Genomic DNA, 57,671 nt, shown 5'->3' on the forward strand with positions numbered 1-57,671 from the left:
CCACCACGACACAACTTAGTTCGGAACCGTTAATTTGGCGCGTTCTGCGAGGACGCCGAGGCAAGGCGCAGTGGCCTTAAAAAAGCGCAGCGTACACATCGTACGTGAGCATTTTTTAAGGGCGCTGCAATGCCGCATCGGCTACGCAGCTAGGGTACAACAGTGCTCCGGCCTACCGCCTTTCTACACCCACCACGACACAACTTAGTTCGGAACCGTTAATTTGGCGCGTTCTGCGAGGACGCCGAGGCAAGGCGCAGTGGCCTTAAAAAAGCGCAGCGTACATATCGTACGTGAGCATTGTTTAAGGGCGCTGCAACGCCGCATCGGCTACGCAGCTAGCGCCAAGGGGTTAAGGGCCGTAGTCGGGCTGCTGCATATACTCCGGCGCAAGGTTTTCAAAGCGCGTGTACTTACCGACAAACGCCGCCTTACAAGTACCGATTTCACCGTTGCGCTGTTTGCCAATAATGAGTTCCGCCAAACCTTTATCGGGGCTGTCTTCGTTGTAGTACTCATCGCGATAGATGAACAGAATGACATCGGCGTCCTGCTCGATGGCGCCCGATTCACGCAAATCGGAATTCATAGGCCGCTTGTTGGGTCGCTGCTCGACGCCACGGTTTAGCTGAGACAGCGCAATCACGGGGCAATTAAATTCTTTGGCGATACCTTTTAACGAGCGCGAAATTTCAGAAATTTCCTGGGTTCGCCCTTCGTTGCTGCCGGCCACTTGCATGAGCTGCAGATAATCCACCATGACCATGCCCGGTAGACTTTGACGCTCTGCCTCTTCATTCGGCAAATCCGGATTGGCCTGCTGCAGCTTGGCCTGATGCTGTCGCACGACCCGTTTAATACGCGCGCGCACCTCTTGCGGTGTCAGCGCGGGCGTGTCGTCGATGTAGAGCGGCTTGTCTTTTAATTTGGCTACGGCGGAAGAAAGCTTGGGCCAATCCTCTTCGGTGAGCTTGCCGTTGCGCAGCTTGCCGGCGTCAATGCGCCCAAGGCTAGACAACATACGCATGATCAATGAGTTGGCGGGCATTTCCATGCTGAACACCAATGACGGCTTGGCCGAGGTGCTCAGCGCCGCCTCTACAAAGTTCAGTGCCAGCGCAGTTTTACCCATAGAGGGTCGCGCTGCCAGAATGATCAATTCGCCCGGCTGCCAACCCGCGGTGCGCTCGTTGAGCTCCTCTAGGCCGGTGGATAGCCCCGTTAGATCCGAGTCGGTGCGAAACAATTCATCAATGCGGGCAACGGCCGAATGCAGCAGGGTTTCCGCACCCACAAACCCGCCTTCCTTGGGGCGATCCTCGGCGATGGCGGCCACGCGCCGCTCGGCCATTTGCAACAGGTCATCGGAGTCGAGGCCCGCGGGGTTCAAGCTCGACTGGCTGATTTCATTGGCCGCGGTTATCAAATCGCGCAGTGTAGAGCGCTCGCGCACAATGCGCGCATAGGCCGCGATATTGGCGGCCGAGGGCGTGTTGTGGGCTAGGTCTAGTAGGTAGGCGTGACCGCCAACGCGCTCCAGCTCGCCGTTGCGCTCTAGCTCGTCGACCAAGGTGATGGCGTCGATGGGCTGCTCGGCCTCAACCAGACGCTGCATCATGGTAAAAATTTGGCGGTGATCGTCCCGGAAGAAATCATCGGGCCCAACCAGCTCTGCCACAGCATCGTACTTGGCCGCATCGCGCATCAAGCCACCCAGCACCGCCTGCTCTGCTTCCAGCGAGTGGGGCATCGTCATGACTTTAGAGGGTTCGGGCGATTCTGTCGGTTCGCGCTTGGGGCGGGGCTCGGCCATGCAAATTCTCGGTGCGACTGTCTGGATAGTTGGAATTAAGTGATACTGGAGTTTGCCTGATACCGGCGAAAAACAAAACGACCTAGGGCTAACTATCGCGCCAACAGGCCGGCTGAAAGCAAAACGGGCACTGTGCTGGCACTAACCTTAGTCAGTACAGCGCAGTGCCCGTTTGCGGCTTTGCAGCCAAAAGCGTGAGGCCTTGCGGCCCCGCTGCCGGTCACCCGGCAACCTAGACCTTATTCAGGTACTACAGACAGCTTAAGGGTCGCAGTCACGTCGGTGTGAACCTGAACGTCAATCTCGTACTCACCCACTTCACGCAGTGGACCTTCCGGCAGACGAACTTCAGATTTGTCCACTTCAACGCCAGCCGCGGTAGCCGCGTCAGCGATGTCACGGGTGCCAATAGAACCGAACAACTTACCTTCGTCGCCAGCGTTGGCTTCGATAGTGATTGCCAGTTCGTTAACTTTGGCAGCGCGTGCTTCAGCTTCAGCCAGCTTGGCAGCGGCAGCAGCTTCTAATTCGGCGCGACGAGCTTCGAACTCAGCGACGTTAGACGCAGTTGCCATGATTGCTTTACCCTGCGGCAGCAGGAAGTTGCGGCCATAACCAGACTTAACAACAACTTTGTCGCCAATTTTGCCCAGCTTGCCAACTTTTTCGAGCAGAATAACTTCCATCTCGGTTTTCCTCTAAATTTGCAATTCGATTGCATCAATCGCTTGAAGGCGGATGCACATTCAAACGATTACGTAAATTTAACCACGTGTCGGCCAGTCCCAGTAACACGATGGCCATACTCAACGGCTCAATTAAAAAGAGCCCGAGATACAGCATCACCAACCAGCCGATTCCCTTTTTACGTGCATGCACTACGGCATGAACCAACGCGATACCTGCGAGCAACAATGGCAGCGAGAAAACGCTGACCCAAGCCTGATAGCCCACTGGCTGCAGCAGACAATAGGTCGCAGCAGCCATGCATACCAAGGCCTGTGCTGGCGCTAAGCGAAGTTGGTGCAACTCCTGACGAAATCCGCCGGGGTTATACAACTTCGCCTGAGCCCAGCGGGCCAACAGGAGGCTACCCAAACCGCTTAACGCGATCACGTAGGCCACCAAGCCCAGAACAAACGTGCTGTCTGGGTTTGCAATCGCCGCGCCCTCTGGCGCATTCGACTGCAGATCTCGCAACATGTTACCCAGCGCTTCGGTCAAGCTTTGCACCGGGTTCGGCAATACCACTGCCAGCAACCCGGCACCAGCCACCGCCAGCGCCACTAACCCGGTTAAGGTGCGCGACCACGAAACCGTGATTCGCAACACTTGGGCCGCAGCAAACACGACCACCAACCCGATTAGGGTAACAAAGGGCATTAACGGCCCCATTTCGCTCAAACCCTGACCGGAAAGCATCAGGGTAAACAATGCGGGCAACATGGCCCACACCAGGGTTAGGGTGCCTTCAAAGGCGCCCTTGCGCAGGCTCACGAGGCCAACCACGGCCGGACTGACCAGTGGAAACCAACTGCCGATTAACGCTACGGTTGCCGCCTGAAGGCGGCCACGCATAATGAATTCCAGCAGTGCCTGCACGCTTAAAAGTCTTACTCGTGGCTGTCGGTGTAAGGCAGCAGGGCCAGAACGCGCGCGCGCTTGATCGCGGTTGCCAACTGACGCTGGTATTTAGCCTTGGTACCGGTAATACGGCTTGGAACAATCTTGCCGGTTTCTGAAACGTAGGCTTTCAGAGTTTCCAGATCTTTATAGTCGATCTGCTTAACGCCTTCGGCGCTGAAACGGCAGAACTTACGACGACGGAAAAAACGTGCCATGGTGGAACTCCTTATTCGTCAGTGCTGTCTTCGTCAGCGTCGGAACTATCGTCGCTGTCGTTTGATTCATCCGCATCATTGCGCGTGTCGCGGCGAGTGTCTGGACGGTGCTTGCGCTCGCGACCTTCTTTCTCGGCTTTCATGATGGGGGATTCTTCGGTGATAGCTTCGTCCTGACGGATCACCAAGTTACGCAGAACGGCGTCGTTGTAACGGAAGTTGGTGTTCAGTTCTTCCAAAGCAGCTTCACTGCACTCGATGTTCATCAGAACATAGTGTGCTTTGTGAATCTTGTTGATGGAGTAGGCCAGCTGGCGACGACCCCAGTCTTCCAAACGATGCACCTGACCGCCATCTTGAGTGATGGTAGCGGTGTAGCGCTCGATCATACCGGGCACCTGCTCGCTCTGGTCCGGATGTACCAGAAAAACGATTTCGTAATGACGCATTTATAGCTCCTTACGGGTTACGCCTCCCACATAATTGCGGTGAGGCAAGGAGGGCTGAACAAAATCCAGCCAGTTTTAGGGCCGCGCATTGTATGCGAGGCCGTGAATTGATGCAAGTTTGATCAATGGCGTCGGCCGACGCCCCAGATTGCGGTTAACCGCCCTGTCGCTGCCGGACCGCCTCAAACAGGCAGACGCCGGTGGCCACCGACACGTTCAGACTAGATACCTCGCCCGCCATGGGTATGCTGATCAGCCCATCACAGGTTTCGCGCGTCAGGCGCCGCAGGCCATCGCCCTCGGCGCCCATCACTATCCCCAGCGGGCCCTTTAAATCTGCCTGATAGAGGCTGACTGTGGCCTCGCCGGCGGCACCCTGGAACCAAACACCCGCATCGCGCAGCTTATTGAGGGTGCGCGCGAGGTTAGTCACGGGTACCAAAGGCAGCACTTCGGCCGCGCCACAGGCCACTTTGCGAGCCACGCCGGTGAGGCTGGCAGAGTTGTCCTTGGGCACGATCACAGCGTGCACGCCCGCCGCTTCGGCACTGCGCAGGCAAGCGCCCAAGTTGTGCGGATCGGTGACGCCGTCGAGCACCAACAAAAAGGCGGGCTCATCCAAGCGCTCAACGAGCCTTAGCAAAAACGCTTCATCGTGCACTTCTCCGGGGTCGCACTCCGCCACCACACCCTGGTGATTGCCGTCCACCAAGGCATCGAGCTTGGCGCGACTCCAGCGCTCAAGGCTAATGCCCTCGCGCTCGGCAAAACTCACCACCTTTTGCAGTTTTTGGTCGTCGCGGCCGGTCAATAACATCAGCTTGCGAATGCGCTGGGGCGCACTTTTTAACAGGGCCTGCACTGAGTGCAGGCCGTATATCAACTCAGTTTTCATTTTTTAGTTCGCGATTTTGCCGGAGCTTTTGCCGATTTCGACGCGGGCTTTGCGCCGGGCTTGGCCGCACTGCGGCTCGGCTTGCGCTTGCGGCTGGGTTTTTCAGCCTTTGCCTTAGTCGCCTTGGTCGCGGCGCCCGCCGCCTTGCCGCCCGGCTTCGATTTGCCGGCGCCAGCAGCTTTGCCTGAACGCTTTTCGGTGCGACCGCGACCGGCTTTTTTGCCGTCCTGACGCCCGTCCTTGGCCGCCTTTTTAGCGGGGCTCGCCTTGCGTTTGTTCAACACTTGAACCAACTCAAAGTCGACCTTGCGCTCGTCTAAATCGACGCGCACCACTTTCACTTCCAACTCGTCACCCAGCTGGAACACTTGGCGCGAGCGCTCACCCACCAAGCGATGGTGTGCGGCGTCGTGGTGGTAGTAATCGTGCGGCAAGCTAGTGACGTGTACCAAGCCGTCGGTGTACAGCTCTTTGAGCTCCACAAATAGACCGAAACCGGTAACGCCACTGATAACGCCTTCAAAATTTTCACCCACGCGATCGAGCAAGTACTCGCACTTAAGCCAACTCATGACTTCGCGGGTGGCCTCATCGGCGCGTCGCTCATTCAGCGAACACCCCTCGCCCAACACCAACAGATCATCGAGGTTATAGGGATAAATACGGGGCTTGGGTAACGTGCCCGCGCCCTTCACTCGCTGCACCTGCGACGACTCCTGCGTGGAGCGGATCACCGAGCGAATCGCGCGGTGCACTAAAAGGTCGGGATAGCGGCGTATGGGCGACGTAAAGTGCGCGTAAGCCGTATAGCCCAAGCCAAAGTGGCCCAAGTTTTCCGGTTGATACACGGCCTGGCTCAGGCTGCGCAACATTACCATCTGGATCACGTGCGCATCGGGTCGCCCTTCAATGGCCTGCAAAACCGACTGGTAATCGGCCGGCGTGGGCGTGCCAACGCCGGGCAAGTTCAAGCCCAGCTCACCTAAAAACTCGCGTAGGTTCTCGAGTTTTTGATCGGCTGGGCCTTTGTGCACGCGGTACAAACCCGGAATTTTATGCTTTTCCAAAAACCGCGCGGCGCACACATTGGCCGCCAGCATGCACTCTTCGATGACCTTGTGTGCGTCGTTGCGCACCACTGGCACGATGCGCTCGATCTTGCGGTCCTTGTTGAACAGAATACGGGTTTCCACTGTTTCGAAATCGATGGCGCCGCGCTCGTCGCGGGCTTTGCGCAGGGCCAAATACAGCTTGTGCAGCTCGCGAATTTGCGGCATGCGCTCGCCCAAGTCACCCAGCTCTTCGCGCTTGCGGCCCAACAAGGTGTCGACAATTTTGCGCCTCGTAGAGCGCTCATCCACATCGGCATTGAGGGCATCGCCTACCTGGCTGTAGGTCAAGCGCGCGTGTGAATGCATGACCGCTTCATAAAACTTATAGCCACTGATTTTGCCGGCGCTGGAGATAGTCATCTCGCACACCATGCACAAGCGATCTACCTGCGGGTTCAGCGAACACAATCCGTTGGACAACGCCTCTGGCAACATCGGCACTACGTAATCGGGAAAGTACACCGACGTGCTGCGCACCACGGCTTCTTTATCGAGGGCCGAGCCAACGGTGACGTAATGGGATACGTCCGCGATCGCCACATACAAGCGCCAACCGCCGGACTTTTTCGGCTCGCAGTAAACCGCGTCGTCAAAATCGCGCGCATCTTCGCCGTCAATCGTGACAAAGGGCAAATGGCGCACATCAACGCGCGCCTGTTTATCCTGCTCTTGTACTTCCGGTGGGATCGCTTCTGCCTCAGCGCGCACAGAGCCCGGCCACATGTGCGGAATGCCGTGGGCGCGAATAGCGACGTCGATCTCCATGCCGGGCGCCATATGGTTGCCAAGCACTTCGATAACGCGCCCCTGTGGGTTTTTTCGGCCCGGCTGGCAGGTGATCTCTACCACCACCACCTGACCGTCAACGGCCTTGGCCAAATCCTCGGGTGCCACCAAAATATCGTGCAAAATACGGGCGTTTTCGGGGCGCACATACGCCACACCTTGATCGTAAATCAACCGCCCCACCACCTGATGGGTGTTGTGCGCAATCACCTCGACAATCACACCCTCGGTGCGGCCGCGGTTGTCGGTGCCACTAATGCGCACCAGCACTTCATCGCCATCGAACACTTTGCGCATTTGGCGGTTGTATAAATAGATGTCTTCTCCGCCGTCGGCGGGAATTAAAAACCCATAGCCATCTTTATGGCACTGCACCCGCCCGCGAATGAGGTCTACCTTGTTGATCACGGCATAACCGCCCTTGCGGTTGCTGATCAGCTGGCCATCGCGCTCCATAGCGATCAAGCGGCGACGCAGCGCTTCGCGATCATCATCGGAGGTCAGACTCAGGGCAAAGGCCAGCTCGTCTTGGGTTTGCGGGCCCTTGGCGTTGTTCAGTAGCTCGGCGATGTACTCGCGGCTGGGGATGGGATTTTCGTACTTTTCAGCCTCACGGCGGGCGAAGGGGTCTTGCTTAGTGGATCGTTTCTTGGTCAATACTCTTTCCTTTATATGGATGTAGCAACAGGCTACAGGTGCGCACTATACCTGATGGGCGCCTAAGCACCAGTAAAGTTAGCCGCTTTTGCGGGGTTTTTCCTGCCCCACTGATTGACAAGGATATACCAGATCCTTATAGTGCGCGCCTCAGCTTTTAGCTGATATGCCCAGATGGTGAAATTGGTAGACGACGTGCAGGATGCACAAGTGTCTCGCGAGGCAGGAGCCGATAGAGACCACGCGTAGCGTGACGGAGCCAGGGCACAAACTGCGTTAAATAGGCCGCAGTATAATCTCGTCATATTTGCCCAGATGGTGAAATTGGTAGACACGCTAGCTTCAGGTGCTAGTGCTCTTACGGGCGTGGAGGTTCAAGTCCTCTTCTGGGCACCATACATAATGAACCCGCTCATTGAGCGGGTTTTTTTATGCCCAGGGACTTCCGGCTGGCTGATAAAACGCCAGCGCGAACCTCGGTTCAAAGCAGCGCTTTGAAGTCACCGAGAACCGCCCTCTTCTGGGCACCATATTTGATGAAAGAAGGCTCTGATCTTAGGATCAGGGCCTTCTTTCGTTATGGGCCCACGGGTCGCTCACGGCATCCTGCCTGTCGCACCACTTTTCGTGGAGACCTATGCCCTCATACTATTATCGTGGGTGTCTTTTTATTAACGAATCCATGCTTGATAGTTTCTGGGAGCTTGTTCATTTTCTTTTTATACGAAAAGAAAACGAACCAAAAGAAACGTACCCCGGCTACGCGCCCTATCGGGTTCGCTCGCTCCAGTCGAATTTTAGGGGTCGCGAAAACAGGCTCCTGCCTGATCGTCGCTCAATTGGGCGCCCATGCACAATTGCCCCCTAAAACCCGACCTCCGCTCACCGCTGCGCAAGGGGCCCCAAGAGCGGACTTCGTAGCAAAGTACGTACGATATTTCTAGCGATGCATTAAAACGCAGAGCACATTAACGCCGCTGTAAGTTGCGACTTTGTTGTGAAATATTTTGTGGTAGCGTAGCGTTAAACCACAAAAGCTGGAACGAAAAAACTGTCAACTTGACAGCCTTTTTATGCGCACCAGCCCTGACCTTCGATAAACAGCATATGCTCCCCATCCGACACCGCAAAACATTATAGCAAATAGAACAAAGCTGCTATTAATGATATTAAATCTGGCTAGCATGCTTAATGCTACGAGCAGACCTAGACCCATTACTAGCACGAGCTTCATCTTACTATTTAGAACTGGGTAATTCTTATAAACAGACAAATGATAAATAAGACAAGCAATACAAACTACTGAAACAAAGATTAAACCTATCAGCTCATTTGAAGATTTTGATAGCTCTATAAAAGGGAAAAGTACACCTGCTGGGGATATAATTTTATGCCCTCTAAACCCAGCTTCTTCCCAAAAGATATTATATATATGATTTATATCTACCTCTGATTCAGTAGATAAAATTACCCAGCGAGGAATAACCCATACTACCGCTAGAATAGCGCCAGCAATTAGGATAAACATTCCTAAACCGAAAATTACTTCAATCATGACCTATAAACGCATAACGAGGCTGTAGAAAAACGCTTTTAAGATTCACTTATCCACAGCCCCTTTTAATTGATTTCACCGATCATAGAACAATCAGATCCACTTTACATAATCTTTTCTTATGCGTACTTTTTGCGTGAGAAACAAGATTTCTGTGGATAATCCATCCGGCCTCAATAAGGACACCCACTCCAAAAACATTCTCAAACACCTCTACGGCGACAAAACTCCCCCCAACCACTATCTACAAAAGACCACTGCCCCCAGCACTTCGCCAGCCTCAAGGAAGTGGTGTGAGCGACTCAAGGCAGGGAGGTATTGATGGAGCGGCGAAGTGTTGGGGGCAGTGGGTGCCTGCGCGATATTCTTTCGTATTAATGGACAGCCACTCTAATGCTTACGGCATTCTGCCTCTCACTCCAATAGTCCCTGGGGTCTACGACCGCCCACTATTATTGTGTTTGCATTTTCTATTAACTTGCTAGCAGCGCCAGCTGAAAATCAGCTGGCACCACAAGAACGTCAATACGCCATACCTATACTTACGCGCTCAGAAAGGAATCTACTCTTCGACCAAGGTAAAGTACTCGTCGAATTCCAATTCACTTGGGCGCGTTTGCGGGTTTTCGGTTTCAATACCCCCATAGAGGAAACTTCCGTCGCGATAGATAATGCTGCGCAGAACGGGTTCCCAACTGTCCTCAATTGACTCCCAGACCAATTCCATATCTATTTGATGGGCGTTAAGTCCGCTATCCGTCACGACCTGAGCACCAAAGACAACACTATAGGTGGCAGAAAAGAGATAGCTAGCGCCGCCCGTACAGGAACTGTTGCTGGGCTCATAGATATATACGTCGATATCAACATTGGTCGCACCTTCGTCGTAGCGCTGTTCACTGCGTTGATACGTATCTTCTTCCGTGTCGGGGTGCCCTGCTTCAACCAAATTACACGTTGACCGCCAAAAGGTGCCGGAAAGGCTGAACACATCCGTAGAGGCAGAACTCACCACATGCACCGTTCGCGTAACCTCAGCGGTATTTCCGGCGAGGTCCATGGCACGATAGGTCACCGTATAAACATCGACAACGCTCGTATCTACCACACCAGAAATATCTACAGCAACTTCACCGTCACGGTCATCGAAGGCCTCGGCACCCTGCTCTTCATAGACACCACCCAGTGCGATCGTTAAAGAATCAGGGCCGTTAAGGGAAATTGCGGGCGGTGTAGTGTCTATAGATTGAACAACATCTACAATTCGGGTCTTTGAGCTGGTGTTATTGGCTGCGTCAGATGCGGCATAAGTAAGTGTGTACCTGCCTACAGTTGCGGTATCCACCACACCAGAAATCGTGACAGGCACACTTCCGTCGACATCGTCGTTAGCGCTTGCGCCCGGCTCGAGGTAGGTATCGCCCACGCTGAGCGTCATCGAGCTATCGCCGACGAGCGAAATAACAGGCGCAACAGAATCTACGGACGTATCAGGTAATTCATCAGGTGTTGTAGCGCCACCTCCACATGCCACAAGCACCACCAAAACACATAAGCTAAATAGCCATTTCAATCCATTTGCCACAGCCTCAACACACTGCATTACGCGCATAAACTAACCTCCTTTTGTTTAGGGGGCGCAATCTAGCACGTGTATCAATTAATTCAGGAACAAAAGGTCGGGCAGGTTAACGTTTTTTTAGAAATGGAGAGCCGATCACAATTCACCCAAAATAGTAAAAAGGTATGAAGCGGAGACAGAATACCGGGGACAGCCACTCTGATAGATAGCCACGCTAATAGATACTGAAGACTGCCTACTCGATTAACGCTCGTAGCCTTCAATGAAAGTATTCAGCGAATACGAATAAGAGAAATTAGTTTCGGACACTGCAGACACACAAAAAAGCCACCGCTGCTTTATCAAACAACGGTGGCTTTGGTTAGCACTTAAAAAATTAGCGCGTGGCGGCTATCCATTCATCGACGCGGCGTTCGAGAATGGGGACGGGCAGTGCGCCGCCACCTAAGATGACATCATGAAAATTGCGGATATCGAATTTATCGCCCAGTTCTGTTTTCGCTTTTTCACGCAGCTCCAGAATTTTCAGCATGCCGATTTTGTAGGCCGTAGCTTGGCCGGGCCATACGATGTAGCGGCGCACTTCCGAGCGCACGGCGGTTTCTGGAATGGCGGAGTTTTCCAGGAAGTAGGCCACTGCCTGCTCTTCAGTCCAGCCCTTCGCGTGCAAGCCAGTGTCTACCACCAAGCGAATTGCGCGCCACATTTCCGCAGTTAAATGCCCGAACAAGCGGTAGGGGTCTTCGAAAGCGCCCATTTCTTTGGCAAGTTTTTCTGAGTAGAGCGCCCAACCTTCAGAATACACAACGAAGTTCGCTTGCGTTCGAAACTGTGGGATGTCCGTGCGCTCTTGCGCGATGGAAATCTGCATGTGGTGGCCGGGATTGCCTTCGTGATAGGCGACGGTTTCCATATCGGCAATGGAATAGGCATTCATGTCCGCCAAGTGGGCGTAGTAAACACCGGGACGCGAACCATCGGGCGTACCGGGGAAGTAGTGCTGCGCACCACCCGGTTGCTCGCGAAAGGCCTCAACGCGTTTCACCACCAAATCCGCTTTTGGCAATATGCCAAAGTATTGCGGCAGCTTAGCTTTGATGTCATCCAGAAATGCGGTTGAGTCATCTAGGTAAGCTTGTCGCCCCTCATCTGTATTGGGGTAGTAAAATTGGGGATCTTCACGCAAAAATTTAAAGAATGCTTGCAGATCGCCATCGAACTTCATCTCGGTTTTGATGGCCTCCATTTCTGCGCGAATACGGGCCACTTCTTTCAAACCGAGCTGATGAATATCTTCAGCGGTCATGGGCGTTGTGGTCATTTTCGTTAATTGTACTTGATAGAACGCCTCGCCATCGGGCAGGCTGCTGGCGCCATGTGGCTCCGCACTCACATTCGCCATGTCCGCTTTAAGCCACGCTATGAGCGTTGAGTAGCTTGGGCCAAATGCCTCCAGCAACGCTTTTTTGGCACTGGCCTGCAGTTGCTCCGCTTGCGCTTGGGTGATTTTTTCTTCGGCTAGCAGAGCATCTATTTTGGACTTTGCATTGGCCCACAGGGGGGCATCGCCATTGGATTTATCAAAGGGAGCACCGGTGATCAATTTAGTGGCTTGATCAATGGCGCCTTCTGTGGCGAAGCGCGGCGGGCGAATATTCATTTCTGCAGCCACTTGCGCGTGTGCCAACAGCTGATCGATGGCACGCGCCACACCACTGATGCGCGCGATGTAGGCTTCCATGTCAGAAATATTTTCCACTTTATGGAAGTTCATTAAAAAGTTGGGCAATCGAGATTGCAGGCCGCCCATTTGTTCAAAGATATAGCGGTGGCGCTTGAACGGATCGAACTGCACAGTCTGCTCGTATTCAAACAGCCAAAGGTCGTAGGAACTCTTGCCTTCGTTGGTCAGTGCCGCGCGATCAAATTTCGCTTGCATAGCTTCAACGCTGGCCTTTTTCCAAGCCATTTGACGGGCGTAAGCTTCATCGCTTAGGTCATCAATTTGATCGTAGAGGTCTTTTCGGCCCAAAAAGCTGAGTTGAATAGGACTGAACTGTAGCTGCTCTTCGTATTGCGCATCGAGCCAATCATTTAAGCGCTTGGTTTCCTGCTCTGCCGCCTCAACGTTAACGTGAGCCTGGGCCGCTGGCGCTTGAACACTGGTTTGATTGGGTTGCTTGCTATCGCAGGCGCTTAAGGCCGCTGCAGCAATGACGAGGGGGAGTAACGTGCGCTGAAATGACATAGGAACTCTCTTATTAGTTGTTAGGTTCAGCGGGGATTATGGCGTGATAGTCGCCCCCAACTCAAGCGGGCCCAGGGATACCGCGGCCAACCGAGGGTATATTGCGCCAATTCATGGCCCATAACGCAAACAAAAACCCGAACAGGGCCATTCAGTTATCGTTCATGTTCACAGCGCTATAAATGCATTTCCTTCCAACCGATATAGGGCACAACACATGAAAGCGATAACTCTTTTTGCCACGGCCTTGCTGGCTGCAGGTCTTGCTCAAAATACGCTGGCCGATAACGATTCTGGATTTTACCTGGGCGGGTCTCTGGGCAATGCCAAGATCGCATTCGAAGATGCCGATGGCGGCGTGAACGACACTAAAACGGGCTATAAAGTTTTCGGTGGCTACAATTTCGATTTGGTGCCCATGGTAGATCTGGGCATCGAAACCAGCTACGTGGATTTGGGCACCATGAACGGCAACATAATGGGCGAATCCTTCGCCTTTTCTAACAGTGCCTGGCAAGCGCACCTCGTTGGCGGTATCGATGTAGGGCCGGTGGGTTTATTTGCGAAAGCGGGCGTCAGTCAATGGGAAACGAAACTCTCCAGCGATGTTTTTTCCGGCTCCACCACAGGTTCCGATCCGGCCTACGGCATTGGTGCGAAATTTCAGGCGGGCCCCATTCAATTGCGCGCTGAGTTCGAACGCATAAATCTCGATGATGCGGATTTGGATTTCTACAGCCTAGGCGCTGCTTTTACCTTCTAACTATGTGCAAGAATGATTCCGCACTATGAATATTAAAATGACGAACGGCACGGCAACGAGAGGGATTATCTAGAGACAAAAAAGGCGCCCATAAATAGGCGCCTTTTTTGTTTCTTAACGACTCAAAAACCTATCAATCAAACATGTCGGGTTGCTCGGCCGTGATAACACTAAACAGGGGTGAAAATTGAAACTGCCCTGCCAGTGCACTGCCCACCGTTTCATAAGTTTTGCGCGCCACTTCGGGGGCAATCAATTTCGGAGTACCAGCTGCCTCTGCCAATAGCTGAGCCTGACAGCTGCGTTCAAGGGTGATGTACCACCAGGCGGCGGCCTCTACCGTTTCGCCCACGGTGATCAACCCGTGGTTCTGTAAGATAGCGGCCTTTTTATCGCCCAAGGCCTTGGCAATGCGCTCGCCCTCCTCCATCTCCAGTGCCACGCCACCGAAGTCATCATACAACGCGTGGTCCTCGAAAAAGGCACAGGCATCTTGGGTAATGGGATCGAGCAGCCGCCCCAGACTCGACCAGGCCTTGCCGTGCACCGAATGCGCGTGCGCCGCGGCAACAACATCTGGACGCGCCGCATGAACGTGCGAATGAATAGTAAAGGCGGCACCATTTAAAAATCCGTTGCCCTCCACCACTTCGCCCTTGTGGTTGACCAACAACAACTGCGACATCCGAATTTGTTTGAAGGACACACCCATGGGGTTTACCCAAAAGTGATCGCTGTGTTCTGGATCTCGCACCGTAATATGGCCCGCGACCCCTTCATCGAATCCGAACTTGCCAAACAAACGAAACGCAGCAGTCAGTTGGCGCTTGCGATGCAATCGCTCATCGGCAATAGAGCGCGCCTCTGGCGTTAGCGCTGACTCATCGGCATTCATCACAACAGTGTTGGCATCTTTCATATTCGACCCCGCGTTTTCCAAGGATTAACTCATGCGCTTACAGTACAACGCTAGGCGCTCGCTTTTAATTTGGACACAAAACTAACTGACAATAGTAGCACCGAGCCCGCGATAAGCCCCACCAGCAAATTGAAAAATACGCTGAATACGGCGCTAAACGGCAACGCGAGTGCTTCAAATCCGTGGTGCAATACCGGCAGGCCGTGCACAAGAATGCCGCCACCCACTAGAACCATGGCAGCTGTTCCCACAACTGACAACCCCTTCATCAACCAAGGGCAAAACGCCAAGACGCCTGCGCCAAATGATCGCCCCCAGCGCACCGCGAGGGTGTCGCCCGGACGCTGCATTAAGTACAAGCCCATGTCATCTAATTTCACAATGAAGGCCACTAAACCATAAACACCAATGGTCATGGCCGCAGCAATAGTACTCACCACCAGCACCTGCGTCATGAACTCCGCCTTACTGACCGTACCCAGCGCGATGACAATGATTTCAGCGGATAAAATAAAATCTGTGCGTATCGCCCCTTTTATCTTTTCTTTCTCAATCACTTTTAAGCTGACTGACGGGTCTATTAATGCATCGTGTAGCACGCGCTTGTTTTCCGCAACCGCTTGCTTGTGGGCGAAGCTATGCCAAATTTTCTCCACCCCTTCATAACAGAGATACAGGCCGCCGAGCATCAACAAGGGCGTAATCAACCACGGCAAAAATGCGCTGATCGCCAAAGCCGCTGGCACCAATAAAAATTTATTGATCATCGAACCTTTGGCCACGGCCCACACCACTGGCAGCTCGCGCTCAGCGCGCACACCGCTCACTTGTTGCGCGTTGAGCGCCAAGTCATCGCCCAATACACCCGCAGTCTTCTTTGCTGCCAGCTTTGTCATCACCGCCACGTCGTCTAAAACGGTGGCGATGTCATCTAATAAAACCAGTAAACTTGCACTTGGCATTTTTCGTCCTTATTTATTGTTAATGGGTAGCGAGTTAATCTAAATGGCTAGAGTTGCGCTTGCAGCTCAGCGCGCCGGGCCTGTTCTTGTTGGTGATCTTTGGCAACCAACACATACACCGAAGGCAAGACAAACAGCGTTAACACGGTGCCAATGGCCATGCCAAACACCAGCACTAAACCAATGGCAATGCGCGCACCCGCGCCCGGCCCGTCAGCGAAAATCAGCGGCATGTGGCCCGCCACGGTGGCGATGCTGGTCATCAGTACGGGGCGCAAGCGCACCACTGCGGCCTGATGCACCGCCTCAAGCTTGCTCTTGCCCTCCTCTTGTAATCGATTGGCAAATTCCACCACCAAAATGCCGTTGCGGGCAATCAGGCCCATCAATGTGACGAGCCCCACTTGTGAATAGATGTTCAAGGTCGTGCTGAAACTGTCCGTAAAAAACGGCAGGGGCATCGGCATTTTGATAAAAGTGAATATTAAGGCGCCGAATACGGCTAGCGGCACGGAGCCCGCTAAAATCACCACCGGATCGCGAAAGCTATTGTACTGCGCCGCCAACACTAAAAAGATCATGGTTAACGCCAATAGAAAAGCCGGCAGAAAGGTATTGCCCTCACGCTTTAACTGGCGGGATTCACCGGTGTAATCGATTGAATAGCCTTGAGGCAAAATTTTTGCCGCTTCTTGCTCCAAGAAAGCCAAGGCCTCGCCTAGCGGCAGGTGGGTGTCGCCACTGAGTTTTACCGCGTTGCGTTGCTGCATGCGGTGAATGGTGCGCGGCGCCGTGCTGTGCGATAAGGTCGCCACCTGATCGAGACGAATTAACTCCCCTTTTGGTCCAGAGATGTACAACTCCTGTAAATCATCGGGCGTAAGGCGCGCAGTGCGTTTTACCTGCGGAATGACCTTATAACTCTGGCCCGCCATATTAAAGCGATTCACATAACCGCCACCCAACAAGGTGCCCAGATCTTGCGTTACGGTTTGTAGGTCAAGGCCGAGATCAGCCACTTTTTCGCGATCGATATTTAACAGATAGTCGGGCTGATCGACTTTCATGTCGAGCATGGTGAAATTGAATTTGCCGCTATTGTTTGCCACTTCCTGTAGCTGTAGAGCGTAGTCATAAATATCTTTGGCTGGGGCCGTACCCGCCACCACAAACTCCACGGGGAAGTTGCCGCCACCCGGCAGTGACGGCGGAGTGATGGGAAAAATGCGCACGCCCGGAATCGCGCCCAATTTTTCCTGCAACTCTGGCTGTATTTCAAACACGCTGCGCTCGCGCTCTTCCCAGGGCTTGGTCACCAGGCCGGAAAAGCCACCCGTGGGAAACGTAAGTTGAAACGTAAAATCTGTTTCCGGCACTGCCATAAATATATCGTTCACAGCGGCGGCATAGAAAGACGCTTGATCCACAGTGGCGTTGGCGGGCGACTCTACTATACCAAAGATCACCCCCTGATCTTCTAGCGGCGCCAGCTCCTTTGCGGAAAAAAGATAAAGGGGAAAACACAGTAGCGCGATACCCACCCAGACAATGTAAATAGCAGGGCGATGACGCAAGGTTTGCGCGAGTCGGCCACTGTAATAGGTTTGAAAACGATCAAATATTTTGCCCAGCGGCGCATTTAACGTGCGATGGGGTTTGAGCATGCGCGAACCCAACATGGGCGACAGAGTAATAGCCACGATGGCAGAAATTGTGACTGCGCCGGCGAGGGTAATAGCAAATTCGCGGAACAAGGTGCCCGTTAATCCGCCCTGCAAACCAATGGGGAGGTAGACCGACACCAAGGTGACCGTCATGGCCAAAATTGGCCCCGCCAGTTCCCGCGCGGCGATGATGGATGCCGCGAAGGGCGGCTTGCCCGCTTGGATGTGGCGCTCAATATTTTCCACCATCACAATGGCGTCATCCACCACCAGGCCCACACTCAACACGATTGACAGCAGCGTCAACAGGTTCAGCGAAAAGCCGAACAGCTGCATGATAAATAGCGCGCCGATGAGCGACAATGGAATTGCCACCACGGGAATCAACACCGAGCGACTGAAACCCAAAAATAAAAATATGACCACCACGATAATTAACAGGGTTTCTGTCAGGGTGGTTAGCACCTCGGTGATGGACGCGTCTATATACTTGGTGGCATCGTAGGCCACCACTGCGCTCAAGCCCGTGGGCAATTCTTTTTGTATGGCCGCCATTTCCGCATTAACGCGCTGCATAACCGACAGCGAATTTGCGTTGGGTGCGACCCACACGCCCAAAAATACTGCGGTCTCGCCCGAGAAGCGCACTTCGGTGTTGTAATCCTCCGCGCCCAACTGCACATCGGCCAAATCGCGCAGCCGTATGGTGCCCGAATCCGTTTGGCGAACCACAATGTTTTCGAAATCTTCAACGCTGTTTAAGTCGGTATCTGCGCGCAAATTAACTTGGGTATAGCTGCCCCTCGTTTGCCCGATGGCGGCCTGCACATTGTTGCGTTGCAAAGCTTGACGCACCTCCAAGGGCGTCACTTGTAGCGCTGCCAGGCGATCGTGTTTAATCCAAATGCGCATGGCAAACACGCGACCACCCAAGGCCTCAGCCTTTTGCACTCCACTAATTGCCGTTAAGCGCGGTTGGACCGAGCGCGTCAGAAAATCGGTGATTTGATTTTGATCTAGGATTTCAGAGTTGAAACTTAAATAGGCCGCGGCAAATTCACTGTCTGCCGCCTCAATGGTGATACTTGGCACTTCCGCTTCCGGCGGCAAATCGCCGCGCACCTGATTGACCTTGGCATTAATTTCCGTCATGGCGCGCAGCGGATCATAGTTCAACCGCAAATGCGCGCGAATAGTTGATCGATTCATGGCGCTTTCAGAATCGATATAGTCGATGCCCTCGGCGGAAGCGATGGCCCGCTCGATGGGCGTGGTGATAAAGCCGCGCACCAACTCTGCACTGGCACCCACATAGACGGTGTTAATGGTAATGCGCGCCACATCGCTGCGCGGAAACTGGCGCACAGAGAGGGAATTTCCCGCCTGAAAACCGGCCAGTAAAATCAGCAGGCAGATAACAATGGCGATTACCGGCCGCTGAATAAATATATCGGTAAATTTCATAATTCGTTAACGGTCTGCCGGTGTTGGAGTGAGACTTAGCGGCGGTGTGGGCGTATCGCTAATGGCAATGGCCGCACCGTTCATCAACTTAAATGCGCCCGCTTCAACAATCTGCTGGCCCAGCGTTAGCCCACTGACAATGGCCACGTAATCGCCTCGCGCACGCCCTAGTTTCACAAACTGTTGGCGCGCAATGGTTTGCCCTTTGTCGTCAGTGTCGACCACAAAAACGGTATCGCCGTAGGGCGCGTAGATTATCGCTGTACTGGGTATGGCTAACACTGGCTGCGGGTCGGCCAAGGTGACTCGCGCGGACACTGCCATACCGGGAATCAGTGCGCCGTCGCGATTGTCTATGGACGACTGCACCACGGTACTGCGCGTCACTGGATCTATTTCTACACCGATGGCGGTAATAATGCCGGTGAATTCACGCTCTGATCCGTCGCCGGCAGTCACTTGCACCGGCAGGCCATTGTGAAATTTTGACAGCCAAAATTGCGGCACCGGAATATTCACGCGCACTCTCTGTGTCGCCTGCAAAGAAACCACGGGGGTTCCCACCTGCAGGTCTTGGCCAGGGTCAACCAGACGCAAACCTAAACGACCTGCAAAGGGCGCGCGCAATTGCTTCTTCGCGAGTGTCGCCTGCAAATTTTCTAATTCACCGCGAGCCGACAACATCTGTTGCTCCCCGGTATCTAACTCACTCTGTGATGCGGTGTTATTGCTGCGCAACGTCTTCAAGCGCTCAAACGTAGACAACGCCAAGTTGTAGCGGGCTTGAGCAGCACTCAATTGGGCGCGCTCGTTGCTGGACTCCTGCTCAAGCAACAGTTTTCCCGCCGGCACAACCTCGCCGGCGTCGAACGCAATGCGCGCCACCTTGCCCTGGACTTCTGCGGCAATGGTAATGCCTTCATCGGCTTCGACGGTGCCAATGGCGTCAAATTCATTGGGCCAATCTTGAGCCTCGACCCGCATCACGCTCACCGACTCCGGCGGCATGGCAAATAGCGCCCCCGCCGAACCCATGGCGCCAAACTGGGAAAACTTAATGCCCGCAATCGACAGAGTGAGGACGGCTAGGCCAGCTAGCGCAAAACCAATGGATTTAAATTGGGACATACTATTTTTCGCGTGAATAAATGAAAAAACTCAATGATGGCGCAATGTTTTGTGACCGCCGCCCGCGGGTATCGCGCCATGCTTACATCAACATATCGATCGGCATCATACACTTTTCTGCCGCAACGAACCCGCCGCGCGGCAACCGTGTGGCTGGTGTGCTGGCTGTTCACCGCCGCCCGATTGCGCACCAGACGCAACCGAAAATCGGGGCCGAGGCCCCGAGCAAAAGAATAGAACGGCGCTCAACTCGCTAGAGCCCCTGTGCCATTTTAGCCTTGCGCACCAGCTGCACAAACTCTGTGCGGTAGCCATAGGGGTCCGCGCCCTTGCTGGCCTGCGCCAGCGCCAGCGCATCGTCGTAACTCCAATCACCGGTGTATTTGCCACCCTTCAACAGTTGCGCGAAACCCGCCACCGCAGTGGCAAAATCGGTTTCTCGCTGAACCCACGCCGCCACCCGCGTGCGCGCATTGATTGTGTTTACCGGGGGCACTGGTTGCTCTAACAGGCGCGACTCAGCGGCGCCAGGCAACTTGTAACGCAGTTTAACAAAGGCATATTCACTATTGAGCAAGTTTCCTTGGTCGGGACCCGCTTCGACTTCAGTCACCGCATTTTTTGGGGTGTAGCGCGGCGAATCAATCAATGCCTTGCCCCCAAGCGGCGTGAATTCGTAGATGGCCGTGACCGAGTGGCCCGCACCAATGTCACCCGCGTCCACTTTGTCATTGTTGAAATCTTCGCGCGCGAGTGCGCGGGTTTCATAGCCAATCAGTCGGTATTCCTGCACCGTGTTGGGGTTAAACTCCACCTGAATTTTTACATCTTGCGCAATCGGAAACAGATTGCGCGTGGCCTCTGTCACCAATACTTTTTGCGCCTCACTCAAGGTGTCGATATAGGCGGCTACGCCATTGCCATTTTGCGCCAAGGTCTGCATGAGGTGGTCGTGGTAGTTGCCCTGACCAAAGCCCAGTACCGACAGGTAGATGCCCTTGTTCCGTTCGCGCTCCACAAAGCCCTTCAGCTCTTCGCGGTTGGTAATGCCCACATTAAAATCGCCGTCGGTAGCGAGTATCACGCGATTTACCGCGCCCTGCTCAAAGTTTGCCGCCGCCAACTGGTATGCCAACTTGATGCCCTGGGCGCCGGCAGTTGAGCCACCCGCGCTCAATTGATTCAACGCGGTTAGAATTTTCTGTTTGTCTTTGGCGGCAGTGGGTTCCAAAACTGTGCCAGCGGCACCGGCATACACGGCGATGGCCACCGTGTCATCTGGCTGCAACTGCGACAACAGCAATTCCATAGACTGCTTCACCAAGGGCAATTTGTCAGGCGCGTTCATCGAGCCAGACACATCCAGCAAAAACACTAAATTAGTTTTTGGCTTCTGGGCCGCACTCAGCTGATAACCTTTAATGCCGATGTGCATCAACTTATTGCCCGCCGTCCAAGGTGAATCACTCACGATGACATTGGTGCTGAACGGTGTGTCTTTGGTGCTGGGTAACGGGTAGTCGTAATCGAAATAATTCACCAACTCCTCTACCCGCACGGCATCCTTTTGCGGCAGCACGCCTTGATTGAGTTGTCGGCGCACAAAACTATAGGACGCGGTATCAACGTCAATTGAAAAGGTGGATACCGGGCTGTCAACAACCCGCTTTACCGGGTTTTCATCTACGTGCTCAAAATCATCGCGCCCCTGCGGCTGACTGGGAATCTCGATGAAGCTATCACTGGCAACCACACTGGCCGCCGGCAGCTGCTGCGCCACCGGCGATGCCGGTTTCTCTTTCCCTTTCCCTTTCTCTTTAGCTAGAGCAAGCCGCGCGCCGGTGACGATCACCTCCTCGGTCGGTGTGTAATCTGCTTCAGATTCCGCCAGCTCTAACGCTTCTTTTTTTGCGAGCCTGCGCTCGCCGTTCAATTGCGGTACTTGCGCGCCATCTAGCTCCGGTGCCACCACAGTGTGTTGCATCTGCTGGGCCACCATGACGGTCAATACCGCCACGCTGGCCGCCGCGATACCACTGTATAACCACTTGCGCTGAAAGAGTTCCATAATGCTGTGTCCTAGGGTTGTTAATGTCCCCGTTGGACGCCAGCGCTGCCAAAATCCTTGGTGCGATTCGGTATTTTTTTTCTGAACTCGGTCAAACTCCATGAGCGCGGCGTCGATGGCGCGGGCCTTGGCGCCCGCATCCACGGGCGTGTCTTGGGCATCGGCGAGCGCGCGCGTGAGCGCTGCGTCGGCTGCGTTCTGCTTATCGGTCATGGGCCACTCCCCGAATCCTGTTGCCACTGTGCAATGCGTTTACGCACCTCGTGAATGCGCCAGGACACTGTGCTTTCTTTTACATTCAAAATGTCGGCGGCCTCTTTGTGGCTGAGCCCCTGGCCCAACACCAACAACACCGCCTCTTTAAAGCCTTCACCCAGCTGCGCAATCCAGGCCAAGACCGACTGTAAAAACATGAGGGTTTCCACCGACCCCTGAGCGGTCTGCTGCGCCAGCGCCTGTTCGGCACTTTCGCCGTGCAAGCGCTCACGCTGGTGGCGCCCCTGCGCCTGCTGCCAATCTTTCGCGCAATTGATCACCAAGCGATAGAGCCAAGTATGAAACGCCGACTCAAAACGGAACTGCCCCAAATTTTGCGCCAGTTTAATGCACGCTTGCTGGGCGACATCCTCTGCATCTTCGCGCACGCCACACCAGGTGAGAGCGAAGCGAAACACCACCGCATACTGCTCATCCACCAGCCGCGCGAAGGCCTGCCGGTCGCCGGCTTGGGCGCTTTCGATCAATTCGCGGCTGGGTGCGGTCACGCGCTCTTTCCTGTGCTTTACGGGTTAGACGGCCAGCATCGGCATTTCCTTGGCGCGCCGGCGCTACTCAAGCGGTCTCTGGCTGCGTAGAATGCCACCTTTTTGCCGTCTCTACACTCGGAGCTGCTATGCCGTTGCGCTTGCTCACACTCATTGTGGCAACTTTACTGGGTACTGCACTGTTAGCCATTTGGTGGCAGGCCGACCTCACTTGGGCGCGCGCAGTGCAGTTCTTCCCCGTGCTGTTTGTGGGCATTGGCGGTGCCACCATCGCCAATGCCAGTGGCGTGGGCGGCGGCGTGGTATTTGTGCCGGTCTTTGATTACTTTAACAGCGCCGGCATTGTGCCTGTCACTGCCACGCAAATTGTCGCCACCAGCTTTCTCATTCAGTGCTTCGGTATGACCACGGGCTCCCTCACCTGGCTCAATAAAATGCGTCATCAGGGCCCCCAACCCGCCACCGGCATTGCCACCCGAGACTTTTGGCAGATCATTTGTTGGGTGGTCGCCGGTTGCCTACCCGCTCTGCTAGCGACGCAATATATCTTCGCCTTTACGCCAGCGGATGTGTTGTTCTGGTTTAAAAGCTTGTCTATCTGTCTTGGCTGCGCTCTGTTGATGAGCGTGTGGCGAGATAACCCCAACAAACGCCCGCGCTATTCACTCGCACAAATCGATCTCTTGGTATTGGCGGCCCTTGGTGTCATTGGGGGCTTTGCCACCGCGCTGTTTTCCGTCGGTGTGGGGGAATTGGTCGCGCTGTATCTGTTTATTCGCAACTACCCACTGGTCACCTGCGCGGCCACTGCGGTCATCATTACTGCCATTACCGTGCTCACGGGCTTGGTGTATCACTTACTGCACACCGACATTCCGTGGCAGCTGGCGGCCTTTGCCATTCCCGGGGCAGTAATTGGTGGCTACATTGCCCGCGGCTTTGCATATTTCTTGGGCCCACACCGACTCAAAATTCTGGCCGGACTCTGGATTGTGGGCTCGAGTGTGTATCTTCTGGCGGCCCACTAAACTGCCCACACGCTGCGCCCCGGGGGAGGCTGCGCGCGGGCAGTGCAACGGCCTTTAGAAATTCCAGCGGCCCGCTTCAACCTCCAAGGTCTGAATGGCACCGCCGTCTTTTTCGATAACGCATTTCACTTTGCGCGATACCGTGTCGCCAGCGGATTGGGCGCGATAGTTGTACATAAAGGTGTAGACCCCACGACGGTAGTCGCTCATGGAATTGCGTCGAAATTTAAAGTCCGACTGATCGGCTTGACGTTCCGATACCTGGGTATCGCACAGCGCTCGGGCTTCAGACTGACTTAGGCCGCTGGCAAACGTGGGGGCGGCGACGAGCGCCAGTGCAGCAAATAACATACGGGTGGCCATGGGGATTCTCCTTGGGGTATCACTAGGGTGGTGTTTCTATAAAGGCATTGCTACGCAGCTAGATCTCTGCGCAGCTTGCCGTGCGACAACAGCCAACCGCAGGGTTTAGTTTCGAAACACAACGGTTGCATAACGAAACTTAAGATAATTGCTTTAGTTGTTTTTTGCAACTAATATTGCAGTCAATTCAAAGGCAGAACTCCATGGTCAAAAATAACTTTTCACACCTGTGTTGCCCCGTGGCCCGCTCTATGGATGTGGTGGGTGAAGCTTGGTCGATGCTGGTGCTGCGCAACTTGATGTTGGCGGGCGGCACCGGGCGCTTTGATCAGATGGTGGAGGAGCTGGGCATTTCTCGGAATATTTTGACCGAGCGCTTAAAGCGCCTTGAGACAGAAGAGATTGTGTCTAAGCAGCCCGTGCAAGAGGGTGGCCGGCGAATGGAGTACAAACTGACGGCTAAAGGGTGGGAATTAATGCCCATCATGATTGGCTTTGCGCAGTGGTTTGATCGCTGGCGCCCCGATCCAGAGCGCTCGCCACTGACCTTTCTAGACCGGCGCGACAATCAGCCCATACAACCGCTGCGGGTGCTGTCGCACGATGGTCGACCGTTGGGCCCGGCGGATATTTTGCCCGTCTCCGACGATCAATAGCGCCAGCGCGGCGCACCACCCCGCGTGCAATTACATAGCCCCGTAGCGACTTTTTTCTATCCACACGCTCGACCGGTAGCTGGTCGTAAAGGTACTGCCCACATTTGCCCAAAATGACGTGCGGTTAAATTGAAACTGCGGTTCGTATTTTGGCAGGGTGCTGGCCAGTGGGTAGCGGCGCAATCCCCCTAGCCCATTTTTTTGGGTGGCCTCCAAAATAAATTCTTGCCCGTCTTTAATTAGCACCACCCACGCGTGACCACCCCCATCGTATTTACCCAGCGCCACCCGTGCATCTTCACCCATATCGATCAACCAATCGGCCAATGCAATGGCGTGATCTTCACAGTCGCCGCGGGTGTACAAATACGCCTGCCGGCTGGTTTGCCACACCTCCTCACCACCGTGGTTGAGCTCGTCCAACATGTAGGTTTTTCGGCGCGCCAACACCGACAGGGGAATGAATACGTTGTCGGTAGCAAAGGGGCTGTAACCCTCTAGGTAGGCATTGACGAAATGATGCCGCTGATCCAAGCCCATAGCCGAGGCGGTTGCATGTTCAACGCCGTGTAACTTGTAGGCGAAAAATGCCGAGCGCTGATTGTCTGCACCTAGCAGGGTGTGCAACTGTGACTCGTTAAAAATCACGTCGTTCAGCAACAATCTAATTGCGCCAGCGCGCGGGCCCGATTGTGTGTCGGCTGCTTTCAACGCCGCAACACTCTGTTGATAGGCGCGATCTTCCTGCAAGCGGATCTCGCGCTGCGCGGCGGCCTTAGCCTCTTCGAGTCGTTGGTGTTTCAAATTGGCAAAAAACTGGACGGCAACAACGAACACCACCACCCACGCCAGCAAACTACGCATCAACCCTTAAATCCAAAAGTGACGATCAACGCCACAAAAATCAAAATAGATGACGCGAAAATGGCTACGGCCACGTTGCCGTTTTTCAGCTCTTCTTCAAAGCTCACGTTTTTCAAAAGCCGGTCGTCAATCATGAGCAAGGCTTTAACACCAACAAACAAGGCCACCAGTGTGTACAACAAATTCACACTTAAATTCATCAGTGTTGCCAACAAAAAATCCCACTGCATTGTTACATCCTTTTTAAACGGTTTTATAAATTCAGGGCCGCGACATGGCCGCATTACTGCCCGCCGCCACGCAATCTTTGCATAGCGCAACCCACTTAGCGAAGCAATAAATAAGCAGCGCTGTATTCTTGGTTGAATTAGAGGAGCTGCGCGTCGCCTTACCGACGCGCACTGGAGGGAGTTTAATGCTCGCTGACGCCCGCCTCGTTAAACGTCGCCATATTGTTGTGCAGGTCACAGGCCATCCGCAACAGTGGCACCGCAAGCGCCGCCCCGCTGCCCTCGCCGAGTCGCATACCTAAATCCAACAGGGGCTCGGCCTTCAAGGCCTGCAAAACTGCGCCATGCCCGGGCTCGGTGGAGCGGTGTGATGCCAATAGCCAAGGGCGCACACTGGGATTGATGCAGACAGCCGTCAACGCTGCCACACCGCAGATGTAACCATCCACCAGCACCGGCAATTTGGCTTGGGCGCAGGCAATGTAACTGGCGACGAGAGCGGCGATATCAAACCCACCCAAGCAGCGCAATACATCAAGCGGCGCCTTTACGTGCCGGTGATGTGCAAGGGCGCGCTCAATAACGGCAATTTTGTGGGCCATGCGGTTGAGCGGCAACCCCGTGCCGGGTCCCGCCAATGAGGCAGCGGGCTGATCGAGCAAGCGCGCCAACATGGCAGTTGCCACCGTGGAGTTGCCGATGCCCATTTCACCGGCCACAAATAGCTCGCAGCCAGTCTCCACAGCCCGGGCCACCGCCTCGCGTCCAATGTCCATGGCTTGCGCCAATTCACCGTCGGTCATGGCGTCTGCGCAGGTGATATTACCAGACTGCCGGGCAATGGTTTCATCGCGCACCGCGCTCATTTCGTGCACAGGTGCCACCGTGCCTAAGCTCACCACTTCAAACTCTGCCTTGAGCGCCTTGGCCAATACCGAGATGGCGGCGCCGCCATTGATAAAGTTGTTGACCATTTGCGCAGTGACCACCTGCGGAAAGGCCGATACCAATTCTGCGCATACGCCGTGATCCGACGCAAAAACGCAAATATTGACCTTTTTTAGCTCCGGGTGTTTTCGCTGTTGTAGCGCAGCCAGCTCGACGGCGAGCGACTCAAGTCGCCCTAGGGAACCGTCGGGTTTTGTCAGTTGCCGCTGCCAAGCCTGTGCCTTGGCGCGATGTTTTTCACTGGGCGCCTGACCGGGGCGCAAAAACCACTCTTGCATGTGGGTAACCTTCGAACTCGATTCCAATTAATGAATACTGCGACGCCGCTATTAACCTTGGCATCGTTCCTAACTGTTGGCAGGCCAGTAGCGCAATTGCTACTCGGTCACAGCTCACCACCCTTAAATTGATGTTCAAATCCGCCGTTTCAACGGCGTGTATTTTATTATCGGCAGTACCCCAAACCCGCTATTTCAGTCGCGACAAGGGGCAGCCTCAGCTCATTGAGAGCTAGAGAGAATCTATCAAAACTCTGCAGGCATTTGAATCCCCTACAGTTTACAGGGTTAATGTATGCAACAGATGCCATAGGCCCACACCCTTTCGGTCACAATTCACTTAAAATTTAAACGGCGCGGGCTTTTGAGCGGCGCAGGCTAGAAACCTCCCTACCGACCACAGCCATTGCGCATTCACTTAATGACCGCCGTGCTATCAAACGGGAAAACCAACCAATGCCTATAGACTGCTAGACTTACAGCGTGGTTAGCGCAATGATTAACCCCCCTGCCCGGCCGGCTGTCTTCGGCCAGACACTTGCGACCTACCCGCATAATAAGAATGTGTACTAAGGACTGTTATGACCGATGTGAACTCACCCGTCGAACCCCTGCCCTGTGTTGGCTGGCGCGAATGGGTTGCCCTGCCTGAATTGGGCATCAAAAACATCAAGGTAAAAGTGGATACCGGCGCCCGTACGTCAGCGCTACACACCTTTGCCATGGAGTTTTTTGAGCGCGATGGGGAAGAGTGGGTGCGCATCGGCGTGCACCCCATTCAAAAGAGCGATCGCGAGTGGTTTACCGAGGCGCGCGTGATCGACAAGCGCGTGGTACGCGACTCAGGTGGCCACGAAGAACTGCGCCCAGTCATAGAAACCCAAGTGTGCTTGGGCGATTACCAGTTTCGCGCAGAATTAACCCTGACCAGCCGCGACAATATGAAATTTCGGATGTTGCTCGGCCGCAAAGCCCTAGAAAACCGATTTTTGGTGGATTCCCAGGGTTCCTATATGCAATCCGTTCGGCCTAGCGCCGACGCACAGTGAGGTGTCACCATGAAAATCGCAATCCTATCGCGCAATGCAAACTTGTATTCAACGCGACGCCTGCAAGAAGCAGCCGAAGCCCGCGGCCACCAAGTGGAGGTCATCGACGCGCTGCGTTGCTACATGGCGATCAACCCCTCAGACCTCGACATGCACTACAAGGGCAAAGAGTTGCTTGGTTTTGATGCCGTCATTCCCCGCATTGGCGCATCCGTGACCTTTTACGGCACCGCCGTGTTGCGCCAATTTGAAATGATGGGCGTCTACCCGCTGAACGAGTCGGTTGCCATTTCTCGCTCGCGCGACAAGTTGCGCTCTATGCAGTTGTTGGCGCGCAAAAACATCGGCCTGCCCACCACCGGCTTTGCCAACCAAACCCGCTATATTCCCGACCTCATCGACATGGTGGGCGGCGCCCCCCTGGTGATTAAATTACTGGAGGGCACACAGGGAATTGGCGTGGTGCTGGCTGAAAATCGCAAGGCTGCCGAAAGTATTTTGGAGGCCTTCATGGGCCTGGGTGCCAACATCATGGTGCAGAAATTTGTGAAAGAAGCCGGCGGTGCGGACATTCGCTGCTTCGTTGTGGGCGACAAAGTGGTGGGTGCCATGAAGCGCCAGGGCAAAGAGGGTGAGTTCCGCTCGAACCTGCACCGCGGCGGCTCCGCCTCGCTCGCCAAAATTTCGCCCCAGGAACGGGAAACCGCGGTACGCGCTGCGCGCACCATGGGCTTGAACGTGGCGGGTGTCGATTTATTGCGCTCATCGGCGGGCCCAGTTGTCATGGAGGTTAACTCCTCGCCCGGATTAGAGGGGGTTGAAGCAGCAACGGGTAAAGATATCGCTGGCGCCATCATTGAATGGATGGAAAAGAACGCCAAGGCCCACACCTCCAAGACCAAAGGTAAGGGTTAACAGCATGCCCAACACCGGCAAAGCGAAACGCTTACCGTTTGAAATTCTAGATGCAACTGTCGCGCCCGGTACGCGCGCCATGCTGCAGATGGATATAGGCAAGCTGTACACCAACACACCGTTGTCAATCGGTGTGGAAGTGATTCACGGCAAATACGAAGGGCCTGTGCTGCTGGTCACCGCCGCCATCCACGGCGACGAATTAAATGGCATAGAGGTGTGCCGCCGACTGGCAAAGTTGCCGGCATTAAACCGACTCCACGGCACCTTAATTTTGGTGCCCGTCGTCAACGCCTTTGGCTTTATACAACAAATTCGCTACCTACCGGACCGGCGCGATTTAAACCGGTGCTTTCCGGGTAGCGAAAAAGGCTCGCTCGGTTCGCGCATTGCCTATCTCATTCGCACCCAATTGCTCGAGCAGTGCACCCACGTGGTGGATCTGCACACCGGCGCCATACACCGTTCAAATTTGCCGCAAATCCGCGCCAATTTGGAAAGCGAGGCCAACGTAGAAATGGCACAGGCATTTGGCGCTCCCGTGGTGATGCACTCCAGTGTATTGGACGGTTCATTTAGAGATGCCGCAGACAAACTCGGCAAACCGTTTATTTTGTACGAAGCCGGTCAAGCCTTGCGCTTTGACGAGCCCTCCATCAACGGCGGCGTCAAAGGCGTGCTTGGGGTTATGAGCCATCTCGGCATGTTTAAATCGCGCAAACGCACTAAGAAAAATATCGAACCCATACTCGCCACCTCTAGCCAGTGGGTGCGCGCCGGCCACGATGGCATGATGGTGGCGAATGCCGAACTGGGCGCGCGCGTCAAAAAAGATGATGTACTGGCGCTAATCGTAGACCCCTACGGCACCTTGGAGCTGGAAGTGCGCTCGCCGGTGAACGGCATAGTGATCGGACGCAACAATATTCCCGTAGTGAACGAAGGCGAGGCCCTGTTTCACGTGGCCAAGTTTGAAACCGTGAAAGACGCAGTCAAAACCGTCGAAAAATTTCACGAGCAAATGGAAGACCTCAACGACCCAGAATTGCGCCACATAGACCCATGGGGAGAGCGGTATGACAATTAGGGCATTGCTGTTTAATGCCAAAGGCGAGCTTGAGCAGCAAGGCGGCGTAGAGTTACTGCCGATGTATCACAACAGTGATTATTTTCTGTGGTTGGATATATGCGGTGCCGACAGCGAATCAGAGGCGCGCGCACTGGAAGACTTTGACATCAACCCACTGGCTCACCGTGATGCACAACGGCACCGGCACCCACCAAAATACGAAGCGTTTGATGACCATATATTTTTGCTGATGCACGAGCTCAAGCAAGACGGCAACTACGAAAACATGACCCGCTTGCAATTGGCGCTATTTGTAGACAACTCTCACATCATTACGCGCCATAGCCACCCATCGCATTCTGTGGATAAGCAATGGGCGCAAGTCACCGACGACAAAAAATTGCCCGTCGGCGGCATGGGCCAACTGTGTTATAGCATCTTGCGCGGAATTGTAGATCGCTTTCTTCCCATTATGTTTGAGATTGAACTACGTCTCAGCAAGATCGAAGATGAAATATTTGAAACTAACACTGACGACTTACTCGGTGAACTTTTGAATTACGGCTCCCAACTGAAGAAAGCACGCCGATCTTTTTTGTATCAGAAAGACCTTATCGATGAAATCATAAACGATCAACGGCCGCACCTTTTGGCCTTTGACGAACACGAATTAATAGACCTATTTGAACACTTTGAGCGGCTGGCTAGCTTGTCTAATTTGTATCAAGAATTAACCACAGACTTGATCAACGGATTTATCTCCATTAGTGCACACCGCGCCAATAACATAATGAAGTTGCTCACCATCGTCACCGCCATTTTCCTACCCCTGACACTGGTAGCCGGTATCTACGGCATGAATTTTCAGAACATGCCCGAACTTAGCTGGCAGTATAGCTACTTTTTTGTGCTCGGCTTTATGGTGGCCTTTGTGGTCTTCGGTGTGACATTTGTTCGAAAAAAACGGTGGCTATAACCCATGCAAGATATTCTTAGTTTTGCGCTGATCGATTATGAAGGTTACCGGTTAACGGTTTTTGGCCTTACCAAGATGCTCGCGGTCCTCATCGCTGGCGTAATCATCTCGAATCTTGTTCAGCGGTCCATCATGCGCATTGCGCACTTAAAGCGCACATTCGATGCGCGCGCCGCCTATTCATTTGGGCGCATACTGCACTACGGCATCATGACGCTGGCGATAATTCTTTCGCTATCGGTGGCGGGTTTTGATTTCACCAAGCTGGCCATTATTGCGGGCGCCCTGTCCGTTGGCATTGGCTTCGGTTTACAAGGCATCGCCAACAATTTTATTTCGGGCATCATCATGTTGTTCGAACGCAACATCAATGTGGGCGACGTAGTTGAACTACAGTCGGGTATTTTTGGCACCATTAAAGAAATTAATGTGCGCTCTACGCTGATCAATACCCCTGACAATATGGATGTGTTAATTCCCAATTCAGAGTTTCTTTCTGGCCAAGTAACGAATTGGACACTGCGCGAAGGCTTGGTGCGCTTTCGCATTCCCTTTGGCGTAGCCTACGGCACAGATAAGGACAAAATGCGGGAGGTTATCATTCAGGCTGCCAATGCGCTCTCGATAACCGTCAACGATGAGCCCGATCACGGGACACGGGTATTTATGACCGGCTTTGGCGATTCGAGCCTCGACTTTGTACTTGCGGTTTGGGTATCTGATGAAGCCGCTAAGCGACCGACAACCACCAAATCAGAATACCTGTGGACCTTAGAGAGCGCCCTAAAACGCAACGGTTTTGAAATTCCATTCCCACAACGGGACCTGCATGTGCGATCTGATTTCCGCGCTCACAAAGACGACAACCAAACGACTAGCGCATAAATACCAGCAAAAACAGGGCCGCACCCACGGCCAATCGCAACAGTGCCGGCCAGGCATAGGACTGCGCTAAAAAGGCGATGTGCGGATATTTAGGGTGATGGAACACCCGAACCTTTTCACCCTCATCAAGCCCCGAAATACGATTGCGCGCTAACGGCCAAGTGGGTGCCGCATGCAGCCGTGTACCCACATACTTGAAGCCTTCGAGCGCGTAGACATAACACAGCACCTGCGCACGCGCATGGGATTCATCGGAGCGGGAGCGGCCCAGCACTGCTTGATCAAACCAATCGCTAAATGTAGCCAGTTCGGTCGGTATGGCGCGCGCTATGACAGCCACTGTGCTGGGCCAGTGCCGCCGAATTAACACGCGGTACAAATTGATCACACCTTCAAAGATGATCAATAGCGCCAAGATGGCCAGCGCCAAATTCATTACCTCGCCTGTAGTCATTGCACTGGCTTAGCGACACGCAACACAGCCGCGCTCGCCCCAGAAAGAAAACGCCGCCGACGCCTCAATGGTGATGCCCCTCTGAGCGCTGGTGCTGCGAATCTTTGTGGCCATCTTCAATGAGCGCCGGAAAACGAGAGCGCGCGTAGCGATCGTGGCAGCCAATACAGGCATCCATCATTTTCAGGTAGTAGTAACTCACCAGATCAGTGTGCTTTTCTTCGGCAACGTGCTGAAGCATGGCGGCATAGCGGTGAAAATCCTGATCGCGCAGCTTGAATTCATCGGGCAAGCTTGTCGTCAACTCTTGGCGTTGTGCCGCCGTCAGTTGCTGGCGCATGATATATCCATCTTTCATTTGTCCGGCTGTCTGTGCCACGCGCACCATATCACCGGCAACGTATGCAGATACCAGCTGGTGCATACCCTGCTCTAGCGCACGCATTTCCTGGCCGAGCAAAGCCCTCGTTGCCGGGTTCAATTGTTCGACGGCTGAGCCCGCACGGGCATCCACGGCCATGAAACTGGCCAGACCAATTGCACTCAGTGTGCGTAAAAAGGGGAACAACGTTTGGGTCAACTTCATCTTCCTTGTCCTCTATTAACACCCAACTAAACGTCTTCAATACCGGAGGGCATTTTACACACGTACACCGTATTCGTGGCATTGACCTGCTGGAACGGATTGTAGAAAGACACGATGTGCGAACTGACGTCAGCAAACACTTCACCCAACAGCGCCATAAAGCCTTGATCGGGACTGTTCTGCGACCACATCGCAAATACCCCGCCCTGCTTCAGCTGGGCGGCCATGGCCTGCAGTTTTTCGCCAGTGTAAAACTGTGCATTGCCCGCGTTTAAAAACTCACTGGGCGAGTGATCTATATCCAATAGGATAGCGTCGAACTGGCGCCCCGGTTGCGCGGTGTCAAATCCACCCTGTGCGCCCACCGCCAAGTCGAAAAAACTACCCAGCACATAGCGGCAACGGCCATCGGCATTTAACACCCTACCCAGCGGCACCAATTCCTGGCGGTGCCAATCAATTACCGTCTCAAGTGCATCGACCACCAACAATTCTGTCACACGACTGTCTTCGAGCGCCGCCACTGCGGTATAACCCAACCCCAGGCCGCCCACGACCACGCTCAACTGCTCACCCGCCACGGCCGCCAAGCCCAGATGAGACAGCTGCTCTTCCGCCTCCACAAACATGCTCGACATTAAGTACTCCTCACCCAATTTCACTTCGTAAATGGGCTCGGTACCCAGCGCGGGAATGACCCGTTTACGCAGGGAAATTTCCCCAAGGGCTGAGGGTTGGCTGTCAATTTCTTCAAATAGCGGAGGCATAAATGGGGGCTTCCCTAGCGTGTTTAAGAACGAAAAGGGAGGGTAACATATTGCGCAGCAATATTCGTTTCGCCCAAAGCGGGCGCGCAGCACACAATCCAAAGCCATGTGCTTAGTAATATTTCAGCCATTAAAAAAGGGCAGCCCCTGTAGGGCTACCCTTTTTTAGTGCGCGGCTAGGGTTTAAATAGCGACGATATTTTCTGCCTGCGGGCCTTTTTGGCCGGCGGTCACGCTGAATTCAACGTGCTGACCCTCAGCGAGGGTTTTAAAACCGGCGCTGGCAATGGAGCTGAAGTGCGCGAACACATCGGGGCCTGACGCCTGCTCGATAAAACCAAAACCTTTTGCTTCGTTGAACCACTTAACAGTGCCCTGAACGGTAGTAGACATAATGCTTACCTGAATTTTAACTAAATGTGTGCCTTCAAGAGGCTTGAATTGCAAAAAAATAGACTGGAACTTAGAAACTTCAGGACGAGGAATTACGAATAAGACAGCGCAATGCAGATTTTAAATTAGAGACTTCTTTCTAGCTGCGAAGGATAGTATAGACATAAGCCTCAGATAGCGAGCTTTATCTCAACTTATTATTGATCTGCTACTTTGTCGTTTTTATCTGCACGCACATAGCGAATTAAATCAATAAATGGAAAAATCTATTTTCTGATTTTTACCTGATCTTTAACTAGCTTTATCTGACTTCTATCTGATTTTAGTTGCTTGCCTTTAACGCACCGCACAACACTGCTAAACAACGATTTTAACTTTGCTGGCCATAGCAGAACGACACAAAAAGCCTCGACCACGATGCGCGCCGATTGCAATTAGACATCCATGCAATTTCAAACAAATGGCGGCACGGCTTTGCGTCAGGAAAACCCTTACACTCACGGACGCACATGGCACTTTTATGGCCACGCCAATAACGCGATCGTCGCCAGCGCTTCCCATGCCCCGCCAAAATCACCTTGGGAAAAACTTATCACACTGCAGTCTCTGCTACTTATCGGCAACAATAAATATCGATACATGGCGCGAATTGGCTTCCTGTGCTACCGATAATAACCAATAGACTCGCGGTGCAATAAACCGAGCGGTGAAAGCGAAAAAAACAATCCAAAATCGTTGACATCAATGGAAAAAATCTCCCCGTGAGCTAAACCTCTAATAGAGAAGCTCGATTCATCCATAGGGAATAGAAAGCGCCAAATCTGGCAGGCCATTTATTCCTGCGCTGTGGCGATTGGCGAAACATCCAGAAACTTCTCAAATCGTGGGTTCAAGCAGCCCTTTCCCAACCAGATACACAATGGGAAAAAGACGACTCTCATTCCAAGAACATATTTAAACGGAGTTTTTGATGAATAAATCACTGCCTGAAGATGCGCCAATCAGCCACGCACAATCAGGGCAGGAAGCGTCTCAATACGCCCGTAGCCTTATTGAAGCCAGCCTTGACCCCCTTGTTACCATTAGCCCCGAAGGTAAAATCACCGATGTTAACGAGGCCACCATTAAGGTGACCGGTGTGCAGCGGGAACATTTGGTGGGCACCGATTTTTCCATTTACTTTACCGAACCCGATAAAGCCCGTGAAGGTTACCAACGGGTATTTGAAGAGGGCTTCGTCACCGACTACCCGCTCACCATTCGACACAAAGATGGCGAACTGACGGATGTTCTATATAACGCTTCTGTCTATAAAGATGCCCAAGGTAAGGTATTAGGTGTATTTGCGGCGGCGCGCGATGTAACCGCCCAAAAAGAGGCATCACAATATTCGCGCAGTTTGATTGAGGCCAGCCTGGACCCGCTGGTGACCATTAGCCCGGAAGGTAAAATCACCGACGTTAACGAAGCCACCATCATGGTGACCGGGGTTCAACGCAGCCACCTTGTTGGCACCGACTTCTCCATCTATTTCACGGAGCCCGATAAAGCGCGCGAAGGCTATCAGCGGGTTTTTGAAGAGGGCTTCGTCACCGACTACCCACTCACCATTCGCCACAAAAATGGCAAATTAACCGATGTTCTTTATAACGCATCGGTATATAAAGATACGCGCGGAAACGTACTAGGTGTATTTGCGGCGGCGCGCGACGTCACCGCTCAAAAAGAGGCATCGCAATACTCTCGCAGCTTGATTGAGGCGAGTCTCGACCCGCTGGTTACCATCAGCCCCGAGGGTAAAGTCACCGACGTTAACGAAGCCACCATTGAGGTCACGGGGCTACCGCGGGAGAAAATTGTCGGCACCGATTTCTCGATTTACTTTACCGAGCCCGATAAGGCGCGAGAAGGCTACCAGCGCGTTTTTGATGAAGGCTTTGTCACCGATTACCCACTCACCATCTGCCATAAAAACGGCAAGCTCACTGACGTGCTGTACAACGCCTCAGTGTACAAAGACACCCGCGGCAATGTACTCGGTGTATTCGCCGCCGCTCGCGATGTGACCGCCCAGAAAGAGGCCTCACAATATTCGCGCAGTCTGATTGAAGCCAGTCTCGATCCACTGGTCACCATCAGCCCCGAAGGTAAGATTACTGACGTCAACCAGGCCACCATGGAAGTGACGGGCATCCCAAGGGAAAAACTGGTGGGCACCGATTTCTCCGTGTACTTTACTGAGCCCGACAAAGCGCGCGAAGGCTATCAGCGCGTATTTGATGAAGGCTTCGTCACCGACTACCCACTGACGATTCGCGGCAAAGATGGCAAGCTCACCGACGTGCTGTACAACGCGTCCGTCTACAAAGACACCCGCGGCAATGTACTCGGTGTATTCGCGGCCGCTCGCGATGTCACCGAGCAGAAACGCGTTATGCGCGAATTTGCCGAAACCCAAAACCTGTTAGATAACATCCTCGAAAGTTCCATCAAATACTCCATCATCGGTAAAGACCTGGACTTCAAAATTCTGACATGGAATGAGGGTGCCCGGCGAAACTATGGCTACACCGCCGAGGAAATTGTCGGCAAGAGCTCTGAGATTCTACATACGCAGGAAGATCTAGACTCTGGCCTAGTAAAAAACATGATCGACGTGGCCTACCGGGAAGGTTTGGCCGAGGGCGAATTTACCCGCGTTCGAAAAAATGGCTCTAAATTTGCCGCCAACGTGGTGGTCACCCGACGCAACGATGCCGCAGGAAATCCCATCGGCTACCTGTTGATGAGTAGCGACGTTTCAGAAAAGCAGCGCGCAGAAGAGCAATTGCTCGCCGCTTCGGAATACGCACGAAGCTTGATCGAGGCCTCATTAGATCCGCTGGTGACCATTAGCTCAGAAGGTAAGATTACCGACGTAAATGAGGCCACCATAAAAGTGACCGGGGTGCACAGAGATCGGCTCATCGGGACCGACTTTTCAGACTACTTCACTGAGCCCGATAAAGCCCGAGACGGATATCAGCAGGTATTCTCCATGGGCTTTGTAACCGACTACCCGCTTACCATTCGCCACCGCGATGGCAAGCTCATCAACGTGGTTTACAACGCCTCTGTGTACAAAGATACCAAAGGCAACGTGCTCGGAGCCTTTGCCGCAGCACGTGATGTGACCGCACAGAAAAAGGCCGAGGCGGAAGTTGCCGACCAGCGCTCGCGCGAACTGGAGCGACTATCAGAGCTGGAACGTTTCCAAAAAGTCACGGTGGGCCGCGAATTAAAAATGATCGAGCTCAAGAAAGAAATCGAAGAGCTTAAACGGCAACATGACGCATGAATAGCTCAACGGCCAAAGATTCCATCAATCACGATTATGTGGACGCGCCCACGTCTACCGACTACGTGCGTGCGGTGGTTAACATCCTCGAGGATATTGGGGACGAGAAGCAACGTCTAGAAACCACCCAAAAAGCGGTACTCAACATTCTTGAAGACTTGGAGGATGAAAAGCGCAGCGCGCAGGAAGCCAACCGCATGAAAAGCGAATTTCTCGCCAACATGTCCCATGAACTGCGCACGCCCCTCAATTCGATCATCGGATTTTCGGAATTGATGTCCGATGGCAAGGTTGGACCCATTGCCGAAAATCACAAGGAGTATCTCGGCGATATTCTCACCAGCGCCCGGCATCTGTTACAGCTCATCAACGACGTACTCGATCTCGCTAAAGTCGAAGCGGGCAAACTCGACTTTGACGCCAAGCCCATTCAAATTCACCAGCTCATTCACGGCATTCGCGATACGCTTCGCAGCATCGCTGCCGCTAGAAATATCCAAGTGGATGTAGAAATTGACAACGACATTAAGGATGTCATTGGCGATGCAGCGCGATTGAAACAGGTACTCTACAACTACCTGTCCAATGCGTTGAAATTTACCCCCGAAGGCGGGCAGGTTTGCGTATCAGCCGAATACGTCGACGAGGACTACTTTAAAATCAGCGTGCGCGATACCGGCGACGGCATAGCACCTGAAAATTTATCGCGCCTGTTCATTGAGTTTGAACAGTTAGATGCCAGTATCGGCAAGCGCCACCAAGGGACAGGCCTAGGGCTGGCATTGACTAAGCGCATTGTCGAGGCTCAGGGCGGCAAAGTAGGCGTAGACAGCAAAATTGGCGTAGGCAGTCATTTTTACGCCATATTGCCCCTGTCACTCAGGCCAGACCATCTCGACGAAGAGCCAGCAAAAATAGCCATAGAATCCTCTCAATGGCACCTGCCCAAAATCCTAGTGGTTGAAAGTAATGCCATAGAACGCGAGCACTACGTCAACCTGTTGGTCAGTGAGGGCTATGAACCCCAGGGCGTGGCAACGGGCGAAGAGGCCCTCAACTTGGCGCGGCTGCAACAATGGGACGCCATCGCAGTGGATTTAAGCCTGTCTGATATAGATGGCATCAATGTCGTATCCAGAATCCGTGCCGAAACGCCCAACGAAACCACCCCAATAATTGTAATCACCGCACTGCCCAATAATCACTTGGCAACGATTGCGGTGCAGGAAGTCTTGCCCAAACCCACTGAACCCGCAGCACTCATTGCAGCCATCAAGCGAACGGAAAAGCACGGCAAGATGCGCAATCAGGTGATGGTAATCGATGACGACCCAAGCGACCTTAAACTGGTACAGCAGCATCTGTTAGACGCGGGCTATCAATGCAACTGCTTCGACAATGGCCAGCAGGCGCTCACCTCGCTCGTCATCGAACAACCGGACATAATCATTCTCGACTTAGTGATGCCCGCCATGGGCGGGGTCGAGGTTCTGGAACAACTGAAGCTGAATTCTCACAGTCGAGATATTCCGGTCATCATTTGGACGGAAACTGAGTTATCAACAACATCACAGCGTAAAAATTTAGCCGCGGCCACAAGTTACCTCAATAAATCCGATGGCCATAGAGCGCTGCTAACAGAACTAGGGCGACACGCACCGATTCCAAACCCAACTAAATGTAGTTAAACGGCAGACGATAATTGTTAAGAGTGACGAACTATGAGTAATAGCGATGGATTAATTGACAGCAACAAGGACTTGGATGCAGTTGGACATCAAGGAAAATCCGTATTAGTAGTCGATGATAGTTTCGCGAATCTAAAGCTGGTATGCCTGCTCCTTAAGGGCGAAGGCTACAACATTCAAACTGCCATGGGTGCGGATGAAGCCTTGGAAGTGCTGGAGACATTCCTGCCAGATCTCATTCTAATGGATATTCAACTGCCCGGTGTAGACGGTTTGACGCTCACGCGCCAGATCAAGAAAGATCCACGATTCAAAGATGTGGTGGTTGTCGCGCTAACGGCCTACGCCATGAAAGGTGACGATGAGCGCGCGCGTGAAAGCGGCTGTGCGGGCTACATCACCAAGCCCATCGACACGCGCGACTTCGTAGCAACAATGTCTCAATTCTTGCCTACCGACAAAGGCCCCCGCTAGGTCATCCCAACCGATAGGATTTGATTGCATTATGGGTAGTAGTTATGACCAAAAGTGACGCTGTATTTGAGCCAGATAAACATAAAATTCTTTTGGTAGAAGATAACCCACTGACGGTAAAATTAGTACGTCTAACCCTAGAAACTGAAGGCTATTCCGTGCTCGTGTGCACCACGGGCGAGGAAGCCCACCAAACGCTTGATCGTGTTGCACCGGACATCATTCTGCAGGACATGCGCCTGCCCGACACCGATGGTTTGCAACTTATCAAAGAACTTAGGGCTATGCCCAACGGCGAAAGCATCCCCATTATTGCTTTTAGTGGCTTTATTTCCATGGTGGAGGAAGCTCGCATTGCCAACGCTGGCTTTACCGATTTTTTGCTAAAACCCGTTGAGCCATCCCTGCTCGTAAAATGTATAGCCAATCACCTGCCGAGCAAGAAAAGCACAACGCGTGTTGAAGGCCACAACCGATTAGTTTTAATTGTTGACGACGACCCAATTCAACTCAAATTCACAGGCCTTCAATTTGCCCACGCAGGGTTCAAAGTGATCAGTGGGGCCGACGGTGTCCAAGGGCTGGAACTAGCGCAACAATACGTACCCGACGTCATTGTGTCCGACGTCTTGATGCCGCGCATGGATGGCTTTCAGTTTTGCAAAGCGGTGCGCGAAGATGATGCCATCCAACACATACCCATCGTTCTGTGCAGCGCCAACTACGTTGAAGATATCGACCAAAAGTTGGCCAGTAAAATCGGCGCCAACGGCTATGTGTATCGCTCTCAAGGAATTCAAAAAATCATTGATACTGTAGAAAGCTGTTTAGCAAGCCACACCCCTTCAACATCAAATGGCGGATCTATACCCTCTATAACTGACGCTGAAATTGATGCTGATATTGACGATGAAATTCACAATCGAATGCTCCAGCAGCTGGAGCGACAGGTCAGCCTCAACCTCGTTAGTCGCCAACGCAGTTACGTTCAACATACTATCCTTGGCCAAATAGGTGCCATTGCAGACTCCTTGATTCAATTTAAGGGCAATCAATTGGTACTGGACGACATCCTCGCTCGCTGTCTGGACAGCGCCGGCCTTTCCCACGGTGTTTTTTATTATGGTGATGCTCACAACCCGCTAAAGCTGAGAGCGCAATTCGGCTTCGCAGGGAAGATAGATGAATTAAAAAACGGCCTAAATTGCAGAAAGTCGCTGATTAAAGTCATGCAAGGTGAAATACCCATTGCGGTACCCACCTTCAAGGTAGATTGTGAGATTTCTGATAATATTTTACAAACATCCGGATCGCGCTCTGCACTGCTCGTACCTATTAGAGGTAAAGAGGGCGCCTGGGGTTTGTTCATCATGTTCGCCGACCAGCAGCTTTTAATTGAAGAAGATTGGATTTCCTTTGGACGAAATGTGGCCCAGCAATTTGCCCAGGCTACCGAGCTATCTGACACCTTTTCCCGCCTTGCGGAATCTGAAAAGCGCTTTAGGCAGCTTGCCGAAAATATACAAGAAGCGTTCTTCTTGGTGTCCCCCATCCGAGGCCAAGTACTCTATGTCAGCCCAGCCTATGAGCGAATCTGGGGCCGCTCGCTGGATCAGATTCACCAGGAACCATCATCCATCCTGCAATCGGTATTGCCACCCGACAGGCCAAAAGTGGCTGCGCTCATAGATGCATTAAGAAACACAGGGCTGGGAGAATCCGAATTTCGCATCACCCAACCCGACGGAGATCTCAAATGGATTGTCATACGCGGGTTTCCAATTTTCGATGAAAATGGAAAACTCTCACGCATCGCAGGCACTGCAGAAGACATCACCGCCAGGAAGCATGCGCAATTTAATATTCTGCGTATGAACAGGCTCTATGCGCTGTTGAGCAACATCAATAACTTGATCGTGAGGGCAGATAGCTATCAAGAATTGTTTAACGACGCCTGCCGAGTCGCCGTGCAAGTTGGAGAATTCGACCTCGCCTGGATGGGATTCATTAATCACGAAGACGACACAATAGCTCCCATCGCTAAATTTGGCACAGAAGAGGACATGCAGGCGTTGGCCAGAGAACAATTTAGGACAACGGATGAAAATCGCGAGTCGCTGTCGTTAATCCCACGAGCCATTAGCAAGCGCCAACCACAATGGGAAACCACCTTTCGAAGTTCCGTAGAGGGCGATGTGGTCGCTGGCATCATGAAATTAAAAGGTTATCGATCCGCCATTTGCCTGCCCCTACTGAACGAAGAAAATGTCATTGGCGTGGTCATGCTCTACTCAAAGCGCACCATGACGATCGATTCTGTTGAAATCAAATTGCTTACTGAAATATCGCAAGATATCTCTTTTGCCGTCGACTACCTGAAAACCAAAGACCGGCTTCATCACCTTGCCTACCACGACACGGTCACAGGATTGGGCAACAGGTCTCAACTATTGCGCATGTTAGACAACAATATTCTAGAGGCCGAAAAGACCAATAATAGTTTTGGCCTTATCCTTATCAATATCAACAACTTCCGGGAAATTAACGACACCCTTGGGCACAGCAATGGTGATTTGTTATTGACAGAGGTGGGCGCTCGCTTACTGGCCACCTCTAAGCAAACGGACTTCGTAGGCTGCTTAGGCGGCGACGAGTTCGCCATACTTATCAACCCCGTGGAGAGTAAAATTCGAATATCTGAAATCGCTAATCGCATTGGCGATGCGCTGCACGAGAGCATTCAAATTTCAGGCGTTCCGATTCTCGTGGAAATCCGCGCAGGCACCGCCCTATATCCCAAACACGGGAAGGATGCCAACACCCTGTGGCGCCGTGCGGATGTGGCGTTATCTGCAGCAAAGAAATACAAAGAATTTATGTGCATATATCACGAAGCCTACGACGACTTTGATCCACTCAAACTTTCGCTTCTGGGTGAGCTCAGAGATGCCATCGATAACAACCATCTCGTACTGCACTGGCAACCCAAGATTAATCTAACCACAAAAACCACCTGCGGCTTCGAGGCGCTGATTCGCTGGCAGCACCCCACTCGTGGGCTGCTGTTTCCAGATAGCTTTATTCCCATTATTGAGCGCACGGCGCTCATCAAGCAATTAACCGATTGGGTCATCATAAAAGCCATTCAACAGGCTAGCTTATGGCACCAAATGGGCTATGAGTTAGATGTTGCAATCAATATCTCTGTTAGAAATTTGCAGGAACCAGACATAGATAAAAAAATCATGCAGGCCGCCCACGCCGTTGATTTCCCCGTGAAGAATATCATTGTTGAAATCACCGAAAGTGCCGTAATGGAAGACACCACCAAAGCCTTGGGTGCACTACAAAAGCTGCGCAGCGCTGGCATGCAGATTGCCATCGACGACTTTGGTACCGGGCACTCTTCGCTGACCTATCTGAAAGACCTACCCGTCACAGACATGAAAATTGACAAGTCATTTGTAATGGATCTCAGCCGCACCGAGAATTACGCCATTGTAAAGTCCACCATTGACTTGGCAAAGAACCTGTCGCTCACCACCACAGCGGAAGGCGTTGAAGATAAGGAAAAGCTGGAAATCCTCAAGGATCTAGGCTGCGAAGTTGCACAAGGGTATTTCATAAGCAAGCCCTTTCCAACAAACCAAATTATTGAATGGATTAATAATTCCGTTTGGCCCAGTGTAAAATTATGCGAAGACAAAGATGGCAATAGTAAACTCGCCAGCTAGACGTTGACATTTCATCGAGCAGTTAAGCAAGCGATTAACTGCGAAACGCGCCTGCAAACAACAGCGCAAAGCAATTCACAAGGCAATCATGACTCAACCCAACCCCCAATCATTGTATGCGTCCGAAGAGAAAGAGCACTTCGAACTGTTAGTTCAAGGCACGCACATCGGCATATGGGATTGGGTGGATCTCAACCACAGTGACGTCTATTGGAGTTCTAGCTATTTCCGATTACTGGGGTACGAAAACCTAGCGTTTAAACCCAGTCGCGATAAGTTTTACGAGCTGCTACATCCAGACGACAGAGATGCGCATCAGCGCGCGTTGATGAGCCACTTGGATGACGGATCAGAATACGATATTGAACATCGACTATTGAAGAAAAACGGGTCCTATAGCTGGTTCAGGTCCACCGGTAATGCCATATTAAACGAATCTGGGCAGCCAATCCGGATGCTCGGAATTATTGAAATAATTGATCAAAGAAAGGAGTTTGAGGCAGAAAAACAAAGCGCGCAAGAGCGCTTCCAACTGGCAATAGCGGGCGCCAGTGTTGGGGTTTGGGATTGGCTTAATGTAAATCGATCTGAGCAATTTTGGAGTTCAAAATTTTACGAATTGCTAGGCTATGAAGATCAAGAAATAGCCTCCAACTTTGAAAACTTTGTATCCCTGCTACACATGGAAGACCAGCAGCGATTATTTAACACACTCGATGCCCACTTTCTCAAAAATCAGCCCTTTGATATGGAATATCGCATGCGCTTGAAGTGCGGCACCTATCACTGGTTTCGCGGCTCGGGTATCGCCTCTAGAAATTCCGACGGCAGCCCCGCCAGAATGGTGGGCAGCATCGAAGATATTGAAGATAAGAAGACCGCGGAACAGGACGTAGCCCAAGCGCTGCGGAAACTTGCGGATTCCAATCGAGATTTAGAGCAGTTTGCCTACGCAGCTTCACACGATCTGCAGGAGCCATTGCGAACCATAGCGAGCTATTTGCAGTTAATCGAACGCCGCTATGGCAACCAACTGCCAGACGAAGCCAAAGAGTTTTTCGGCTTCGTTACCGATGGCTGCAAACGCATGAAAGAGTTGATCAATGATCTACTACAACTTTCACAGGTGCGCGACGATTATGCACCCTTTGAGGGGATTGATGTCGAACAGATGCTGCTCGCAATGAAAGAAAATTTCATCACCCAGTATCCCTCTCTTAAAATTGATGTTCACTGCGAAGATGCTGGGTTCGTATACGGTATTAACAGCCTGATTCAACGGCTGTTCAGCAACTTCATCGGCAATGCCATTAAGTATCGGCACCCGGATAGAACGCCGGAAATTAAGATAGAAGCCCGAGCATTGGAAGACAAAATATTGGTATCATTTCAAGACAATGGCATCGGTATAGATAATAGATACTTCGATAATATTTTTGAAATATTTCAACGCCTGCACTCGGCATCCGATTACCCTGGCACGGGAATTGGATTGGCGCTTTGTAAGAAAATCGTCAAGCTACACAAAGGGACTATCCAAGTTTCCTCCACCCCAGATAAAGGCAGCTGCTTTACCGTGGCGCTACCGCAGGAAGCCACTAGTATTAAGCAAGCAAAAGATAGCCCCAATTCAAACTCTTTAGGCAGACAGTGACATGAATCAAGACACGTATGACTGTTCTAACGCTGGCGACGGCTTTACAAAACCCATTGAAATCTTACTTGTGGAGGACAATCCCCTCGATGCTCGGTTGACCATAGAGGCTCTAAAGGAAAGCGGGCAAGTGGTAGTAAAACATATTCATCATGTGACGGATGGGGAACAGGCGATTGCGTTCTTGGACAACAAGCCGCCGTTTAGTGATTCACCAAAACCCGACTTCGTGCTGCTGGACATCAATTTGCCCAAGGTCAATGGTAAAGAAGTGCTCACCTTTTTGCGGGCTCATAAAGTACATAAGTTGACGCCGGTTGTGATGCTGACCACCTCGCTAGATGACCGAGACATCATTGCAGCATACGACCTGAAGGTGAATGCCTATGTCGCAAAACCCATCGAGTTCGAAGAATTTTTAGCGGCAATCAGGAGCCTGGAGAGCTTTTGGTTATCAACCACCAAACTCCCGCCCAATCGAAGTTAACGATCGGCTAGATCTTTTGAGATTTTTTATTGATTAAAGGCTGTTCGCCCACGCGGTAATCCACCCCTAACTTCCTTAATTCAACCCAAGTTCTTTCACACTCGATACCGCTCACTAATATTTGTTTATTCAGTTCTTGCGCCAATCGAACCACTGCCTTGACGCCAAGGGCGCCCGCTTCGGACTCCATTATACGATCCGCCATTTTCTTGTCGATTTCAATGATGTCGAAAGGTATCTGCAATACCTCCATTAAACAGCACTGGGTAGACCCAAAGCCAGCGAGTGCAACAGGCACATTTAGCGCTTTCAATTCTTTAATCGCCCGTATCAATGCGGCATTGCCTTCCAATAAACCAGACTCTGGAAATTTTATGATAATTGACAGCTTGTCCCTCACAGCATCAACAACGCGTCTAATGCGCTCGCCAAACCGGGGAGATGACATCTGCTCGACTTGCAGGTTGATACAGACAAAGGACACCTTGGTGCCACCGCTCTCTAGCTTATCGAGCAATTCAGTAACGCTTGCAGCTACCGCCCCCCACTCGTCCTGCTGCGCTTTGTTCAACACCAGCTCTGTGGCACCGGGCCGCAGCTGACTGTTGGCGCCCAGCACGCCATCATGTTCATTGATGACGCACTCATAGCCATCCAGTGACAAGGTGGATACGCCATAGATTGGAACGAATTCAACGTAGAAACGCCGCGCCGGACGCAGCTCCTGACCGCCAATCTGCGCGACGTTTCCAGACCCGGGTTGGGGCTGAGCATCGGCCTGGGAGTATCTGAGGCAGTCTCCGCCACTTTGCTTCGCTAGATACATGGCCTCGTCGGCCTCATTCATAAAATCCTCTATGGATTTTTCTTCATCCGCAGACGGATCAAAAATAGCTCCGCCCACGGAGCAACAACTTTTAATTTTATTGCCGTTGGTTAATGTGAATGGCTTGCGCATTTCCGCCAATAACCCATCCACAAATGGCCGGCAAGCACTAATTGATGCGTGCTCAGTTTCCACTAACACGGCGAATTCATCACCGCCCAAACGACTGCAAAAATCGGATTTTCTCAGTATTGTTTTAAAGCGCCCGCCAATTTCCGTTAGGAAATTATCGCCCTCCACGTGCCCGTAGGTATCGTTCAGGGCTTTAAATCCATCAAAGTCGATGTAGAACAACACCAAGCGAAGGTTACTGCGTTTAGCGCGCTCCACGGCAGTTGCGGCATATTCCAGAAAATAGCCACGATTGGGTAATTGCGTTAAGGGATCGGTCATAGCGCAGGCAACAGCCGCCTGTTCGCTGCGGTGCCGCTCAATTGCGAACTCAATGGATTTTAGAATGATCTCGCCATTGCGAGCGTCTTTCATTATGTAGTCTTGCGCACCTAGGGCGACGGACTGCAGACCCATTTCATGCTGACCTGCGCCAGACAGTACGATAATAGGGGAGGTCTTGTTGACATCTCTGAGCATATTGAGCGCGTCGTAGCCCTTGGCATCGGGCAGGGAGAGGTCCAACAGAATCACATCATATTGCTCACCTGAGGCCAATATGGCCACGGCATCGCACATTTTGTCGGCATGAGTGATTGCAAACTCTTTTAAGCCAAACGCGTCCTTAAGCTCTTCAGCGATAAGCCGCGCAAATACATGACTGTCTTCTACGTGGAGTATCCGCACCCATCCTTCCTTACTCGGTGGTTGTCCGAAAAAGTATAGATGACGAATCTGTCCTATTGAGAAAGTTGAACGGCTTTTCTGTGCTACCGCCGAAAACTTGACGTTACACCAAAAATAACGATCCCAATCCTAAAAACGCGAAAAAGCCGACGACATCGGTCACTGTCGTTAAAATCACGGCGCCGGACAGCGCTGGATCAATCTTGAGCTTGTCGAGAATGAGCGGAATGATGACACCACTGACAGCGGCGAAAATTAGATTGACCAAGATGGCGGCGCCAATGACAAAGCCGATGGCGGGCTTAGCAAACCACAAACCGGCCATGGTGCCGATAACTAGCGCCCAGATAATGCCGTTGAGCAGCCCCACCAAGATTTCTTTGCGAAAGATGATATTGGCATTAGACGACGACAAGTGTCCCAGCGCGAGGCCGCGAATGGCCAGGGTCAAGGTTTGACTGCCCGCAATGCCGCCCATACTGGCCACGATGGGCATCAAGATTGCCAATGCCACCACTTGTTCTAAGGTGGCCTCGAAAAGGCCGATGGTCCAAGACGCTAACAGCGCGGTACACAAGTTGATTCCCAGCCACACGGCGCGACGCTTGGCCGAGCGCTTGACGGGAGCAAACAAATCCTCGTCTTCCGACAGACCCGCCTGCTGCAGCAACTGGCTTTCCGCTTCGTCCTGCACCCAGCCCAAAATATCTTGCGATGTTATTCGGCCCAGCAGGTGCCCGGCATCGTCGACTACCGGCGTCATGGCGTAGTGATTTTGGTAGCTGTGGTCAGCCAGATCGCTCATGTGCATTTCAGCGCCCACCGCGGGATCTTCTTCCAGCTTTAGCTCGTTAATTTGTTGCTGCGGGTGCGCGTTAAATAAATCAGTGAGCTGCACGCTGCCGGCATAGAGTCCATCTTCACTGACGAGGCACAATAAATCGGTGTTAGAGGGAATTTGCCACTGGCGCAGCAGGCGCATCACCTGTTGGGCGGTGAGGTTTTCACTGATGCTTATAAAGTCAGAGTCGATGTTACGACCGACTTGATCGTCATCAAAGCGCATGGCCGTGTTTACGGCGGTCTGCTCTTTGATGCTCATGAGTTTTAAGCGGCGAGAGTAGAGTTTTTCTGGAATTAACTCATTCAGCTCAACCAATTCTTGAGGCGAGAGGCGCGCCGCCATGGTTCGCAAATCGGCCTCTTCCATCTCGCCAATAAGATGGCGGCGCGCGTCATCGTGCATTTCGAACAGCACGTCGCCGCGCTCGTCATCACTAACCAGCGCCCACACTTGTAGACGGGAGTTGACGGGGAGCGATTCCAACAGCGCCGCAATCGCTTCGCTTGGCAATTCCAAAATCGCGGCGCGCGTAGCCTCGGAAAGCTGGCCATCTTCCTCAGCCAATTCGCTGAGAATGGGATCGACCAATGGCTCGTGCGTTGCGATCTCTGAAATTTCCAAATGGGATTCCCTAATGGCTGAATGGGTGAGCGAATTTGTTCGTGCAATGCGCGCACTGCGCATAGCACGAACAAACAGTAAACGCTTAGCCTTTTAAGCGCTTGTATTTCATGCGCTGGGGCGTGGCGTTGGCGCCCTTACGCTTGACAAAGTCCTCGTGGTATTCGGTGTAGTTGCCCTCAAAGAACACCACGTCGGAGTCGCCTTCGTAGGCGAGAATATGTGTGGCAATGCGGTCTAAGAACCAGCGATCGTGCGAGATCACTAGTACACAACCTGGGAATGCCAACACCGCCTCTTCCAGCGCGCGCAGCGTTTCAACGTCCAAATCGTTAGAGGGTTCATCCAATAACAAGACGTTGGCGCCCTGCTTAAGCGTGTTTGCCAAGTGCAAGCGACCACGCTCACCGCCCGACAAATCACCCACGCGCTTTTGCTGATCCGTGCCTTTAAAATTGAAGCGGCCCACGTATGAACGCGAACTGACTTCGTAGCTGCCAATTTTCAACACGTCGGCGCCGCCGGAAATGGCTTGCCACACCGTGTCTTCATCTTTCAAATTCTGTCGACTCTGTTCGACAAACGCGAGCTTTACGGTTTCGCCGATGGTGATCTTGCCGGCATCGGGTTGCTCATCGCCCGCAATCATGCGAAACAATGTTGACTTACCCGCACCGTTACCGCCGATGATACCCACTACCGCACCCTTGGGCACGTTAAAGCTGAGATTGTCAATCAGTAGGCGATCGCCATAGGCTTTAGTGACGCCGTCAAATTCAATGACTTTGTCACCCAAGCGCTCGCCCGGCGGAATATAGATTTCGTTGGTTTCGTTGCGCTTTTGAAACTCTTGGCTTTGCATTTCTTCAAAGCGCGCAACGCGTGCCTTGCTCTTGGCCTGACGCCCTTTAGGGTTCTGGCGCACCCACTCCAGCTCCGACTTCATGGCCTTGGTGTGAGCAGCTTCTTGGCGTTGCTCCTGGGCAATGCGCGCTTCTTTTTGCTCCAACCACGAGGAGTAGTTGCCCTCGTAGGGAATGCCGTGGCCGCGATCCAATTCCAAAATCCAGCCTGCGGCATTGTCGAGGAAGTAGCGATCGTGGGTAATGGCTACCACGGTGCCTTCAAATTCGCACAAAAAGCGCTCCAACCAATGAACGGATTCGGCATCCAAGTGGTTCGTGGGTTCGTCCAAAAGCAACATATCAGGGCGCGACAGCAACAGGCGACACAAGGCCACGCGGCGCTTCTCACCGCCGGACAACTTGCTGACATCGGCATCCCATGGCGGCAGGCGCAGGGCATCGGCCGCTACCTCTAAGGTGTGATCGAGATTGTGGGCATCCCACGCTTGAATAATGTCTTCGCAGCGGGCCTGCTTTTTCGCGAGATCGTCAAAATCGGCCTCGGGTTCGGCATAGGCTGCGTAGATGGCGTCCAGCTGCTTCAAGGCGTCCACCGCCTCGCGCATACCGTCTTCCACATTGCCGCGCACATCTTTGCTGTCGTCTAGCTGAGGCTCCTGCTCTAAATAGCCCACTTTGATGCCGGGCATCGGCCGCGCTTCGCCGTTAAAGTCTTGGTCCACCCCTGCCATGATGCGCAACAGCGTGGATTTACCGGAACCATTGAGGCCCAAAACACCAATTTTGGCGCCAGGGAAAAAGGACAGCGAGATATCCTTTAGGATCTCGCGCTTGGGCGGAACGATCTTACCCAGGCGATTCATCGTAAACACGTATTGCGCCATGACGCTGCAACCTCTGTTAATGGGGAATAATGCCGCGCACGTTACCCCAAAGCTCGGCGGTATTTCAATGCTGGCGGGCGTGTAGCTGTGCTTTGCGCCTATACTAGTAGCTTAATGAAACGGGAGACACCTAGTGCAGCAACTGCTGGAAGCCGCCTTTCACCAATCACATCAGCCACAATGCGTGGTCGACGGCGCTGACCTGCTGCTCTTGGTCAATCATGCCTACCTCTCACTCACGGGTGAACCAGCTGACATTAAAGGCAAGCCCTGCCCTTTTTTCGACCCCAATTTGCAGGGGCCGACCATGGTGAAAACCATCAAAGAAGCCCTCATGCGCAAGGGCTGGTGGGAGGGCGAGCTGCCGTTTCAACATCACGCTCGCAATTTCCAGAGCTGGGTGAGCATGAAGCGATTGCAGACGGCCGCGGGCAGCAGCGTATTGGTGTCGTTCAGCGACATCAGCGAACGCAAACTGGCTGAGGTAAAGCTGCACCGGCTGGCCTATTTCGACAGCCTCACCCAGCTGCCCAACCTGAGCCTCCTGTTAGATCGGTTAAATCAGGCGCAAATGCGCGCTAAGCGCAGCAATCAACTGGTTGCTCTCGTCATTTTCGAACCCGACAACGCAGAGGCCCTGCGCACTCAAATTGGCAGCACTGCCTTCGATCAGGTGGTGATCGCCATGGGCGCCCGCATTCGCGATCTACTGCGCGCCCAGGACACCTTGGCGGCACAGGGTCACGGTCGCTTTGCATTGCTGATGCCCGATCTGCCCGACCGACGGGCCGCCCTCAATGCCTTTACCCAAGTGGCCGAAAAGATCCAGCTTGCCATGCGCAGTGAGCTGCCCGATTTACAGCAGGGCTTGACCATCGCAGTGGGGGCCTCACTTTTTCCCCTCGACGCCGTAACCCCGCAAACCCACCTAAAACAGACGGAAACCGCCCTGCTGCAGGCCAAGCGCCGCGGTGCCGGCCAGACCCTGCTCTTTACCCCCGCATTGCAGCAATTGGCGAGCGCCCGTCAGCAGCTAGCCAAAGAACTGCAACGGGCCATGGAAAACCGCGACTTCGTGCTCCACTACCAGCCCGTACTGGACGCTGATACTGGCGAGATCACCGGCGTAGAAGCGCTGCTGCGCTGGCAGCATCCAGAGCGCGGCCTGTTATTGCCTGAAGATTTTCTGGAAGCAGCAGAAGCCACAGGCTGCTTAAAACAATTGGGTGGTTGGGTGTTTCGCGAGTCGGCGCGCCAATTCCTGCAATGGCGCAATCGCGGCGTTCGACTCGATATGGTCAACATCAATTTGTCGGCCGGTCAGTTTCAATCGCCCACACTGCTCGCCCAAACCAAGGCACTGCTTACGGAAACGGGAATCGACCCCGGCTGCGTGACGCTGGAAATCACCGAGGCGGCACTGGAAACAGAGGCCCCCGCCGAGCGCCTTCAGCAACTGCGGGATCTGGGTATACATCTCGCCTTGGACGACTTTGGCGCCGGGCGCTCCTGCTTGATGCAGCTGCAAAATCTGCCGTTTAATCAAATCAAGCTCAACCGAGAATTTACCAAAGCCTTGCCAGACGCCAAGGCACGCGCCCAGCTGCAAGGCCTCGCAACCTACATGCACACGCTGGGTTTTCAGGTGGTAATGACGGGCATTGAAACGCCCGCCCAGCTTGAAGTGGCTCAACATCTAGACTGTCAGTGTGTTCAGGGGTATCTACTGCGAGAACCCGCAAGCCCAGAAGAATTAAACCTAGGCCCGAGCCATGAATCCGCGTAGCGCTTTTACACTGTTTATTTGGCTATTGTTAGCCTCGCTATCTACAAGCCCGCTGGCGGAACCCTCCAGTGAGCGAAACCTGGTCTTTACGATCGACAGCTTCTATTCACAACCCATTTACGAAAAGCACCCAGCCCGCGACCGCATGCGCGTTGCGCTAGCTAATTTGGGTTACACCTACTCGCTACGCTACATAAAAGGTCCGCGTGCACTTGCCATGGCAAATAGCGGCGATGTCGACGGCGAATTTGCCCGCAATCGCGACCACACGGCCGAATTTCCCAACCTGCTGTTTGTACCAGAGCCAGTCAATGCGGTGCATACCATTATCATCAGTCGGGCCGAACTTGCCGATGAAGATCGACAGTGGACATCTTTGGCGCCGCGCAATCGCGTGGTGATTTCAGGTTCGCGCGTTGGCCGCAAAGTACCCGCGCAATTTGCGGATCTGCCAACCATTGTGGCAGCCAGCTACGATCAAGCACTTAAGATAGTGGGCTCGGGGCGCGCCGACATGGTCATCATACCCGCCAACTTTGATTTTCTTACGCAACAATCCGACGTTGAAGCGCAGCGTTTAGTGGCGCTCAGCCCGCACCTCGAAGAGGAAGCGGCCTATATGCACCTGCACAAACGGCATCAACAACTGTTGGCCCCGCTGACCGCAGAACTTAAAAAATTGAAATACCAAACGCAATTTCCGGAGTAGATTGCGCGCAAACTTCACAGGCCGCCACCAGCCAGGAGGGCAGCATGATAAAAGCATTTCGACTTTGCTATATATTATTTCCGCTCATTGCCTCTGCGGAAAATCTGACCCCAGATCCAAAGGTACTGACCTTTACCACCGTCGACTTTTACGAGCACCAAGACTCAAATAAACTTCAGGGCGTTAACTTACTGCGTGAAGCGCTGGCAAACCTCGGTTACCATCTACGCATACAACCCGCACCACCCGAGCGGTCATTGCGCATGGTTGATGCAGGCGTGGCAGATGGCGAATTGTTACGCCTACGCGATATGACGCCCCACTTCAAAAATTTAGTCCTGGTGAACACACCGCTCCAGACAACGTCCATGATGCTAGTCACCTCAGCCAATTCGGCGCCTAACAGTGGCCGCTGGAGTGAATTTCATGCACAGCGATTTATTACTGTTAAAGACATTTTTGTATCTGAATTATTGCCCCGCCGCTTTCACAACCTGGAAAATGTGGAAGTTGAAAATTATCATCAAGCACTGCGCATGCTGCAGGCGGGTCGCGCCGATTTAATTTTATTGCCCGAGGCTTATTTTCCCATCATAGAGCAAATGAAAGGCGTCCAATGGCCGGAGAAATTTTCAGTATTAACGCCAGTATTATTTGATCTGACAGGCTTCATTCACTTACACAAGCGCCATGCACAATTGGCTAAAAAACTAGAACATGAAATTAGAGCGCTGGCCGGCAATTTTTGTGCACATTCCATGAATGATCACACCTGCACGCAGCCGTCTTTGGACACTGTTAACTATTACGCTGAACACTTTCCGAAATCTGCTCGGCAGTAACCGGGTCAGTGCCAGTGCGCGCAACCCGCGCTGCAGCCTGAATGGCAATACGGAAATGACGCAGATAGCGTCGACAGTGGGTACACATCATTAAGTGCACGCGATAATTTATTCGCGCCCAAGAAGTGAGTTCACCGTCCAGGTAATCGCTCGAGCGCGCAACGATGTCTTTGCACTTTAACATTGGCCGGTTTCCTGATAATGATCCACCACCGAGAGCAGGCTAACCCGCGCCCGATGCAACAATACCCGTGCATTAGAGTTAGTAATGCCCAGCATGTTACATATGGTGTCTAAGGGTTGCTGCTCCACGTCGCGCAATAGAAATACCGCGCGTTGGGCATCCGGTAGCAGCGCCAGATTTTTCTCAATACACTGCTTCAGCTGACTTTCTTCTAAGATGCGGTCGGGCGATTCCATGTGCCAATTCACGGGCCCGCTCGACCAGTGACCATCACTTTTGAAGCGGTCTTCTGACAGATAATCACCCAATACCCGCTCGGCATCGTCCCACGTGATCTCGCGATTTTCTTTGCGCAACTTGCCCTTAGCCGCATTGCTGACGATGGTGAACATCCACGTTTTAATGCTAGACCGGCCCTCAAACTTTGGCAGTGCGCGGAAGATCGATACCCAGGCCTCCTGCACCACCTCTTCGGCCTGCGCCGGCCGAACAATAGCGCGCGCCACCACCAACAACTGCCCGTGATACTGCTGCACCAACTGAGTAAAAGCGCCGTGATCCTGCGCACGCAACAGCGCCAAATCCACGGCCTGAGTCTGTTCGATGGTCATAGTTATCCCTGTCGCCGGTGCCCTGCGGGCCAGCTGCATTAAAGCACAATGCTGAGGATACTGTAACGATGTCGTCGGCGCTGACTCTAACTCACTCGCACCTTGAACCCCGCTAAAAAGCATTTATTCCATTCATTAGGAGCACACACTTGATTGCACAACTTCAACAGGGCTACCACTGTGCTGGTCGCCTGCTGACGCCATTGGAGGGCATTCCCGCCCTGCTACTTCGACTCTACCTTGTGCCCATATTTTGGATGGCCGGCACCAATAAATTTAACCATTTCGACGACACAGTGGCGTGGATGGGAAATAGCGAGTGGGGCCTTGGCCTGCCGCTGCCGTGGCTGATGACGGCATTGGCTACGGCCACTGAATTACTGGGTGCAGCGCTGCTGCTGCTCGGCTTTGGCACGCGTCTAATCAGCGTACCACTGGCGATCACTATGGTGGTGGCAGCGCTCACCGTGCACTGGCAAAACGGCTGGCAGGCGATTGCCGATGCCACTGCGCCCTTTGCCAACGACGCAGTGCTGGCAGCACCAGAGAAACTGGAGCGCGCGCGCGCGATTTTGCAAGCGCACGGCAACTACGACTGGCTCACCAGCAGCGGTAACTTTGTGGTGTTAAACAACGGCATTGAATTTGCCGCCACCTATTGTGTGATGTGCCTCGCACTCATCGCGCTCGGCGGTGGTCGCTATGTGAGCGTGGATTATTTTATCGCTCAAAAGTTTTCGGCCACGCCAAATCGTTAAATGTTGTGCAGCCCGGTGCGATAGCGCGCCGGGCTCACACCCATCACTTTTTTAAACAAACGGGAAAAGTAATAGGCGTCTTCATAGCCCAAATTGAGCGCCACCTGCTTGATGGGTTGGCGGCTGGTATCGAGCAGGTAGCAGGCCTGCTGCATTTTCAGTTCAATAAAGTAGTGGATGGGCGATTGCCCCGTTTGCGCTTTAAACAACTTGGCAAAATGGTATTTCGACAGCGCCGCATCTTCAGCCAACGCCGCCAGATCAATGTGATCGTGTATATGCGCCATCATCAAGCCTTTAATCCGCGCTATGTCTAAGCGCCCCGCAGAATCGGCGGCCTGACCCAACATTTGCGCAATATGGCTCAGCAAAAACTGCAGCTGATGGCAGGCGTGCAGCGCGGCGTCCCAGTTGGAGCCCTGATCGCGCAGCCCAAATTGCGCATCGAAAAGCGCCAGCAACCGCGCATTCAATCCAAGTCGGTGCACCGGCCCCCCTTTGGCCGCCAGCCAGTCGGTCATGGTGTCGCTGAGCAGACCGGCATAGTGCACCCAGTACACCGTCCACGGGCGTTGGTGGTCAGATGCATAGCTGTGGGCTTGGCCGGCTGGCAACACCACTACGTCGCCGGCGCTGACGGGAACGCGCCTACCCTCATAGTCCAACCGGCCTTGGCCCGCCGTGCAATACAACAGCAGGTGATCATCGTGCAGCTCGCGCTGCATGCGATGACCCCGGGCCACCGGGTAAAAACCCAGCGCACGCGGGTACAACTGCCGGGTGAGCGGCTCGTCAGCCAGCCTATCCAATAGTGCTTTTGGTAATAAAAACCGCTTTCCGTCACGCGGTAGCGGCCAATCGGAGGGTTGCGACAAGGTTAACCTTTTGTTTTTTAAACAAATAATTGAATTTCACGCCAACGCGTGACCTATCGGACAATAACAAGATAATCCATCAAGCCGCCAATATCGTCAATCCCGTGCGTGCCACGCCTATGGTTTGATGGTTGACTAAATTTCCGACGCTGGCGGCACGCCTGTGGCACGTCGTCGGTCACACTCCATTAGCCCAACGAAAGGTCTGGCATTATGAGTAAGCATTTTTCAAACGGACTGCCCAAGCGCGTCCCACTTTTTATTGAAGGCGAGTGGACCAACAGCGAAGCCAGCCAGTGGATCCCGGTAACCAACCCTGCCACGCAAGAAGTCATCTGCGAGGCGCCCTGCGCCACTGAGGCAGAAGTGGAGCGCGCCGTTGCCAGCGCCAAGAAGACCTTTGAGAGCTGGAAAGACGTGGCCGTACCCGTGCGCGCCCGCATCATGCTGCAATACCAACACCTACTGAAAGAGCACCACGACGAAATCGCCACCATCTTGGCGAAGGAAACCGGCAAGACCTTCGACGACGCCAAGGGCGACGTGTGGCGCGGTATTGAAGTAGTGGAGCACGCCTGTAACATCGCCTCACTGATGATGGGCGAGACCGTTGAAAACGTAGCTCGCACCATCGATTGCTACTCCTACACCCAGCCGTTGGGTGTGTGCATGGGCATCACGCCGTTTAACTTCCCCGCCATGATCCCCCTGTGGATGTTCCCACTGGCCATCGCCGCCGGTAACACCTTTATTCTGAAGCCCTCCGAACAAGACCCACTGACGCCCACGCGCCTAGTGGAATTGTTTGAGCAAGCCGGTGCCCCCAAAGGCGTACTGCAAGTGATTCACGGCGGCAAAGAGCAAGTTAACCAACTGCTCAATCACCCAGAAGTCAAAGCCGTGAGCTTTGTGGGCTCTGTGCCCGTGGGCGAGCATGTGTACCGCACAGCCACCCAAAACCTGAAACGCGCCCAGTGCTTCGCCGGTGCCAAAAACCACATGGTGGTCATGCCCGATGCCAACAAGCAGCAGGTGATCAACAATTTAGTGGGTGCGGGCTTCGGCGCCGCCGGTCAGCGCTGCATGGCCATTTCAGTGGCGGTGATGGTGGGCGAATCCAAAGAGTGGATCGACGACTTGAAAGCCGCCGCCAGCAGCATCCGCCCCGGCGCATGGGACGATAAAGACGCCGCCTACGGCCCACAAATTTCGCCGCAAGCGCGCGACAAGGTGTTGGCGTTTATTGAAAAAGGTAAGCAGGAAGGTGCCAACTGTATTCTGGACGGCAGCAACTGTGTGGTTGAAGGCTTCCCCGATGGCAACTGGGTGGGCCCCACCATCTTTACCGACGTCACGCCCGAGATGGAAATTTACCAGAAAGAAATTTTTGGCCCCGTTATGTGCATCATGACCGTCGATACGCTCGAAGAAGCCATCGCGCTGATCAACAACTGCCCCTTCGGTAACGGCACCTCCATCTTTACCGCCAGCGGCGCTTGCGC

General features: G+C 53.1%; 49 protein-coding genes and 1 tRNA gene (1 of these 50 cut by a window edge). 20 read left to right on the plus strand and 30 right to left on the minus strand.

Annotation, left to right across the window (positions count from 1 at the left end):
• Positions 1–352 precede the first annotated feature (352 nt).
• The 7 genes from dnaB to rnr all read right to left on the minus strand — a co-directional run bounded on the left by dnaB (position 353) and on the right by rnr (position 7,553).
• Positions 353–1,813 carry a replicative DNA helicase gene (gene dnaB / locus FHS30_RS13655; protein ID WP_183911072.1) on the minus strand — a complete coding sequence of 487 codons (1,461 nt, stop codon included), beginning with the start codon at positions 1,811–1,813 and terminating at the stop codon, positions 353–355.
• A 239-nt stretch (positions 1,814–2,052) separates the two neighbouring features.
• Entirely contained in the window at positions 2,053–2,499 is a 447-nt protein-coding gene (rplI, locus tag FHS30_RS13660; protein ID WP_183911073.1) for a 50S ribosomal protein L9, read from the minus strand.
• A gap of 34 nt (positions 2,500–2,533) precedes the next feature.
• Entirely contained in the window at positions 2,534–3,391 is an 858-nt protein-coding gene (locus FHS30_RS13665; protein WP_183911074.1) for a hypothetical protein, read from the minus strand.
• 35 nt (positions 3,392–3,426) lie between these two features.
• Positions 3,427–3,654, minus strand: a complete 228-nt coding sequence (rpsR, locus tag FHS30_RS13670) for a 30S ribosomal protein S18 (protein ID WP_183911075.1) — start codon at positions 3,652–3,654, stop codon at positions 3,427–3,429.
• A gap of 11 nt (positions 3,655–3,665) precedes the next feature.
• Entirely contained in the window at positions 3,666–4,103 is a 438-nt protein-coding gene (rpsF, locus tag FHS30_RS13675; protein ID WP_183911076.1) for a 30S ribosomal protein S6, read from the minus strand.
• A 154-nt stretch (positions 4,104–4,257) separates the two neighbouring features.
• Positions 4,258–4,998 (minus strand): 23S rRNA (guanosine(2251)-2'-O)-methyltransferase RlmB, encoded by a 741-nt coding sequence (gene rlmB, locus FHS30_RS13680; protein WP_183911077.1) that lies wholly within the window; start codon positions 4,996–4,998, stop codon positions 4,258–4,260.
• Positions 4,995–7,553: a ribonuclease R gene (gene rnr, locus FHS30_RS13685; protein ID WP_183911078.1), complete on the minus strand. Its 2,559-nt coding sequence runs from the start codon at positions 7,551–7,553 to the stop codon at positions 4,995–4,997. The genes rlmB and rnr overlap by 4 nt, the downstream gene beginning before the upstream one ends.
• Before the next feature lie 309 nt (positions 7,554–7,862).
• Between rnr and FHS30_RS13690 the strand changes: the two genes are divergently transcribed.
• Positions 7,863–7,949 (plus strand) — tRNA-Leu (locus FHS30_RS13690).
• 658 nt (positions 7,950–8,607) lie between these two features.
• On the opposite strand, the gene FHS30_RS13695 is transcribed toward FHS30_RS13690, so the two are convergent.
• From FHS30_RS13695 to FHS30_RS13705, 3 genes are all read right to left on the minus strand, one after another.
• Entirely contained in the window at positions 8,608–9,108 is a 501-nt protein-coding gene (locus FHS30_RS13695) for a hypothetical protein (protein WP_183911079.1), read from the minus strand.
• 562 nt (positions 9,109–9,670) lie between these two features.
• Entirely contained in the window at positions 9,671–10,642 is a 972-nt protein-coding gene (locus FHS30_RS13700; protein WP_183911080.1) for an immunoglobulin-like domain-containing protein, read from the minus strand.
• Positions 10,643–11,066: 424 nt separating this feature from the next.
• A complete protein-coding gene (locus tag FHS30_RS13705) occupies positions 11,067–12,938 on the minus strand; it encodes a DUF885 domain-containing protein (protein ID WP_183911081.1) in 1,872 nt (623 codons plus the stop codon).
• 217 nt (positions 12,939–13,155) lie between these two features.
• On the opposite strand from FHS30_RS13705, the gene FHS30_RS13710 reads away from it, so the two are divergent.
• Positions 13,156–13,701, plus strand: coding sequence for an outer membrane beta-barrel protein (locus tag FHS30_RS13710; RefSeq protein ID WP_183911082.1), 546 nt, complete (start codon positions 13,156–13,158; stop codon positions 13,699–13,701).
• A 133-nt stretch (positions 13,702–13,834) separates the two neighbouring features.
• Here the strand turns inward: FHS30_RS13710 and FHS30_RS13715 are convergent, their stop codons facing one another.
• From FHS30_RS13715 to FHS30_RS13740, 6 genes are all read right to left on the minus strand, one after another.
• A complete protein-coding gene (locus FHS30_RS13715) occupies positions 13,835–14,620 on the minus strand; it encodes a class II aldolase/adducin family protein (protein ID WP_183911083.1) in 786 nt (261 codons plus the stop codon).
• Between the two features lie 50 nt (positions 14,621–14,670).
• The gene (locus FHS30_RS13720) at positions 14,671–15,582 is read right to left on the minus strand and encodes a DUF808 domain-containing protein (protein WP_183911084.1); all 912 of its coding nucleotides are present in this window, start codon (positions 15,580–15,582) and stop codon (positions 14,671–14,673) included.
• A 47-nt stretch (positions 15,583–15,629) separates the two neighbouring features.
• Entirely contained in the window at positions 15,630–18,710 is a 3,081-nt protein-coding gene (locus tag FHS30_RS13725) for an efflux RND transporter permease subunit (RefSeq protein ID WP_183911085.1), read from the minus strand.
• A 6-nt stretch (positions 18,711–18,716) separates the two neighbouring features.
• Positions 18,717–19,838: an efflux RND transporter periplasmic adaptor subunit gene (locus FHS30_RS13730; RefSeq protein WP_183911086.1), complete on the minus strand. Its 1,122-nt coding sequence runs from the start codon at positions 19,836–19,838 to the stop codon at positions 18,717–18,719.
• Between the two features lie 253 nt (positions 19,839–20,091).
• The gene (locus tag FHS30_RS13735) at positions 20,092–22,119 is read right to left on the minus strand and encodes a vWA domain-containing protein (protein ID WP_183911087.1); all 2,028 of its coding nucleotides are present in this window, start codon (positions 22,117–22,119) and stop codon (positions 20,092–20,094) included.
• Positions 22,116–22,670, minus strand: a complete 555-nt coding sequence (locus FHS30_RS13740) for a sigma-70 family RNA polymerase sigma factor (protein ID WP_183911088.1) — start codon at positions 22,668–22,670, stop codon at positions 22,116–22,118. The genes FHS30_RS13735 and FHS30_RS13740 overlap by 4 nt, the downstream gene beginning before the upstream one ends.
• Before the next feature lie 128 nt (positions 22,671–22,798).
• Between FHS30_RS13740 and FHS30_RS13745 the strand changes: the two genes are divergently transcribed.
• Positions 22,799–23,698, plus strand: a complete 900-nt coding sequence (locus FHS30_RS13745) for a sulfite exporter TauE/SafE family protein (RefSeq protein WP_183911089.1) — start codon at positions 22,799–22,801, stop codon at positions 23,696–23,698.
• A gap of 54 nt (positions 23,699–23,752) precedes the next feature.
• Here the strand turns inward: FHS30_RS13745 and FHS30_RS13750 are convergent, their stop codons facing one another.
• Positions 23,753–24,061: a hypothetical protein gene (locus tag FHS30_RS13750; RefSeq protein ID WP_183911090.1), complete on the minus strand. Its 309-nt coding sequence runs from the start codon at positions 24,059–24,061 to the stop codon at positions 23,753–23,755.
• A 203-nt stretch (positions 24,062–24,264) separates the two neighbouring features.
• On the opposite strand from FHS30_RS13750, the gene FHS30_RS13755 reads away from it, so the two are divergent.
• Positions 24,265–24,717, plus strand: a complete 453-nt coding sequence (locus FHS30_RS13755) for a winged helix-turn-helix transcriptional regulator (RefSeq protein WP_183911091.1) — start codon at positions 24,265–24,267, stop codon at positions 24,715–24,717.
• A gap of 30 nt (positions 24,718–24,747) precedes the next feature.
• Here the strand turns inward: FHS30_RS13755 and FHS30_RS13760 are convergent, their stop codons facing one another.
• The 3 genes from FHS30_RS13760 to cobT all read right to left on the minus strand — a co-directional run bounded on the left by FHS30_RS13760 (position 24,748) and on the right by cobT (position 27,037).
• Positions 24,748–25,581, minus strand: a complete 834-nt coding sequence (locus FHS30_RS13760; protein ID WP_183911092.1) for a hypothetical protein — start codon at positions 25,579–25,581, stop codon at positions 24,748–24,750.
• The gene (locus tag FHS30_RS13765) at positions 25,581–25,811 is read right to left on the minus strand and encodes a DUF350 domain-containing protein (protein WP_183911093.1); all 231 of its coding nucleotides are present in this window, start codon (positions 25,809–25,811) and stop codon (positions 25,581–25,583) included. The genes FHS30_RS13760 and FHS30_RS13765 overlap by 1 nt, the downstream gene beginning before the upstream one ends.
• Positions 25,812–25,993: 182 nt before the next feature.
• Positions 25,994–27,037 carry a nicotinate-nucleotide--dimethylbenzimidazole phosphoribosyltransferase gene (gene cobT, locus FHS30_RS13770; RefSeq protein ID WP_183911094.1) on the minus strand — a complete coding sequence of 348 codons (1,044 nt, stop codon included), beginning with the start codon at positions 27,035–27,037 and terminating at the stop codon, positions 25,994–25,996.
• Between the two features lie 581 nt (positions 27,038–27,618).
• On the opposite strand from cobT, the gene FHS30_RS13775 reads away from it, so the two are divergent.
• The 5 genes from FHS30_RS13775 to FHS30_RS13795 are packed head-to-tail and all read left to right on the plus strand — an operon-like array spanning position 27,619 to position 31,931.
• Positions 27,619–28,086, plus strand: a complete 468-nt coding sequence (locus FHS30_RS13775; RefSeq protein WP_183911095.1) for an ATP-dependent zinc protease family protein — start codon at positions 27,619–27,621, stop codon at positions 28,084–28,086.
• Positions 28,087–28,095: 9 nt separating this feature from the next.
• Positions 28,096–29,001, plus strand: a complete 906-nt coding sequence (gene rimK / locus FHS30_RS13780; protein WP_183911096.1) for a 30S ribosomal protein S6--L-glutamate ligase — start codon at positions 28,096–28,098, stop codon at positions 28,999–29,001.
• 4 nt (positions 29,002–29,005) lie between these two features.
• Positions 29,006–30,088, plus strand: coding sequence for a succinylglutamate desuccinylase/aspartoacylase family protein (locus FHS30_RS13785; protein WP_183911097.1), 1,083 nt, complete (start codon positions 29,006–29,008; stop codon positions 30,086–30,088).
• Entirely contained in the window at positions 30,078–31,046 is a 969-nt protein-coding gene (gene corA, locus FHS30_RS13790) for a magnesium/cobalt transporter CorA (RefSeq protein ID WP_183911098.1), read from the plus strand. Before FHS30_RS13785 ends, corA begins: the two co-directional genes overlap by 11 nt.
• 3 nt (positions 31,047–31,049) lie before the next feature.
• Positions 31,050–31,931: a mechanosensitive ion channel family protein gene (locus tag FHS30_RS13795; RefSeq protein WP_183911099.1), complete on the plus strand. Its 882-nt coding sequence runs from the start codon at positions 31,050–31,052 to the stop codon at positions 31,929–31,931.
• On the opposite strand, the gene FHS30_RS13800 is transcribed toward FHS30_RS13795, so the two are convergent.
• The 4 genes from FHS30_RS13800 to FHS30_RS13815 all read right to left on the minus strand — a co-directional run bounded on the left by FHS30_RS13800 (position 31,921) and on the right by FHS30_RS13815 (position 34,131).
• On the minus strand, positions 31,921–32,385 hold the full coding sequence (locus FHS30_RS13800) for a DUF3592 domain-containing protein (RefSeq protein ID WP_183911100.1): 465 nt from the start codon (positions 32,383–32,385) through the stop codon (positions 31,921–31,923). The genes FHS30_RS13795 and FHS30_RS13800 overlap by 11 nt on opposite strands.
• A gap of 64 nt (positions 32,386–32,449) precedes the next feature.
• Entirely contained in the window at positions 32,450–32,971 is a 522-nt protein-coding gene (locus FHS30_RS13805; protein WP_183911101.1) for a cytochrome c, read from the minus strand.
• 26 nt (positions 32,972–32,997) lie between these two features.
• Positions 32,998–33,738, minus strand: coding sequence for a spermidine synthase (locus tag FHS30_RS13810; RefSeq protein WP_183911102.1), 741 nt, complete (start codon positions 33,736–33,738; stop codon positions 32,998–33,000).
• Between the two features lie 183 nt (positions 33,739–33,921).
• Positions 33,922–34,131 carry a cold-shock protein gene (locus FHS30_RS13815; protein WP_183911103.1) on the minus strand — a complete coding sequence of 70 codons (210 nt, stop codon included), beginning with the start codon at positions 34,129–34,131 and terminating at the stop codon, positions 33,922–33,924.
• Positions 34,132–35,101: 970 nt separating this feature from the next.
• Here FHS30_RS13815 and FHS30_RS16985 point away from each other — a divergent pair.
• The 6 genes from FHS30_RS16985 to FHS30_RS13850 all read left to right on the plus strand — a co-directional run bounded on the left by FHS30_RS16985 (position 35,102) and on the right by FHS30_RS13850 (position 45,505).
• On the plus strand, positions 35,102–37,468 hold the full coding sequence (locus FHS30_RS16985) for a PAS domain-containing protein (protein ID WP_221197315.1): 2,367 nt from the start codon (positions 35,102–35,104) through the stop codon (positions 37,466–37,468).
• On the plus strand, positions 37,465–39,156 hold the full coding sequence (locus FHS30_RS13830) for an ATP-binding response regulator (RefSeq protein ID WP_183911104.1): 1,692 nt from the start codon (positions 37,465–37,467) through the stop codon (positions 39,154–39,156). Before FHS30_RS16985 ends, FHS30_RS13830 begins: the two co-directional genes overlap by 4 nt.
• Before the next feature lie 33 nt (positions 39,157–39,189).
• Positions 39,190–39,630, plus strand: coding sequence for a response regulator (locus FHS30_RS13835; protein ID WP_183911105.1), 441 nt, complete (start codon positions 39,190–39,192; stop codon positions 39,628–39,630).
• A gap of 44 nt (positions 39,631–39,674) precedes the next feature.
• A complete protein-coding gene (locus tag FHS30_RS13840) occupies positions 39,675–43,364 on the plus strand; it encodes an EAL domain-containing protein (RefSeq protein ID WP_183911106.1) in 3,690 nt (1,229 codons plus the stop codon).
• Between the two features lie 88 nt (positions 43,365–43,452).
• Positions 43,453–45,018: a sensor histidine kinase gene (locus FHS30_RS13845; RefSeq protein ID WP_183911107.1), complete on the plus strand. Its 1,566-nt coding sequence runs from the start codon at positions 43,453–43,455 to the stop codon at positions 45,016–45,018.
• A gap of 1 nt (position 45,019) precedes the next feature.
• On the plus strand, positions 45,020–45,505 hold the full coding sequence (locus FHS30_RS13850) for a response regulator (RefSeq protein WP_183911108.1): 486 nt from the start codon (positions 45,020–45,022) through the stop codon (positions 45,503–45,505).
• Between the two features lie 7 nt (positions 45,506–45,512).
• Here the strand turns inward: FHS30_RS13850 and FHS30_RS13855 are convergent, their stop codons facing one another.
• The 3 genes from FHS30_RS13855 to ettA form a co-directional block, all read right to left on the minus strand.
• Positions 45,513–47,189, minus strand: coding sequence for a diguanylate cyclase domain-containing protein (locus FHS30_RS13855; protein WP_183911109.1), 1,677 nt, complete (start codon positions 47,187–47,189; stop codon positions 45,513–45,515).
• A gap of 103 nt (positions 47,190–47,292) precedes the next feature.
• The gene (gene mgtE / locus FHS30_RS13860; RefSeq protein WP_183911110.1) at positions 47,293–48,654 is read right to left on the minus strand and encodes a magnesium transporter; all 1,362 of its coding nucleotides are present in this window, start codon (positions 48,652–48,654) and stop codon (positions 47,293–47,295) included.
• 85 nt (positions 48,655–48,739) lie between these two features.
• Positions 48,740–50,404 carry an energy-dependent translational throttle protein EttA gene (gene ettA, locus FHS30_RS13865; protein ID WP_183911111.1) on the minus strand — a complete coding sequence of 555 codons (1,665 nt, stop codon included), beginning with the start codon at positions 50,402–50,404 and terminating at the stop codon, positions 48,740–48,742.
• A gap of 133 nt (positions 50,405–50,537) precedes the next feature.
• Between ettA and FHS30_RS13870 the strand changes: the two genes are divergently transcribed.
• The 3 genes from FHS30_RS13870 to FHS30_RS13880 are packed head-to-tail and all read left to right on the plus strand — an operon-like array spanning position 50,538 to position 53,741.
• A complete protein-coding gene (locus FHS30_RS13870; protein ID WP_183911112.1) occupies positions 50,538–52,190 on the plus strand; it encodes an EAL domain-containing protein in 1,653 nt (550 codons plus the stop codon).
• On the plus strand, positions 52,177–52,899 hold the full coding sequence (locus tag FHS30_RS13875; protein WP_183911113.1) for a type 2 periplasmic-binding domain-containing protein: 723 nt from the start codon (positions 52,177–52,179) through the stop codon (positions 52,897–52,899). The genes FHS30_RS13870 and FHS30_RS13875 overlap by 14 nt, the downstream gene beginning before the upstream one ends.
• 44 nt (positions 52,900–52,943) lie before the next feature.
• Entirely contained in the window at positions 52,944–53,741 is a 798-nt protein-coding gene (locus FHS30_RS13880) for a substrate-binding periplasmic protein (RefSeq protein ID WP_183911114.1), read from the plus strand.
• Here FHS30_RS13880 and FHS30_RS17460 read toward each other — a convergent pair.
• Together FHS30_RS17460 and FHS30_RS13890 are read right to left on the minus strand one after the other, a co-directional pair.
• Entirely contained in the window at positions 53,698–53,925 is a 228-nt protein-coding gene (locus tag FHS30_RS17460; protein WP_183911115.1) for a zf-HC2 domain-containing protein, read from the minus strand. The two genes, FHS30_RS13880 and FHS30_RS17460, sit on opposite strands and share 44 nt — an antisense overlap.
• Complete coding sequence (locus FHS30_RS13890) at positions 53,919–54,536, minus strand: RNA polymerase sigma factor (RefSeq protein WP_183911116.1); 618 nt, start codon at positions 54,534–54,536, stop codon at positions 53,919–53,921. Before FHS30_RS13890 ends, FHS30_RS17460 begins: the two co-directional genes overlap by 7 nt.
• Before the next feature lie 149 nt (positions 54,537–54,685).
• Here FHS30_RS13890 and FHS30_RS13895 point away from each other — a divergent pair, with 149 nt between their 5' ends.
• On the plus strand, positions 54,686–55,294 hold the full coding sequence (locus FHS30_RS13895; protein ID WP_183911117.1) for an HvfX family Cu-binding RiPP maturation protein: 609 nt from the start codon (positions 54,686–54,688) through the stop codon (positions 55,292–55,294).
• On the opposite strand, the gene FHS30_RS13900 is transcribed toward FHS30_RS13895, so the two are convergent.
• A complete protein-coding gene (locus FHS30_RS13900; protein WP_221197316.1) occupies positions 55,291–56,103 on the minus strand; it encodes an AraC family transcriptional regulator in 813 nt (270 codons plus the stop codon). The two genes, FHS30_RS13895 and FHS30_RS13900, sit on opposite strands and share 4 nt — an antisense overlap.
• A 279-nt stretch (positions 56,104–56,382) precedes the next feature.
• On the opposite strand from FHS30_RS13900, the gene FHS30_RS13905 reads away from it, so the two are divergent.
• Positions 56,383–57,671, plus strand: the 5' portion of a protein-coding gene (locus FHS30_RS13905; protein WP_221197317.1) for a CoA-acylating methylmalonate-semialdehyde dehydrogenase. 229 nt of this gene lie beyond the right edge of the window; the window shows 1,289 of its 1,518 coding nt (coding positions 1–1,289); it begins with the start codon at positions 56,383–56,385; its stop codon lies off the right edge, out of view.

Source organism: Simiduia aestuariiviva (genome assembly GCF_014192475.1).
GTDB lineage: Bacteria > Pseudomonadota > Gammaproteobacteria > Pseudomonadales > Cellvibrionaceae > Simiduia > Simiduia aestuariiviva.

What these genes read in the sequence shown, in the direction of transcription:
- dnaB (WP_183911072.1), bottom strand. Translation starts at nt 1,813, where the DNA reads ATGGCCGAGCCCCGCCCCAAGCGCGAACCGACAGAATCGCCCGAACCC.
- rplI (WP_183911073.1), bottom strand. Translation starts at nt 2,499, where the DNA reads ATGGAAGTTATTCTGCTCGAAAAAGTTGGCAAGCTGGGCAAAATTGGC.
- FHS30_RS13665 (WP_183911074.1), bottom strand. Translation starts at nt 3,391, where the DNA reads ATGCGTGGCCGCCTTCAGGCGGCAACCGTAGCGTTAATCGGCAGTTGG.
- rpsR (WP_183911075.1), bottom strand. Translation starts at nt 3,654, where the DNA reads ATGGCACGTTTTTTCCGTCGTCGTAAGTTCTGCCGTTTCAGCGCCGAA.
- rpsF (WP_183911076.1), bottom strand. Translation starts at nt 4,103, where the DNA reads ATGCGTCATTACGAAATCGTTTTTCTGGTACATCCGGACCAGAGCGAG.
- rlmB (WP_183911077.1), bottom strand. Translation starts at nt 4,998, where the DNA reads ATGAAAACTGAGTTGATATACGGCCTGCACTCAGTGCAGGCCCTGTTA.
- FHS30_RS13695 (WP_183911079.1), bottom strand. Translation starts at nt 9,108, where the DNA reads ATGATTGAAGTAATTTTCGGTTTAGGAATGTTTATCCTAATTGCTGGC.
- FHS30_RS13705 (WP_183911081.1), bottom strand. Translation starts at nt 12,938, where the DNA reads ATGTCATTTCAGCGCACGTTACTCCCCCTCGTCATTGCTGCAGCGGCC.
- FHS30_RS13710 (WP_183911082.1), top strand. Translation starts at nt 13,156, where the DNA reads ATGAAAGCGATAACTCTTTTTGCCACGGCCTTGCTGGCTGCAGGTCTT.
- FHS30_RS13715 (WP_183911083.1), bottom strand. Translation starts at nt 14,620, where the DNA reads ATGAAAGATGCCAACACTGTTGTGATGAATGCCGATGAGTCAGCGCTA.
- FHS30_RS13720 (WP_183911084.1), bottom strand. Translation starts at nt 15,582, where the DNA reads ATGCCAAGTGCAAGTTTACTGGTTTTATTAGATGACATCGCCACCGTT.
- FHS30_RS13725 (WP_183911085.1), bottom strand. Translation starts at nt 18,710, where the DNA reads ATGAAATTTACCGATATATTTATTCAGCGGCCGGTAATCGCCATTGTT.
- FHS30_RS13730 (WP_183911086.1), bottom strand. Translation starts at nt 19,838, where the DNA reads ATGTCCCAATTTAAATCCATTGGTTTTGCGCTAGCTGGCCTAGCCGTC.
- FHS30_RS13735 (WP_183911087.1), bottom strand. Translation starts at nt 22,119, where the DNA reads ATGACCGATAAGCAGAACGCAGCCGACGCAGCGCTCACGCGCGCGCTC.
- FHS30_RS13745 (WP_183911089.1), top strand. Translation starts at nt 22,799, where the DNA reads ATGCCGTTGCGCTTGCTCACACTCATTGTGGCAACTTTACTGGGTACT.
- FHS30_RS13750 (WP_183911090.1), bottom strand. Translation starts at nt 24,061, where the DNA reads ATGGCCACCCGTATGTTATTTGCTGCACTGGCGCTCGTCGCCGCCCCC.
- FHS30_RS13755 (WP_183911091.1), top strand. Translation starts at nt 24,265, where the DNA reads ATGGTCAAAAATAACTTTTCACACCTGTGTTGCCCCGTGGCCCGCTCT.
- FHS30_RS13760 (WP_183911092.1), bottom strand. Translation starts at nt 25,581, where the DNA reads ATGCGTAGTTTGCTGGCGTGGGTGGTGGTGTTCGTTGTTGCCGTCCAG.
- FHS30_RS13765 (WP_183911093.1), bottom strand. Translation starts at nt 25,811, where the DNA reads ATGCAGTGGGATTTTTTGTTGGCAACACTGATGAATTTAAGTGTGAAT.
- cobT (WP_183911094.1), bottom strand. Translation starts at nt 27,037, where the DNA reads ATGCAAGAGTGGTTTTTGCGCCCCGGTCAGGCGCCCAGTGAAAAACAT.
- FHS30_RS13775 (WP_183911095.1), top strand. Translation starts at nt 27,619, where the DNA reads ATGACCGATGTGAACTCACCCGTCGAACCCCTGCCCTGTGTTGGCTGG.
- rimK (WP_183911096.1), top strand. Translation starts at nt 28,096, where the DNA reads ATGAAAATCGCAATCCTATCGCGCAATGCAAACTTGTATTCAACGCGA.
- FHS30_RS13785 (WP_183911097.1), top strand. Translation starts at nt 29,006, where the DNA reads ATGCCCAACACCGGCAAAGCGAAACGCTTACCGTTTGAAATTCTAGAT.
- corA (WP_183911098.1), top strand. Translation starts at nt 30,078, where the DNA reads ATGACAATTAGGGCATTGCTGTTTAATGCCAAAGGCGAGCTTGAGCAG.
- FHS30_RS13795 (WP_183911099.1), top strand. Translation starts at nt 31,050, where the DNA reads ATGCAAGATATTCTTAGTTTTGCGCTGATCGATTATGAAGGTTACCGG.
- FHS30_RS13800 (WP_183911100.1), bottom strand. Translation starts at nt 32,385, where the DNA reads ATGACTACAGGCGAGGTAATGAATTTGGCGCTGGCCATCTTGGCGCTA.
- FHS30_RS13805 (WP_183911101.1), bottom strand. Translation starts at nt 32,971, where the DNA reads ATGAAGTTGACCCAAACGTTGTTCCCCTTTTTACGCACACTGAGTGCA.
- FHS30_RS13810 (WP_183911102.1), bottom strand. Translation starts at nt 33,738, where the DNA reads ATGCCTCCGCTATTTGAAGAAATTGACAGCCAACCCTCAGCCCTTGGG.
- FHS30_RS13815 (WP_183911103.1), bottom strand. Translation starts at nt 34,131, where the DNA reads ATGTCTACTACCGTTCAGGGCACTGTTAAGTGGTTCAACGAAGCAAAA.
- FHS30_RS16985 (WP_221197315.1), top strand. Translation starts at nt 35,102, where the DNA reads ATGAATAAATCACTGCCTGAAGATGCGCCAATCAGCCACGCACAATCA.
- FHS30_RS13830 (WP_183911104.1), top strand. Translation starts at nt 37,465, where the DNA reads ATGAATAGCTCAACGGCCAAAGATTCCATCAATCACGATTATGTGGAC.
- FHS30_RS13835 (WP_183911105.1), top strand. Translation starts at nt 39,190, where the DNA reads ATGAGTAATAGCGATGGATTAATTGACAGCAACAAGGACTTGGATGCA.
- FHS30_RS13840 (WP_183911106.1), top strand. Translation starts at nt 39,675, where the DNA reads ATGACCAAAAGTGACGCTGTATTTGAGCCAGATAAACATAAAATTCTT.
- FHS30_RS13845 (WP_183911107.1), top strand. Translation starts at nt 43,453, where the DNA reads ATGACTCAACCCAACCCCCAATCATTGTATGCGTCCGAAGAGAAAGAG.
- FHS30_RS13850 (WP_183911108.1), top strand. Translation starts at nt 45,020, where the DNA reads ATGAATCAAGACACGTATGACTGTTCTAACGCTGGCGACGGCTTTACA.
- ettA (WP_183911111.1), bottom strand. Translation starts at nt 50,404, where the DNA reads ATGGCGCAATACGTGTTTACGATGAATCGCCTGGGTAAGATCGTTCCG.
- FHS30_RS13875 (WP_183911113.1), top strand. Translation starts at nt 52,177, where the DNA reads ATGAATCCGCGTAGCGCTTTTACACTGTTTATTTGGCTATTGTTAGCC.
- FHS30_RS13880 (WP_183911114.1), top strand. Translation starts at nt 52,944, where the DNA reads ATGATAAAAGCATTTCGACTTTGCTATATATTATTTCCGCTCATTGCC.
- FHS30_RS17460 (WP_183911115.1), bottom strand. Translation starts at nt 53,925, where the DNA reads ATGTTAAAGTGCAAAGACATCGTTGCGCGCTCGAGCGATTACCTGGAC.
- FHS30_RS13890 (WP_183911116.1), bottom strand. Translation starts at nt 54,536, where the DNA reads ATGACCATCGAACAGACTCAGGCCGTGGATTTGGCGCTGTTGCGTGCG.